52 protein-coding genes, 1 tRNA gene and 1 pseudogene (1 of these 54 only partly in view) are annotated in these 57,671 nt (G+C 35.0%); 28 read left to right on the top strand and 26 right to left on the bottom strand.

Translation table 11 applies throughout. The annotated features are described in order from the left end of the window. Positions 1–106 precede the first annotated feature (106 nt). Both msrA and msrB read right to left on the bottom strand, forming a co-directional pair. A complete protein-coding gene (msrA, locus tag DB895_RS01800; protein ID WP_116723620.1) occupies positions 107–733 on the bottom strand; it encodes a peptide-methionine (S)-S-oxide reductase MsrA in 627 nt (208 codons plus the stop codon). A gap of 85 nt (positions 734–818) precedes the next feature. Next, on the bottom strand, positions 819–1,379 hold the full coding sequence (msrB, locus tag DB895_RS01795) for a peptide-methionine (R)-S-oxide reductase MsrB (protein ID WP_116723619.1): 561 nt from the start codon (positions 1,377–1,379) through the stop codon (positions 819–821). 244 nt (positions 1,380–1,623) lie between these two features. Between msrB and idi the strand changes: the two genes are divergently transcribed. The 6 genes from idi to DB895_RS01765 all read left to right on the top strand — a co-directional run bounded on the left by idi (position 1,624) and on the right by DB895_RS01765 (position 4,591). After that, complete coding sequence (gene idi, locus DB895_RS01790) at positions 1,624–2,151, top strand: isopentenyl-diphosphate Delta-isomerase (RefSeq protein WP_116723618.1); 528 nt, start codon at positions 1,624–1,626, stop codon at positions 2,149–2,151. A 23-nt stretch (positions 2,152–2,174) separates the two neighbouring features. Beyond that, entirely contained in the window at positions 2,175–2,585 is a 411-nt protein-coding gene (locus tag DB895_RS01785; protein ID WP_116723617.1) for a 6-pyruvoyl trahydropterin synthase family protein, read from the top strand. Next, positions 2,585–3,040, top strand: coding sequence for a peroxiredoxin (locus DB895_RS01780; RefSeq protein WP_116723616.1), 456 nt, complete (start codon positions 2,585–2,587; stop codon positions 3,038–3,040). The genes DB895_RS01785 and DB895_RS01780 overlap by 1 nt, the downstream gene beginning before the upstream one ends. 106 nt (positions 3,041–3,146) lie before the next feature. Continuing rightward, positions 3,147–4,109, top strand: coding sequence for a type I phosphomannose isomerase catalytic subunit (locus DB895_RS01775; RefSeq protein ID WP_116723615.1), 963 nt, complete (start codon positions 3,147–3,149; stop codon positions 4,107–4,109). A gap of 65 nt (positions 4,110–4,174) precedes the next feature. Continuing rightward, positions 4,175–4,444, top strand: coding sequence for a hypothetical protein (locus tag DB895_RS01770; protein ID WP_116723614.1), 270 nt, complete (start codon positions 4,175–4,177; stop codon positions 4,442–4,444). Between the two features lie 73 nt (positions 4,445–4,517). After that, a tRNA-Thr gene (locus DB895_RS01765) sits at positions 4,518–4,591 on the top strand. 186 nt (positions 4,592–4,777) lie between these two features. Here DB895_RS01765 and DB895_RS01760 read toward each other — a convergent pair. Together DB895_RS01760 and rimO are read right to left on the bottom strand one after the other, a co-directional pair. Further along, positions 4,778–5,248, bottom strand: a complete 471-nt coding sequence (locus DB895_RS01760; protein ID WP_116723613.1) for a hypothetical protein — start codon at positions 5,246–5,248, stop codon at positions 4,778–4,780. Between the two features lie 43 nt (positions 5,249–5,291). Further along, a complete protein-coding gene (rimO, locus tag DB895_RS01755; protein WP_116723612.1) occupies positions 5,292–6,605 on the bottom strand; it encodes a 30S ribosomal protein S12 methylthiotransferase RimO in 1,314 nt (437 codons plus the stop codon). Between the two features lie 182 nt (positions 6,606–6,787). Here rimO and DB895_RS01750 point away from each other — a divergent pair, with 182 nt between their 5' ends. Then, positions 6,788–8,092: an NAD(P)/FAD-dependent oxidoreductase gene (locus DB895_RS01750; protein ID WP_116723611.1), complete on the top strand. Its 1,305-nt coding sequence runs from the start codon at positions 6,788–6,790 to the stop codon at positions 8,090–8,092. Positions 8,093–8,122: 30 nt separating this feature from the next. Here the strand turns inward: DB895_RS01750 and DB895_RS01745 are convergent, their stop codons facing one another. After that, a complete protein-coding gene (locus DB895_RS01745; RefSeq protein ID WP_116723610.1) occupies positions 8,123–9,214 on the bottom strand; it encodes a DUF3810 domain-containing protein in 1,092 nt (363 codons plus the stop codon). Positions 9,215–9,313: 99 nt separating this feature from the next. Between DB895_RS01745 and DB895_RS01740 the strand changes: the two genes are divergently transcribed. Further along, positions 9,314–10,777 carry an aminoacyl-histidine dipeptidase gene (locus DB895_RS01740; RefSeq protein ID WP_116723609.1) on the top strand — a complete coding sequence of 488 codons (1,464 nt, stop codon included), beginning with the start codon at positions 9,314–9,316 and terminating at the stop codon, positions 10,775–10,777. A 52-nt stretch (positions 10,778–10,829) separates the two neighbouring features. Here the strand turns inward: DB895_RS01740 and DB895_RS01735 are convergent, their stop codons facing one another. The 3 genes from DB895_RS01735 to DB895_RS01725 all read right to left on the bottom strand — a co-directional run bounded on the left by DB895_RS01735 (position 10,830) and on the right by DB895_RS01725 (position 14,310). After that, entirely contained in the window at positions 10,830–11,378 is a 549-nt protein-coding gene (locus DB895_RS01735; RefSeq protein ID WP_116723608.1) for a PepSY-associated TM helix domain-containing protein, read from the bottom strand. 1 nt (position 11,379) lies between these two features. Further along, the gene (locus DB895_RS01730) at positions 11,380–13,641 is read right to left on the bottom strand and encodes a TonB-dependent siderophore receptor (protein WP_116723607.1); all 2,262 of its coding nucleotides are present in this window, start codon (positions 13,639–13,641) and stop codon (positions 11,380–11,382) included. Between the two features lie 195 nt (positions 13,642–13,836). Continuing rightward, positions 13,837–14,310, bottom strand: a complete 474-nt coding sequence (locus tag DB895_RS01725; RefSeq protein ID WP_116723606.1) for a DUF6265 family protein — start codon at positions 14,308–14,310, stop codon at positions 13,837–13,839. Between the two features lie 316 nt (positions 14,311–14,626). Here DB895_RS01725 and prfA point away from each other — a divergent pair, with 316 nt between their 5' ends. After that, positions 14,627–15,703, top strand: coding sequence for a peptide chain release factor 1 (gene prfA / locus DB895_RS01720; RefSeq protein ID WP_116723605.1), 1,077 nt, complete (start codon positions 14,627–14,629; stop codon positions 15,701–15,703). Between the two features lie 129 nt (positions 15,704–15,832). Next, positions 15,833–16,699, top strand: coding sequence for an orotidine-5'-phosphate decarboxylase (pyrF, locus tag DB895_RS01715; protein ID WP_116723604.1), 867 nt, complete (start codon positions 15,833–15,835; stop codon positions 16,697–16,699). Positions 16,700–16,748: 49 nt separating this feature from the next. Here the strand turns inward: pyrF and DB895_RS01710 are convergent, their stop codons facing one another. The 3 genes from DB895_RS01710 to DB895_RS01700 all read right to left on the bottom strand — a co-directional run bounded on the left by DB895_RS01710 (position 16,749) and on the right by DB895_RS01700 (position 19,595). Next, positions 16,749–17,369: a YceI family protein gene (locus DB895_RS01710; protein ID WP_116723603.1), complete on the bottom strand. Its 621-nt coding sequence runs from the start codon at positions 17,367–17,369 to the stop codon at positions 16,749–16,751. Between the two features lie 195 nt (positions 17,370–17,564). Further along, complete coding sequence (locus DB895_RS01705) at positions 17,565–18,953, bottom strand: hypothetical protein (RefSeq protein WP_116723602.1); 1,389 nt, start codon at positions 18,951–18,953, stop codon at positions 17,565–17,567. Between the two features lie 66 nt (positions 18,954–19,019). Next, positions 19,020–19,595: a YceI family protein gene (locus DB895_RS01700; protein ID WP_166426916.1), complete on the bottom strand. Its 576-nt coding sequence runs from the start codon at positions 19,593–19,595 to the stop codon at positions 19,020–19,022. A gap of 484 nt (positions 19,596–20,079) precedes the next feature. Between DB895_RS01700 and DB895_RS01695 the strand changes: the two genes are divergently transcribed. Then, the gene (locus tag DB895_RS01695; protein WP_116723662.1) at positions 20,080–20,865 is read left to right on the top strand and encodes an alpha/beta fold hydrolase; all 786 of its coding nucleotides are present in this window, start codon (positions 20,080–20,082) and stop codon (positions 20,863–20,865) included. Between the two features lie 154 nt (positions 20,866–21,019). Here DB895_RS01695 and DB895_RS01690 read toward each other — a convergent pair whose 3' ends face one another. Genes DB895_RS01690 through purU form a run of 3 tightly spaced genes read right to left on the bottom strand, consistent with a single transcriptional unit; the run spans position 21,020 to position 23,373 of the window. After that, positions 21,020–21,727, bottom strand: a complete 708-nt coding sequence (locus DB895_RS01690; protein ID WP_116723600.1) for a DUF4197 domain-containing protein — start codon at positions 21,725–21,727, stop codon at positions 21,020–21,022. 2 nt (positions 21,728–21,729) lie between these two features. Continuing rightward, on the bottom strand, positions 21,730–22,479 hold the full coding sequence (locus DB895_RS01685; protein WP_116723599.1) for a DUF4197 domain-containing protein: 750 nt from the start codon (positions 22,477–22,479) through the stop codon (positions 21,730–21,732). Positions 22,480–22,518: 39 nt separating this feature from the next. After that, on the bottom strand, positions 22,519–23,373 hold the full coding sequence (gene purU, locus DB895_RS01680) for a formyltetrahydrofolate deformylase (RefSeq protein WP_116723661.1): 855 nt from the start codon (positions 23,371–23,373) through the stop codon (positions 22,519–22,521). 239 nt (positions 23,374–23,612) lie between these two features. Between purU and DB895_RS01675 the strand changes: the two genes are divergently transcribed. The 6 genes and pseudogenes from DB895_RS01675 to DB895_RS01655 all read left to right on the top strand — a co-directional run bounded on the left by DB895_RS01675 (position 23,613) and on the right by DB895_RS01655 (position 31,094). Further along, positions 23,613–27,065 (top strand): methylmalonyl-CoA mutase family protein, encoded by a 3,453-nt coding sequence (locus DB895_RS01675; protein ID WP_116723660.1) that lies wholly within the window; start codon positions 23,613–23,615, stop codon positions 27,063–27,065. A 318-nt stretch (positions 27,066–27,383) separates the two neighbouring features. After that, a complete protein-coding gene (locus DB895_RS01670) occupies positions 27,384–28,943 on the top strand; it encodes a rhomboid family intramembrane serine protease (RefSeq protein WP_116723598.1) in 1,560 nt (519 codons plus the stop codon). Positions 28,944–29,242: 299 nt separating this feature from the next. Continuing rightward, a pseudogene (locus tag DB895_RS14515) lies at positions 29,243–29,359 on the top strand (hypothetical protein); the annotation flags it as partial. Beyond that, entirely contained in the window at positions 29,307–29,510 is a 204-nt protein-coding gene (locus DB895_RS01665; RefSeq protein WP_116723597.1) for a hypothetical protein, read from the top strand. The pseudogene DB895_RS14515 and the gene DB895_RS01665, both read left to right, overlap by 53 nt. Before the next feature lie 107 nt (positions 29,511–29,617). Continuing rightward, complete coding sequence (locus tag DB895_RS01660) at positions 29,618–30,094, top strand: GyrI-like domain-containing protein (RefSeq protein ID WP_116723596.1); 477 nt, start codon at positions 29,618–29,620, stop codon at positions 30,092–30,094. Between the two features lie 4 nt (positions 30,095–30,098). Beyond that, positions 30,099–31,094 (top strand): T9SS C-terminal target domain-containing protein, encoded by a 996-nt coding sequence (locus DB895_RS01655; protein WP_116723595.1) that lies wholly within the window; start codon positions 30,099–30,101, stop codon positions 31,092–31,094. 64 nt (positions 31,095–31,158) lie between these two features. Here DB895_RS01655 and DB895_RS01650 read toward each other — a convergent pair whose 3' ends face one another. Both DB895_RS01650 and DB895_RS01645 read right to left on the bottom strand, forming a co-directional pair. After that, positions 31,159–31,605 (bottom strand): hypothetical protein, encoded by a 447-nt coding sequence (locus DB895_RS01650; RefSeq protein WP_116723594.1) that lies wholly within the window; start codon positions 31,603–31,605, stop codon positions 31,159–31,161. 391 nt (positions 31,606–31,996) lie between these two features. After that, the gene (locus tag DB895_RS01645; RefSeq protein WP_116723593.1) at positions 31,997–32,398 is read right to left on the bottom strand and encodes a secretion protein; all 402 of its coding nucleotides are present in this window, start codon (positions 32,396–32,398) and stop codon (positions 31,997–31,999) included. Between the two features lie 849 nt (positions 32,399–33,247). Between DB895_RS01645 and DB895_RS01640 the strand changes: the two genes are divergently transcribed. Continuing rightward, entirely contained in the window at positions 33,248–34,120 is an 873-nt protein-coding gene (locus tag DB895_RS01640) for an AraC family transcriptional regulator (protein WP_116723592.1), read from the top strand. A 66-nt stretch (positions 34,121–34,186) separates the two neighbouring features. Here the strand turns inward: DB895_RS01640 and DB895_RS01635 are convergent, their stop codons facing one another. Both DB895_RS01635 and DB895_RS01630 read right to left on the bottom strand, forming a co-directional pair. Continuing rightward, positions 34,187–34,498, bottom strand: a complete 312-nt coding sequence (locus DB895_RS01635) for a hypothetical protein (protein WP_116723591.1) — start codon at positions 34,496–34,498, stop codon at positions 34,187–34,189. A 304-nt stretch (positions 34,499–34,802) separates the two neighbouring features. Next, positions 34,803–36,428 carry a hypothetical protein gene (locus DB895_RS01630; protein WP_116723590.1) on the bottom strand — a complete coding sequence of 542 codons (1,626 nt, stop codon included), beginning with the start codon at positions 36,426–36,428 and terminating at the stop codon, positions 34,803–34,805. Positions 36,429–36,585: 157 nt separating this feature from the next. On the opposite strand from DB895_RS01630, the gene DB895_RS01625 reads away from it, so the two are divergent. The 3 genes from DB895_RS01625 to DB895_RS01615 all read left to right on the top strand — a co-directional run bounded on the left by DB895_RS01625 (position 36,586) and on the right by DB895_RS01615 (position 39,927). Continuing rightward, entirely contained in the window at positions 36,586–38,361 is a 1,776-nt protein-coding gene (locus DB895_RS01625; RefSeq protein WP_116723589.1) for a tetratricopeptide repeat-containing sensor histidine kinase, read from the top strand. A gap of 71 nt (positions 38,362–38,432) precedes the next feature. Continuing rightward, positions 38,433–39,059 carry a response regulator transcription factor gene (locus tag DB895_RS01620; protein WP_116723588.1) on the top strand — a complete coding sequence of 209 codons (627 nt, stop codon included), beginning with the start codon at positions 38,433–38,435 and terminating at the stop codon, positions 39,057–39,059. Between the two features lie 130 nt (positions 39,060–39,189). After that, positions 39,190–39,927 carry a hypothetical protein gene (locus DB895_RS01615; RefSeq protein WP_116723587.1) on the top strand — a complete coding sequence of 246 codons (738 nt, stop codon included), beginning with the start codon at positions 39,190–39,192 and terminating at the stop codon, positions 39,925–39,927. 79 nt (positions 39,928–40,006) lie between these two features. Here the strand turns inward: DB895_RS01615 and DB895_RS01610 are convergent, their stop codons facing one another. Beyond that, on the bottom strand, positions 40,007–40,558 hold the full coding sequence (locus DB895_RS01610) for a DUF1543 domain-containing protein (protein WP_243694610.1): 552 nt from the start codon (positions 40,556–40,558) through the stop codon (positions 40,007–40,009). A gap of 190 nt (positions 40,559–40,748) precedes the next feature. On the opposite strand from DB895_RS01610, the gene DB895_RS01605 reads away from it, so the two are divergent. Beyond that, a complete protein-coding gene (locus tag DB895_RS01605; protein WP_116723585.1) occupies positions 40,749–41,276 on the top strand; it encodes a hypothetical protein in 528 nt (175 codons plus the stop codon). An 81-nt stretch (positions 41,277–41,357) separates the two neighbouring features. On the opposite strand, the gene DB895_RS01600 is transcribed toward DB895_RS01605, so the two are convergent. Beyond that, entirely contained in the window at positions 41,358–42,305 is a 948-nt protein-coding gene (locus tag DB895_RS01600; protein ID WP_116723584.1) for a TerC family protein, read from the bottom strand. 156 nt (positions 42,306–42,461) lie between these two features. Further along, positions 42,462–43,478 (bottom strand): glutamine synthetase beta-grasp domain-containing protein, encoded by a 1,017-nt coding sequence (locus DB895_RS01595; protein ID WP_116723583.1) that lies wholly within the window; start codon positions 43,476–43,478, stop codon positions 42,462–42,464. A 197-nt stretch (positions 43,479–43,675) separates the two neighbouring features. On the opposite strand from DB895_RS01595, the gene DB895_RS01590 reads away from it, so the two are divergent. From DB895_RS01590 to DB895_RS01565, 6 genes are all read left to right on the top strand, one after another. Next, positions 43,676–45,865, top strand: coding sequence for a glutamine synthetase III family protein (locus DB895_RS01590; RefSeq protein WP_116723582.1), 2,190 nt, complete (start codon positions 43,676–43,678; stop codon positions 45,863–45,865). Between the two features lie 99 nt (positions 45,866–45,964). Then, positions 45,965–46,849, top strand: coding sequence for an OmpA family protein (locus tag DB895_RS01585; RefSeq protein ID WP_116723581.1), 885 nt, complete (start codon positions 45,965–45,967; stop codon positions 46,847–46,849). 33 nt (positions 46,850–46,882) lie between these two features. Next, complete coding sequence (locus tag DB895_RS01580; RefSeq protein ID WP_116723580.1) at positions 46,883–47,662, top strand: OmpA family protein; 780 nt, start codon at positions 46,883–46,885, stop codon at positions 47,660–47,662. Positions 47,663–47,763: 101 nt separating this feature from the next. Next, positions 47,764–48,942 carry an AIR synthase related protein gene (locus DB895_RS01575; RefSeq protein ID WP_116723579.1) on the top strand — a complete coding sequence of 393 codons (1,179 nt, stop codon included), beginning with the start codon at positions 47,764–47,766 and terminating at the stop codon, positions 48,940–48,942. A 283-nt stretch (positions 48,943–49,225) separates the two neighbouring features. Then, positions 49,226–51,871: a DUF7619 domain-containing protein gene (locus DB895_RS01570; protein ID WP_116723578.1), complete on the top strand. Its 2,646-nt coding sequence runs from the start codon at positions 49,226–49,228 to the stop codon at positions 51,869–51,871. Between the two features lie 239 nt (positions 51,872–52,110). Continuing rightward, positions 52,111–52,542: a hypothetical protein gene (locus DB895_RS01565; protein ID WP_116723577.1), complete on the top strand. Its 432-nt coding sequence runs from the start codon at positions 52,111–52,113 to the stop codon at positions 52,540–52,542. An 83-nt stretch (positions 52,543–52,625) separates the two neighbouring features. Here the strand turns inward: DB895_RS01565 and DB895_RS01560 are convergent, their stop codons facing one another. The 5 genes from DB895_RS01560 to DB895_RS01540 all read right to left on the bottom strand — a co-directional run. After that, positions 52,626–53,849, bottom strand: a complete 1,224-nt coding sequence (locus tag DB895_RS01560) for a peptidylprolyl isomerase (protein WP_116723576.1) — start codon at positions 53,847–53,849, stop codon at positions 52,626–52,628. Between the two features lie 113 nt (positions 53,850–53,962). Then, a complete protein-coding gene (locus DB895_RS01555) occupies positions 53,963–55,087 on the bottom strand; it encodes a peptidylprolyl isomerase (RefSeq protein WP_116723575.1) in 1,125 nt (374 codons plus the stop codon). Between the two features lie 14 nt (positions 55,088–55,101). Then, positions 55,102–55,692, bottom strand: a complete 591-nt coding sequence (gldI, locus tag DB895_RS01550) for a gliding motility-associated peptidyl-prolyl isomerase GldI (RefSeq protein WP_243694609.1) — start codon at positions 55,690–55,692, stop codon at positions 55,102–55,104. A gap of 14 nt (positions 55,693–55,706) precedes the next feature. After that, the gene (locus DB895_RS01545; protein WP_116723573.1) at positions 55,707–56,711 is read right to left on the bottom strand and encodes a DHH family phosphoesterase; all 1,005 of its coding nucleotides are present in this window, start codon (positions 56,709–56,711) and stop codon (positions 55,707–55,709) included. 68 nt (positions 56,712–56,779) lie between these two features. Then, positions 56,780–57,671, bottom strand: partial view of a voltage-gated chloride channel family protein gene (locus DB895_RS01540; protein WP_116723659.1) — the 3' portion only. It continues 365 nt past the right edge of the window; 892 of the gene's 1,257 nt are visible here — the last part of the coding sequence; the start codon falls outside the window, past its right edge; its stop codon occupies positions 56,780–56,782.

The following is a 57,671-nucleotide window of genomic DNA, read 5'->3' as shown; positions in this document are numbered from 1 at the left end:
TTCCTTTTAATTCTTAGTTTCCATTAAACGGGTGCCCATGACTGTTGGGATTTACCTTTCAAATGCCTTAAGAGAAATAGAATAGGAAGTGCCCAAGAACTGGAAACTATTGTTTGTTTTTCAATCGGGCTTTAAAAATCTTTTCAAACTTCTCCAGTTTAGGCTGAATCACCATTTGACAATACATTTTGTTTTTGTTGTTTTCATAATAATTCTGATGGTACTCTTCCGCTTTATAAAATTTTGTAAACGGTTCTAATGTCGTTACAATGGGACTATCATAAACTTTTTCTTTCTTTAAAGCACTAATTATGGTTTGTGCCTCCCGTTTTTGTTCTTCATTTTTGTAAAAAATCACGGAGCGGTATTGTGTTCCGGTATCTGCACCCTGACGGTTTAAAGTGGTTGGGTCATGAACGGTGAAGAATACTTTGAAGATTTCGTCTAAACTAACTACGGTTTTATCAAAAGTGATTTGAACTACTTCTGCATAACCCGTTCTCCCAGTGGAAACGTCTTCATATGTTGGATTGCTTGTTTTACCACCCGAAAATCCAGAAATGACAGTTGTTACTCCCTTTAAGTTTTCATAAATGGCTTCCACGCACCAGTAGCAGCCCCCGCCAAGGGTTATGGTTTCAAGATTTGATGTTTTTGTCATTTTGCCAGCGTTATTTTTTTGCCCAAACACAGATGTTACTGCAAGGAGGCAGATTAGAATTAATTTTTTCATACGAAGGTACTCTTTGTTTTTTAAACGAATTGGATATCGCCAATTTTCGCTATTGATAGCGATTTGGGATCCTAGTGATTGTATCTTATTTGGTGTCGGGTTCAAATTCCAGAGAGACTGCATTCATGCAATATCTTTTTCCGGTAGGAGCAGGGCCGTCGTCAAAAAGATGTCCTAAATGGCTGTTGCATCTGCCACAAAGGGCTTCAACTCTTTGCATTCCGTAGGAGTTGTCTTTTTTAAAAACAACACTCGTTTTGTTTTCTTGTTCAAAAAAACTGGGCCAGCCGCAGCTACTGGTAAACTTTTGATTCGATCGGAATAATTTATTGCCACAAACGGCACAGTAGTAGGTTCCTCTTGTTTCGGAATCCCAAAGTTTTCCGGTAAAGGCTCTTTCGGTTTCGGCTTTACGAGCAACCCGATACAAAGCTTCCGGTAATATTTTTTCCCATTCTTCGTCAGTAATAGTGAGTTTTTCGGTGCTAGTGCGAGAGTAATACGTGTTTTTGATTTTATCCGTTTTGTTTTCCATTGTATTCGGTTTTTTGGGTTCGATTTTTTTGTTTACGGTTTGTCCGCAGGCCTGAAATAGGAACATGTGAAGCATTATTACTACCTTAAAAAGCAATATTCTGTTTTTCATAAATTCTTGGTTTTACATTCGATACAAAATTACTAATTAAGTAACGCTGAAAATGTCATTTAGTTTACAATTGGGGTCTTCTTTATGTATAATTTAACACTTGCTTGTTGCTTCGAAAAATGTTTATAAATTTAAGAATAGTATCGGTTTAATTCGTAGTCAAACACAAGTTAAACTTTTCACAAATTCAAAATCCTGACGAACAGCGTTACTTTTTTTGTATTTTTGACAATCATAAAAAACCATGAAAGAAGAAGAAGTTATTTTAGTGAATGAATTTGATGAGCAAATCGGACTGATGCCAAAATTGGAAGCGCATAAAAAGGCTGTTTTACATCGGGCATTCTCTGTTTTTATTTTGAATAAAGATAATGAAATCATGTTGCAACAAAGAGCACACCAAAAATACCATTCTCCGCTATTATGGACGAATACATGCTGTAGCCACCAACGCAACGGCGAAACCAATATTAATGCAGGAAGCAGGCGATTGTTTGAAGAAATGGGATTTAAAACGGATTTAAAAGCGCTTTTTCATTTTATCTATAAAGCCCCCTTTGATAACGGATTGACAGAACATGAACTCGATCATGTCATGATTGGGTATTTTAATGAAAATCCAACGATTAACCGGGAAGAGGTTGAAGACTGGAAATGGATGAGAATAGAAGATGTAAAAGAAGATATACTGCTTCATCCAGAAATATATACGGTTTGGTTCAAGATTATCTTTGATAAATTTTATCATTATTTAGAAGATCACAAGATTTAAAATTATTAAATGCCTCCCTTTTAATGAAAGTAACCATATCTAGAAAAGCCCATTTCAACGCAGCACATCGATTGTATCGAAAGGACTGGTCTTTTGAAAAAAACGATTTGATTTTTGGGAAATGCAACAATCCTAATTTTCATGGACACAATTACGAACTGATTGTAAGTGTAACTGGTGCAATTGATTTGGAAACGGGATATGTTATGGATGTAAAATTCCTTACGGACATCATTAAAGAGGAAGTCGAAAACGAATTTGATCATAAAAACCTCAATTTGGACGTTCCAGAATTCGAAAATCTAAATCCAACAGCGGAAAATATTGTAGTTGTGATTTGGAATAAGATTCGAAAAAGAATCAAGCCAGAATTTGATTTGGAAGTTGTTCTTTATGAAACCCCCCGTAATTTTGTAACCTATAAAGGTGATTAATGACATTAAAAGTAGGAGATGCACTTCCAAATTTTAAGGCAAAAGATACCAATGGAACCGATTTTGACAGTCAAACTATTGTTGGAAAAAAACCAGTGGTTGTGTATTTTTATCCAAAAGACAATACGCCTGGTTGCACTGCTGAAGCCTGCAGCTTTCGCGATCAATACGAGGATTTTAAGGATTTGGGAGCCGAAATTATTGGTATAAGCAGTGACAGTGTCGTCTCGCATCAAAAATTTAGCAAGCAATACCAATTGCCCTTTCTGCTTTTATCCGATGAGAATAAAAAAATCAGAAAACTTTTTGGAGTCCCTAATGATTTACTGGGATTAATTCCTGGAAGAGCAACTTATGTAGCTGATAAAAACGGAAAAATTATTCTGATTTTTAATAGCATGTCGGGCAAAATTCACATTAAGAAAGCATTAGAAATTCTCCAGAAAAACATATAGTTTCCGATTTATTTATATATTAGCCTACTGTTAAATTAAATAGTCTATTCGTAGAACACACAAATTAGGAATAACTTTCTGCCATTACCAAATAAATAATAAGAAAATGAAATTATACCCTTTACAATTTAACCCCATTCTTAAAGAAAGGATTTGGGGAGGAACAAAATTAAAAACGGAACTTGGTAAACCGATTGCTTCTGAAATAACAGGAGAAAGTTGGGAATTATCTACCGTAGAAGGCGATGTGAGCATCATTGCGAATGGCGAATTAAAAGGAAAATCCCTTACTGAAATCATTAACGCGTTTCCGAATGAACTTTTAGGTACTGAAGTCTATAGCCGTTTTGGAAAACAATTCCCGTTGCTTTTTAAATATTTGGACGCCAGAGAAGATTTATCGATTCAGGTACATCCCAATGATGAATTGGCAAAAAAACGCCATAATTCTTTTGGAAAAACGGAAATGTGGTACATCATGCAAGCCGATGAAAATGCGCGTATCATTGTAGGTTTCAAAGAAAATTCGAATGCAAAGGAATATGTCGAAAATTTAAATAATAAAACATTACTCACAATCCTTGATTCCGTTCATGTACAATCGGGAGACGTTTTCTTTCTGGAAACGGGAACCGTACATGCCATTGGAGCAGGATTAGTGGTGGCGGAAATTCAGCAAACATCGGATATTACTTATAGATTGTATGATTTTGATCGGGTAGATGCTCAGGGAAAAACTAGGGAATTGCATGTCGATTTAGCATTAGATGCCATCAATTACAATAGAGTGGAGGCTAAAAGGAATTATGAAAAAACGGAAAACAAATCAAATGCAGTAGTGGACTGCCACTATTTCACTACCAATTTTATTCCGCTAAACGGAAGCCTTGAGGTTACTAAAAACGGAAATTCATTTACAGTTTATATGTGTACCGAAGGCGCTTTTACAATTGAAATTAACGGAATCGTGAATCACTACAAAAAAGGCGATACGGTTTTAATTCCGGCAAGCATTCCCGAATTGAATCTAAACGGAAAAGCTTCTGTCTTAGAAATTTATATTAAATAGTTTCAAATTCAAAGTTTATGTGTACTTTTGCACCCGAAATAAGAAATTTAAAAAAATAGAATACCATGGCAAACGTTAAAAATTTAAAGAAAGACATCAACTACGTTTTAGGAGATATTATAGAAGCGGTTTACTTATTTGAAATGTCCTCTACCGGACAACCAACCGAAGCCACTAATGCATTGATCGATGAAGCAATTGCTGCTTTTGATGTATTAATCACTAAAGTGAACGCTAAGAAAGTAGAAGATAAAAAAGCGCATTTCAAGCAAATCAACGTAGAATTAGAACAAGCTGCAAATCAATTGATTGCTAAAATCAACGGATTGCAATAAAAAAAAGCAATAAAAAAGTGTGATTTTATTTTGCAAATATAAAATACACTTCTATATTTGCACCCGTAATACCGCCAGTGTAGCTCAGTTGGCTAGAGCAGCTGATTTGTAATCAGCAGGTCGTGGGTTCGAGTCCCTCCACCGGCTCAGAGTAAAAAACCATCACATTTTGTGATGGTTTTTTTGTTTTTGAGTAGTAGTCAATCTTTTCAGAAAGTCCTTTTTTCTGATATTGAATTTATAAGAAGTTTTCCGGGTTACCCTAAATAATGTGTAAATTGGCTTTAAAATTTCCCTATAGTTTTTGGACTTAATCCGAAAGTGGCTACTGTCTCAATGGCCTCTTCTTTCAGAAATCATTTCCATTCTCTTTTTTCGTTCCTCTATGAGCTTGCTGTATTTTTCCTTTTGATTTTTATACAACAAGTACATGATTTTCAAATCGGTAGTTTCTGATAAAGCTTGGATTTCTTTTAGTTTGTCTTCCTGTGACCCTTCTTTTTTTATCAAGACCTCCTGTGTTTTAACGCTCTCGGTCATGATATTTGAAATGGCTATTACCTGAAGTTCGTCTAAGGTTAGTTCCGTTTTTAAGTTATCCATTATTTTACCAACAGTTAGTTCAATCGGAACTTCCTTTTTGGTTTCCTGACGGCTTCCCTGATTCATTCCGGAGTTCATTTGGCTCATTCTGTTGCTTCCTCCATAACGATTCCCATAACCATTATTGCCATATTGAGCGGAAGTAGTAGTAATGAACAATATTATAAAAGCACCGGACAATATCTTTTGAATTGTTTTCATGTTAATACGTTTAAAAAAAGGTATAAAACGATAGGTTTTAGAATTAAACAGGTTCGCCATACAAATCAAATTCAGTGGCTTCAATAATTTTTACCATTACAAATTCGCCCGTTTTGATATAATGTTTTGAAGCGTCAATTAAGACTTCATTATCCACATCTGGACTGTCAAATTCTGTTCTTCCTACAAAATGACCACCTTCTTTTCTGTCTATAATACATCTGAAAGTTTTGCCTAATTTCTCTTGGTTCAAATCCCAAGAAATCTGGGATTGCAATTCCATGATTTCATTTGCACGGTCTTGCTTTACAGTATCAGGTACGTCATCTTCCAATAAGTAGGCATGCGTATTTTCTTCATGAGAATAGGCAAAACAGCCCATTCGGTCAAACTTCATTTCCTGAACAAAGTCTTTCAAGATATTAAAATCCTCTTGGGTTTCTCCAGGATACCCCACGATTAATGTGGTGCGAATTGCCATTCCGGGAACAGCTTTCCGGAAATCTTTTAATAATTTGGTTGTTTTTTCTTGTGTGGTTCCCCGACGCATTGATTTCAAAATAGAATCTGAAATGTGTTGCAGGGGAATATCAATGTAATTGCAAATCTTTGGCTCCCGTTTCATGATTTCCAATACATCCATCGGAAATCCAGTAGGGAAGGCATAATGTAAACGAATCCATTCGATTCCCTCCACTTTTACTAAAGCTTCGAGCAATTCTCCAAGATTTCTTTTTTTGTATATATCTAACCCGTAATAGGTTAAATCTTGGGCAATCAAAATCAATTCTTTTACACCATTTTTAGCCAAGCCTTCGGCTTCTTTAACCAATTTTTCAATGGTTTGAGAAACGTGTTTCCCACGCATTAAAGGAATGGCACAAAAGCTACACGGTCTGTCGCAGCCTTCGGCAATTTTTAAATAAGCATAATTTTTTGGAGTAGTCGTTATTCGCTCTCCCAACAACTCGTGTTTATAATTGGCACCCAATGCTTTGAGTAAAGCAGGCAATTCGGTTGTGCCAAAAAACTGATCTACATTTGGAATTTCTTTTTCTAAATCAGGTCTGTAGCGTTCAGACAAGCATCCAGTTACGAAAACTTTATCGACTAAGCCGCGTTGTTTCTTATCGGCATATTCTAAAATCATGTTTACGGATTCTGCCTTGGCATTATCAATAAATCCGCAGGTATTAATCACAATGATGTTTCCTTCCTCTTCGGCAGGAGCTTCATGGGTCACATCTTTTCCGCTGGCACGCAATTGCCCCATCAGTACTTCACTGTCATACACGTTTTTAGAGCATCCTAAGGTGATTACATTGATTTTATTTTTCTTTAACGATTTGGTTCTCATAGATTTAAAAATTGGATTACAAAATTACGTTTTTTATCATTAGATGCACCATGGTTTAGCAATATTTAAAGGCATTAGGCATCATATTTTTTGTACGATATACGTAAATTATGCAATCGAATCATAAATTTTTTAAGCTAAAACTTTGTAACTTTGAATTTTGCAACTTAGAACCTAAATAGATGAACATCCCAAATGCTACAAATCCAAGAATAGTAATTATAGGCGGAGGTTTTGCAGGCATTGCATTAGCCAAAGAATTAAAAGATAAAAATGTTCAGGTTGTGCTTTTAGACAAACACAATTATCATACTTTTCAGCCCCTTCTATACCAAGTGGCAACTGGCGGACTGGAAGCGGGTTCTATAGCTTATCCCCTTCGGAAAATAATTCAGGAATACAAGGATTTCTATTTCCGGCTTACCTCAGTAGCGGAAATCGATACCAAAAAGCAAAAAATTATAACTGAAATAGGAGACTTGCATTACGATTATCTCGTAATCGCCACGGGTTCTAAAACCAACTATTTTGGCAACAAGGAAATAGAACGCAATTCGATGGCTATGAAAACCATTCCACAATCGCTCAATATTCGCAGTTTAATTTTAGAAAATTTTGAACAAGCCGTTCTTATCAAAGACAGTTCTGAAAAAAGCAGCCTCATCAACTTTGTACTTGTTGGTGGTGGGCCAACAGGGGTAGAGCTCGCAGGAGCATTGGCCGAAATGAAAAAAGCCATTCTTCAAAAGGATTATCCCGATTTAGACATCAAGAAAATGCAAATCAATCTCATTCAGAGTGGTGACAGAATTCTGAACACCATGAGTGAAGAATCTTCAAAGGAAGCAGAAGATTTTTTGAAAAATTTAGGGGTAAAAATTTGGAAAAATGTTCGTGTCACGAATTATGATGGTAGAACCATAACTACAAATTCCGATTTGACCTTTGATACGGCCACCGTAATTTGGACGGCTGGAGTTAAAGGCGCATTAGTTTCGGGGCTTGACGCAGCATCTTTGGTTGAAAACGTAAAACGCATTCGGGTAAATCAGTACAATCAGGTAAAAGGATACGACACAATTTTTGCTGTGGGCGATGTTGCTATGATGGAATTGGACAATTATCCGGAAGGACATCCCATGATGGCGCAACCCGCTTTACAACAAGGCAAACTATTAGGAGAAAATATTATAAAATTAATCCATAAACAAAATATGGTTCCTTTTGAATATCACGACAAAGGATCCATGGCTACCATAGGACGCAACAAGGCGGTAGTCGATTTGCCCCACTACCATTTCAGTGGTGTTTTTGCTTGGTTTGTATGGATGTTCGTACATTTGGTTTCGCTGATTGGTTTCAAAAATAAAGCGGTAGTTTTCTTAAATTGGATATACAATTACATTCGTTTTGATCGTGAGGGACGGTTAATTATTCGTCCGTATAAAAAGAAAAGTTTTGTTACGTTTACAAGCGATGAAGTGTAAATAATTGCAATTTGTATGTTTATTTTTAGCTTATAGTTCTCTTTCTCTATAATAATTCACCATCAAATCTACAAATTTACTGTAGCTATCCATGCCATCTTTTTGTTGATTCATTTTTAGAAAATTGTCATAAAAAATCCGGAAACCCGTTTCAATTGGTGTTTCGTATTGTTTCCAGAACTCTTCGCTTTCCTGATAGTTTTTTAGAATTCCGGGATGAATGGTTTGTAGCAATTGTTTCAGAGTTTTTGGGTTTCGAATTCCCCAATTAGCCAAACAATAGCGCAACGCCAAACTATATCCTGAGTATTTAAAATACAAATTTTCATTTTTAACGGATGCTAAAAAGCCGATAAAATTGCATTCGCTCTCGCTTGCATATCCTATTTGGTGCGCCATTTCGTGACAGGTTGTAGTGGGAAAATTGAACAAAGGTCCCAAATAATTTACTTGAGCTTCATTGGTAAATGGATTTAAATATCCTCCAAATCCCATATAAGATAGCGGCAAACTGATAATCGATTTTTTTACACTTAAATTCGAATATTTAAAATCAGAATATTCATCAGATAAATTTTTGTAACCATCCAAGTTCATTTTGAATGTTTGTTCTTGGGAGTACGGAAATACAATTTTTAAACTATCGTTTTTTGTGATTTGATGTTGAATGGTATTCGTTTTTGCTATTAATTTTTGAGTAAATAATAACAAATCAGCATCTGAATATTCGGTGTTGATTTTCATTTTTTCAAAAAGGGGTTGGCGGTAATAATTGAATGCCCAAAGTAAATGAAACAAAAAATAGAATACGGAAAAGAAACTTAGAATTTGTAAAATATTGTTTTTTAAATTGGATTTAGCTCCGCTCGGTTCAGCTGCTCCTCGGGTCCAAGATGTCCTTTTGTTCCAAAACCATCTTAAAACAAAGAAAATTAATAAGAAATAGATGCAATCTCCAATAGAAAAGAAAATCTTGCCAAACGCAAACCTCAAAAAACCGGAAATAATTGGGTACACCCCATTGCTGTAAAAATGCTCAATGTATTCCGGAAAAAACGAAACGATTTGCAGGAAAATAATTTGAACAAGAAGCAAAAAGGGGAGGATGTATTTTCGTTTCACGGGATTGTTTTTGAACCGTAAATATAATTACAAATCAATTAGTATCGAATAAGAATTTAAACTTTGTAACTTTGGAAGTTACAAACTAAAATTCATAAAATGAGCCAAGAAATAAGAAATCTCGAACCCAAAGCGCTTTGGAATAAATTTGCTGATTTGAATGCTGTACCCCGACCTTCCAAAAAAGAAGAGCGTGTGATTCAATTCATGAAAGATTTTGGGAATAGTCTCGGATTAGAGACTTTTGAAGATGAAATCAGAAATGTAATTATCCGGAAACCCGCAACTCCAGGAATGGAAAATCGCAAAGCGATTGTATTGCAAGGGCATTTGGATATGGTACACCAAAAAAATAGCGATACTGTTTTTGATTTTGACAAACAAGGCATTGAGATGTATGTTAACGGTGACTGGGTTCGAGCCAGAGGAACAACTCTTGGTGCCGACAATGGTCTTGGGGTAGCTATGATCATGGCCATTTTAGAAAGCAAGGAAATTAAACATCCGGCAATTGAAGCCCTTTTTACCATTGATGAAGAAACAGGAATGACTGGGGCGCTGAATCTGAAAGGGGGTGTACTTCAAGGTGAAATCCTTTTGAATATGGATACCGAGGAAGACGATGAAATTGATATTGGCTGTGCCGGTGGAATTGACGTCACGGCAACCCGTTCCTATCATGAAGAAGAAACTCCGGAAGATTCCGTAGGATATGTCATAACCGTAAAAGGCTTGACTGGCGGGCATTCTGGCATGGATATTCATAAAGGTTTGGGCAATGCCAACAAGATAATGAATCGTTTGTTGTTTGACGCATTTGAGAATTTTGGACTTCAGGTTACCGAAATCAACGGTGGAAGTTTGAGAAATGCGATTCCACGGGAAAGTGTGTCGAAAGTCATTGTGGCTGCTATGTATGACGAAGCTTATGTGTTTGACATGCAGGAAATCATCAGCGATATTAAAACCGAATTCAAAACCACTGAACCTAATTTGGTCATAGAAATCGTGAAAACCGATTTACCTGAAAAAGTAATGGATTTGGGAGTTCAAGAAGGAATTATCCGTTCGATTTATGCAGCCCATAACGGCGTTTACAGAATGAGTGCCGATATGGAAAATTTGGTAGAAACTTCCAATAACGTGGCAAGAGTAATTATTAAGGACGGCGAAATTTCCATAGGATGTTTAACGCGTTCGTCTGTGGAAACTTCCAAATTTGATTTAGCCAATGCTTTGCGTTCTGCTTTTGAATTGTGTGGTTGCGAAGTAACTTTATCGGGATCCTATCCAGGTTGGACGCCCAATGTAAATTCAGAAATTTTAGATTTATTGGTTAAAATCTACGAAAAACAAAACAATGAAAAACCAAAGGTAGTTGCTTGCCACGCCGGTTTGGAATGTGGTATTTTAGGAACTAATTATCCAAATATGGATATGATTTCTTTTGGACCAACCATTCACGGGGCGCACTCGCCAGACGAAAGAGCAAGTATAAAATCTTCTCAAAAGTTTTATAAATTTGTGGTGGAGATATTGGAGAACATTCCTATGAAGCGGTAGCTTTTAAATAACAAAAAACTCACTTTTTACAGTGAGTTTTTTGTTTAATTTCTTAACCAAATAAAATGAGGAATAGTAATGGAAATACAACTCCGGCAACGGTCAGTTTCCAACCTCTATTTTTCCAGCTAAATTTTCCTGCTTTTATCATTATGGTCCCAGTTAAAGCGATGATGATTAAACTGATTGCAAAAATATCAGAATAATAAATCCAGAAATTTGAGTTGTTTTTATGCAAACTCATGGATTGGCTTATGATTGGTGTTTTTATAAAGGACACGATTTCTCCTTTTCCGGTTTTCATGTCAATCTCCACATCGTGTTTTTCAAAAGAAATTTTAAAGGTTCCTTTTTTTACCATATGACGCCTCATCTTGTCATTAATGCCTAATTTCCCCCCCAAATCTTCAGCAAATTTTTCATTGATTTCGCTTTCTTCTGGTAATTGTACTTCAATGGTTTTTGTTTTGGTGGTATATTTATCGGGATGCCAAGATTCCCGGTGGTTCATCATAAGGCCTGAAAAGGCAAAGGAAACAATTAATCCGATATAGAAATAGCCTAAATCGCGGTGTAAATTTCTGAAGTTAATTTTTTTCATTTTAAAAATTATAATTTATTGTTAGCGCATAATTTCTTGGGGCAATTGGGTTCACACTATTGTCATCGTGAACATTGTAGCTCAAGGTGTCAAAGATATTACTTATTTTACCTCTGAAAGTAAGTTGATGGAATTTATAGCTGATGGTAGCATCAGATTGAAAATAGTCTGGTAAAGCCACTGGTTTTCTTGGGTCATAAATAGATCTAATTTGAGTTGAACGACCAGCCGCTCTTGCTCCAACATAAGAATTGATTAGCCCTAAATTTAATCCTTTTAGTTTTCCATCGTTGAAAATATAATTGAAATTCAAATTGGCGGTATTTTTTGGCATATACAAAATAGAGCTACCCACAATATAAGTGTTGCTTGATGTGTATTTTATTTCGGTAAAACTATACCCTGCCAATAGTGAAAGTCCTTTTACTGGATTGGCAACCAAATCAATTTCTACTCCTTTACTTTTTGTGGCGCCAGACATTTCTTTGATGTTTACATCTGCATTTCCATTAGCCAAACTTTGCTGTGCCAAATTATCATTTTCTATTTGGTACAAGGTTAGATTTGCAAATAGGCGTTCTTTAAACAATTCATTTTTTAGACCTGCTTCGTACTGTTTTATAGTTGATGGCTCCATGGCTTTTCCTGTGGCATAATCTATTCCTGTATTTGGAACAAATGAATTCGAATAACTGGCAAAAAGAGAATGATGCTCATTTGGTTGAAAAATCAAGCCAAATCTTGGAGAGAATGCGCTATCATATTGGTTTGTGACGGGGTCAGTTTTTTCTCCGGTTACTGTAGGAACTGGTGCTGCCGTTGTTATTGGTGCAGTGGTATATGTGATTTTATTGTTTTCGGTATCTTGGTAGCTGTATCGAACGCCAGCCAAAACTTTAAGATATTTATTGAAACTGATTAAATCTTGAACAAACCCACCGACTCTTTTTATGGAAGGAGTTATCAAAGTGTTTTTTGCCATCATAGGGATGTCAAATCTAGCGCTAGATAAATCAGTGGTAAAAATGTTTATCGTATCGTAGTTCATATTTTTATAAGCCAAAGTTACTGTTTTATTCTCGTCAGTATCTACACCAATAAGCACTTGATGGTTCAAGTCCCACGTTTTGAATTTTCCTTTTAGATTCAATTCTTGTAACCAATAATTATCTTTTGCTTCAGAGCGTTGGACGCTTCTTTTCCAGTTTCCATCTGCATCTACAGATAGAATTGGAGCTGAATTTGCAGGAGTACCCAAAACTGTATTTGGTCTTGCATTGGCAAATAAATCGGTTTTGTAATATCGAAATGAATTTACAAAAGATAAATCCCAATTATCAGACAGTTGATGCTTTAATGTTGTAGTTTGGGATGCTTGTTCTGCTTTATTGTATCCCCAGGAAATACCTGTAAATCGCTCTCTTGGCAAATCCACCAATTCATAATTGATGATTCCTGCGCCAAAATCAGGTGTTCTTTCATCTTTGATATAATCAGCTTCAACTAATAATGAGGTTTTTTCCGTGAAATTAATTAAAAAGGATGGATTTATATATTTTGTTTCTGAGCTCACTCCTTTTCTAAAACTATTGGCCTGTGTATTGGAACCATTCATACGGAAGGCTACTTTTTTACTATCACCCAATCCCCCATAAACATCAAATGTGGTTTTGTATAAATCAAAACTTCCTATTCCTATGGACACATCCGCACCAGAATTAAATTTTGGTTTTTTAGTAATTAAATTCAAAACGCCACCCGCTGTTACGTTCCCAAATAATATGGCAGCACTTCCTTTTAAGAATTCCACTTTTTCAATTCCGCTCATTTCAGTAGGCATCCCATTAAAATAACGAACACCGTTTTTGAAGGTATTTGAACTTCCTAAGGAATAGCCTCGAGAAGCAATTTCTTCCTGATACCCTCCGGTATTTCCCATAATATAAACACCATTTGTGTTTTTCAAAACATCGGTCAGAGAAACGATTTGCTGATTCTGTAATGTAGCTTGATTAATAACGGATACACTTTGTGGTAAATCCATTGGTTTTATGCCTGATTTGCCAACAAATACAGGGTTTTTTTGTTGTTTTGCATTAATGATAACTTCTTGAAGGACTTCTCCTTTTTTGTTTTTTACGGTATCCAAAACGGTATAGTAGGTTTCATTATTATTGGTTTTTTCGCTAATACTTGCCGTTTCTTGTGCAAAACCGGATAGACAAAATAATATGGAGACAATAAGTAGTAAAATATGTTTCATGTTGTTTATTTGGAATAATTAAAAATAACAATGCAAATATAAAACCCACATTTGAATTAACAAAACTTATTTAGACTAAATATGAATAATATTTATTAACTTTTTCTTAAGTATTATTTATCAGTGTTTTATATGCCAAAAAAATCCTGCTTTTATGGAGCAAGATTCTTGATTAAGTTGAAAAAACGGAATTTTTTATTTGCTTTTCTTCATTGAAAACTGTTCGGAACTGAGTTTCCCCTGTTGGATTCCTGAAATTACAGCAACCAGACTGTCTTTCGTAATCAGATTGTAAATGATTTTCTTAGGATAATCATGATTCGGATTTTCAAAAGTTATTTGTTTTTTAGTTTCGTTAGTTAATTTAAAAGCAACAGCTTTGTCATTGTTTTGCCCTTTTACTGTTGTAATGTAATTTAAACGTCCGCCTGTTTGTTTTAGTTGAATGGTTTCAAAATGCAAGGTGTCTTTGGATTTTATGAAATAGCATTGTCCATTATAAATGCTATCATTTGTTTTTTTCCAAATTTCAATCAGGGTGCCTTGTTCGGATTTGTTTTCCCAAGTTCCAATTAACCAATCGGCATGAATCATTTGCGTTGCTTTTTCTGATTTTTTGCAGGATGCGAACGATAAAATTAGGACTAGAATGCGAATTGCCTTTTTCATGGATAGGTATTTTTGGTTTTAATTGTCTAGATGGCTATCGTTACGTTTTGCCAAACCTCATGTTATCTTTGATTTAGAATCATGGTGATTTCATGAGATTTTGAAATCTATTTGAATATTAATAACGGATTGCAAAACTATGAAATTAATACCAACTAGACCAAATGGAAGCAGAAATCCTTGTTGTTATATTAATTGGTATTTATTCAACTTTATTTGAAACAGAATGCCGTAAAAAGCCTTAAAAAAAATCTGAAATCTGCAATCTGAAATCTGCAATCTTTTTTGTATTTTTGCACTCCAAATAAAGAATAAAATGTTAGACAGACTTCAAATAGTAAAACAACGCTTCGACGAGATCTCGGATTTGATTATTCAACCGGATGTAATTGCCGATCAAAAGCGATACGTCCTACTAAGTCAGGAATATAAAGGATTAAAAGCGCTTGCCGAAAAACGAGACGAATATGTTCTTTTGATGGCCAATATTGATGAAGCCAACGAAATAATTGCCGATGGGAGTGATGCAGATATGACCGAAATGGCCAAGATGCAACTCGAAGAAGCAAAAGAAAGATTGCCAGAACTAGAGGAAGAAATCAAGTTCATGTTGATACCAAAGGATGCCGAAGATGCCAAGAATGTCATGGTGGAGATTCGTGCTGGTACTGGCGGAGACGAAGCGAGTATTTTTGCAGGGGATTTGTTTCGTATGTATACCAAGTACTGTGAAAACAGAGGTTGGAGAACTTCAGTTGTGGATATGAATGAAGGAACTTCGGGCGGATTTAAAGAGGTGATTTTTGAGGTTACAGGTGAAGACGTTTACGGTACTTTAAAGTTTGAAGCTGGCGTTCATCGTGTGCAACGTGTACCGCAAACGGAAACTCAAGGTCGGGTTCACACCTCGGCAGCGACGGTTATGGTGCTTCCGGAAGCCGAAGAATTTGACGTACAAATCGATATGAATGATGTTCGTGTCGATTTTTTCTGTTCTTCTGGACCTGGCGGACAATCTGTAAATACGACAAAATCAGCGGTTCGATTGACGCACATTCCAACTGGTTTGGTGGCGCAATGTCAGGATCAAAAGTCGCAACATAAGAATAAAGATAAAGCCTTGACGGTTTTGCGTTCTCGTTTATACGAACAGGAATTGGCTAAAAAGCAAGAAGAAGATGCCACTAAACGTACTTCCCAAGTGAGTTCCGGTGACCGTTCTGCCAAAATTAGAACCTACAATTATGCTCAAGGTCGTGTAACGGATCATAGAGTTGGTTTGACCTTGTACGATTTAGGAAATATCATGAATGGCGACATCCAGAAAATTGTTGACGAATTGCAATTGGTTAACAATATGGAGAAACTGAAGGAAGCGAGTGAAGTTTTCTAAGCAGACTGAAAGAGAATAGACGAAGAGATACTAGATTAAAAAATGCCATACTGAAATGTTTGGCATTTTTTTTAACACCTTGTGAACTTTGCGAAAAACTTTGCGAACTTTGCGGTTAAACACACAACGATGACAACTACTGAACTAATAGACCAAATAAAAATCAAAAAATCGTTCCTTTGTGTAGGATTAGATGTTGATTTGAATAAAATTCCACCACATTTATTAGCATTGGAAGACCCGATTTTCGAGTTCAACAAGGCGATAATAGATGCGACTCACGATTTAGCGGTGGCATACAAACCCAACACGGCTTTCTTTGAAGCGTATGGAATAAAAGGTTGGATTTCTTTGCAAAAAACCATCAATTACATCAACGAGAAGCATCCCGAAATCTTTACGATTGCGGATGCCAAACGCGGTGATATCGGCAATACTTCGTCTATGTATGCCAAAGCTTTCTTTGAAGATTTAAATTTTGACAGCGTAACCGTTGCACCCTATATGGGAAAAGATTCGGTCGAACCATTTTTGGCTTTCGAAAATAAACATACCATTCTATTGGCTTTGACATCAAATGAAGGTGCGTTTGATTTTCAAACGTTGCATGTTAGCGGGACCCGAGGCGAAGCCGAACAGAGCGGAGCTAAAGAATTATACAAACAGGTTTTGGAAACATCAAAAATTTGGAAAAATTCTGAAAATCTGATGTATGTTGTTGGTGCAACCAAAGCCGAATATTTTGCAGATATTCGAAAAATTGTTCCGGATAGTTTTCTTCTGGTTCCCGGTGTTGGCGCACAAGGCGGAAGTCTTCAAGAAGTTTGTAAATACGGAATGAATGCCAATGTAGGATTGTTAATTAATTCTTCACGAGCCATTATTTATGCTTCGAAAGGAAGGGATTTCGCTGAAAAATCGAGGGAAGAAGCGTTGAAAATGCAACAAGAAATGGAAGAAATACTGTATAAAACACAAAAACAGATCGGAATATAATTTTAATTATGCTCCTTCTGTTTGAATGGATATTATTAAAATGCGAAGTCTAAAGTTTGGCAAGATCATCAGGGGATGATATTTTACAAATCATGTGAAAATCGATATCGATCCATTCGCTCACTTTTATCATGCCCATCATTCTGGATTGTGGTGTAAGTCCAAAATCACGAATGGTCATTTTTTTCTTTCCATCTACAACATATTGATTGCCATTGCCCTTTATGGAAATTGGAATGGAATAATATCGGGTGATGCCGGTGATGGTTATGCTTACCAGTGCATTTCCGTTATAGGATTGTCCTTTTTCAGAGATAGGTTGTATGTCTAAATAGTTTATTCTAACTTGTAAGGTGGGATAGGTATCTGCTTTTAATAGTTGTAAAAAATCATTTAAAGCCATTTTGTTGTAGGAAGAAAAATTCTTAACCGCAACAAAAAGTAAGTTCTGGCTTAAAAACAGTTTGTTTTGAGATTCTGTAGCTTCAATTGTTGATTTGCCTCTGGTGAGTTTGTCGCCATCCTGAAAGAGTTTGAATGACACTACGTTGGTTGATCCGCTAATGGTTAGGGAGCTGTTTTTAAGAAGTTCGACCGAAACCAAATTTTGCGCTAATGCAGAAGGGATAATTATGAAACTTAATACGAGTAAACCAATAAGCCTTTTCATATATGTAAATTATATTTCTCAGAGGTCATATCTGTCTGCCGACAGGGCAGGTATGGGTATCGCCGTTTACTTATCAGTGTTTGTTTGCAACAAACTCGTTGTAAGTGTGGCGATTTTATACTATAAAAATAGTGATTTTTTTTAATATATAAAAACCGGCGAGAGGGTATCTCACCGGTCTTTTTTAAAATAAAATTAGAATGTAATTACTGCCTCAAACATTAAACCTTTAAAACTACCACCGTATAAATCATTAGGAGTTGTACCTGTAAATTGGGCATAATCTTTATATTCTTGGTTTACATAAGCCAATTTAGATACGATGTTTTTTGTCATAAACCAACCTAAGCTAGTTTCAAGTCTGTTTACAGTTACTGCTTTAGTATCAGCATTTGCTAATTTCCCAGAAACAGTACCGTATCTTCCACCTACATAGAATTTTTCGTTAGATCCAAATCTATATACTACATCTCCAGTATATTGGTTCACTGTGCGTTTATCATCAACACCTGCTTTATCTCCACCTGAAGCAAATTCTAAAGTTCCGAAGAATTCAAGACCTTGGTATTTTACAAATGGGTTTATCATAATGTTAGTTGACCAATTTCCAAATCCAGGGTTAAATCTACCAGTGGTTGGGTTTGCAGCTAAATCCGTGGTCATATTGTTTGTTACTGGTGCGGCTCCGTTAGCATAAGCGGCATGAGACATTACATAATAGTAGTGGCTACCGGCTCTATCAGAGGAGTATAAATTTCCACTAGTGTTTGCACAGTGGTATAAAGATGCTGTAAGTCTTACTCTCAAATCTTTATCGATTTGTTTGTCATATCCTAATTTTGCTAATATGGTTGGGCTAACCGTTGTGTTTGGATTAGGAGCAGCTACAGTAACAGATTTCGCGATGTATTCTCCAACATTTTGGTTTAATTTTGAGTTTGTTATACCCAACATGCTTACCCATCCACTTCTGTTGTAATATACTTCAATTCCAGGTTCTGTAGTGAAAGAATCCATAATGTTGCTTTCAATAAAAGGATTTGCTAAAGCATTCCCATTGTCAGATCTTCTGAAGTGAGCATCACCATAGTTGTTTTCCATTTGCCCAATTTTGATAGTGGCGTATTTCATAACATCAGCCAAGAAATCTTTTCGGATAAAGTCTAGTTTGTCAATTTGCAAATACCCTCCCTTTACCCAAGTTTCATTGTGGTGTCTTGCGGCAAGGTACAAATCTAAATTTACACGAACTCCATCAAACAATTGTGCTCCTAGGGTCATGTTTGCTGTAGGTAAATTAAGGTTGTTAGACAAATTGTTTAATTTATAACCAACAATTGTTGCGGGTAAATCCTTTTGATCATTGAATGAATTTAAACCTTGAAACTGCAATGCGAAAGCGGCACCTAGATCGATACTAAGTCCCTTAAATGCGACACTGTCTTTTTTTACGTCAAATTGGTTAATTCCTCTTTGGTCCCGTGGGATTTGGTTTTGGATGTGACCAAAGGTTGTCTGTGCCTTCATATTGCCTGACAAGCAAAAGGCGGTAATGATTAATGATATTTTAATAAATGTTTTCATAATACGAATTTTTAAATGAATTAATTTTAGGTTATTTGTTATTTTTATTTAGGGTATTGATTATTATTATCCTTTAAATGTTACGTCAAATTTAACAGTAACGGCATCTCCAGTGGTCATACTACCAAAAAAGGCTGTAGGTGGTTTTATTTTGAAATCAGTCATTTTTACAGGGGCACTGCCTTTTAGTTGGTAATCTCCACTTTTTGTGATTTTTCCAATGGTTTTGAAACTGATTTTTTTAGTTTCTCCCGCCATGGTCAGATTTCCCGTCAATAGTATTTCAGCATCTTTATCCATCAATTTGGTTTGTGAGGCTTCTATTAGTTGGAACGTAATGGTAGGATTTTTTTTGGCATCAAAAGCATCATACGTTTTGCCGTCCATAATACTTTTTCCACTTTTTAAGGAAAGAACCGGAATTTTTATCACTAGCGTGTTAATCTGTTTCGAATTGGTTGTTCCCAATTCCCCATTAATTTTTCCTACTTTAATTTCCCAATCATGAACATTGGAGGTTCCCAAAATGCTCATTGTTGAAGACTGTGGAACAATATTTTGAGCTATAATGGTGTTTGGGGTGTAGGACATAATACTTACAAAAAGGATTGTTAAATATTTTGAAAAATTTAAATTAATCATCATCATTTAATTTAGTTAATTATTTAGTTTTTTAGATAATCAGTGTGTCAATTATCTTATACAAATGTACTTTGGATATTATATATATTTCCTGACAATTATCATATTCCAATTTTTTTCGATGTAAAACCGATTAATTTTATCTTATAACATTTAAATTAACAATTTAAATAATTTATTATTGTTTGTAAAAAGATTCAATTTTAATGATGAAAATATTTTAGTGTATTGATAATTAGTAGCTTGTTAAGCATTGTCTAGTTGTTAATCCCCTTATTAATTTTTTGTCTTTCAATGAAATCTTAAGATTAGATTAAAACTCATTTTTTTTATGTCTAAATCTTTAGAGTTTTGTAAGTGGATTCAAAATGGTTACGGTTATTTCAAATGATACATTTAATTGTCACACCTTATTATAGCTCTCTTGTTTTTTATCCTTTTTGTTTTCTTCAAAAAAAGGCTATATTTACAAAAAAACAGACCATTGCTTAACTACACTATTTACGAAAACTCAAACAGCAACCAGTGGGTAACTTTCGTTCATGGTGCTGGTGGAAGTTCCTCCATATGGTTCAAACAAATTCGGGATTTTAAAAAAAAGTACAATGTGTTGTTGTTGGATTTGCGTGGTCATGGAAATTCAAAGGCCACTTTAAAGACAGTATTTAAACAAAAATATACGTTTTCGGCATTAGCCAATGATATCCTGGAAGTATTGGATTATCTGAAAATAGAAAAATCTCATTTCGTAGGAATTTCATTAGGTACCATCCTCATTCGGCAATTGGCAGAAATGCATTCAACTAGAGTGCAAAGTATGGTACTCGGTGGCGCTATTTTAAAAATGAATTTTCGGTCTCAAATTTTGATGAAGTTGGGCAACATGTTTAAATATGTATTGCCTTATTTGGTGTTGTATAAGTTTTTTGCATTTGTTATTATGCCAAATAAAAACCATAAACAATCTAGAATCTTGTTTATTAATGAAGCTAAAAAATTATATCAAAAAGAATTTATAAGATGGTTTAAGCTCACTGCTGAAATTAATCCAATTCTGAAATGTTTCCGTCAAGTGGAATTGAATATTCCAACTCTTTATGTGATGGGAGAGGAAGATTATATGTTTTTGCCATCCGTGCGACAAGTAGTCGAAAGGCATGCTAAATCTTCAAAATTGTTTGTTATTGAAAGATGTGGGCATGTGGTAAATGTGGAGCAGCCAGATGTTTTTAATGAAAATGTCATTTCATTTCTCCAGACTATTCAATAAAAAAATGCCAATACTTGAAAGTACTGGCATTTTTTTAACTAACTCTAAACAAATAACCTTTTATTACCTTACAAATATCCTAATTAGTTAGGAGGTATACTGTTAAAGGGGTGTTATATATATGTTGGCGTTATGTTAAAGGTTTTCTGATAATTTATTTAATGTCTTGTAAGGCAAAAACCTTCCGTAAGATATCCGAAGTTCGGGCATCTAAATTGGTTCGAACCGCTTTTTCTTCAACAGCAACCATTGTAAAAACGCCTTTTGTCGCCTCTTTAGTTACATAATCTTTCAAATCAGGATTTACTTTATTGACCAGCGGAATCGAGTTGTATTTTCTGATGATATTTGCCCAAACTTTATCAGCACCAACTTTGCTTAATGAACTTTGAATTACAGGACTGAATTTTCCATAAAGCGCTGTTGTTGTCGAATTTTGTAAATACAACGTGGCAGCAGAATCATTTCCCATTAAAATGTTTTTAGCATCATAGAAGGTCATATTTTTTACAGCATCAACAAAAATGGGTGTCGCTTCTTTTACGGCGTTTTCTGCAGCCCTGTTCAAGACTTTCAATCCTTCATCTGCCAAACTGCTCATTCCAATATTTCGTAGGGTTTTATCTACTTTTTGTAATTCTTGAGGCAATAGGATTTTAACGGCTTCATTTTTATAAAAGCCATCCGTAGCTGTCAATTTTGAAACTTGTTTGCTAATTCCATTATTTAGAGCTTCTTTCAATCCTGCGGCAATATCAGGATTCTGCATATTGCCCAGTTGCGGGTATTGACTGGCTATTTGTTGTAATTCGGCACAACTGGAGAGTGATAGTAATGCAATTAAAGCGATAATTTTTTTCATCTTTATTTTTTAATGTCCTGCAAGGCAAAAACTTGTTGCAATAAACTTGACGTTCTTGAATTCAGGTTGGTTCTGATGTTTTTTTCTTCCACCGCAATCATTTTAAAAACGCCATCCATCGCTTTATTGGTTACATAATCCGTAATATCTGGATTTACTTTAGCTATGAAAGGTATTGCGTTGTATTTTTTGATTATGGAAGCCCAAACAACATCAGCACCCACAGCTCCAATCGATTCTTGCACCACAGGACTGAATTTTGCGTACAAATCCTTTGCCGTAGAACCCTGAAGATAGGTTGTTGCCGCATTTTCATTCCCAAGCAGAATGCTTTTCGCATCTGTAATGCTTATGTTTTTTATTGCATTGACAAAAATAGGAGTTGCTTCTTTTACCGCATCTTCTGCAGCGCGGTTTAGGGATTTTACTCCATCATCGGCCAAATTGCCCATTCCTAATTTTCTCAAAGTAGCATCCACTTTTTGCAATTCTTCCGGCATCAAAATTTTTACGGCCTCATTTTTGTAAAATCCATCCAATGCAGTCAGTTTTGAGACTTGCTCTGTGACCCCTTTATTTAAAGCCTCCTTCAATCCTGCGCTAATATCCAATGTGTTGGTAGCGGTAGTTACTTTTGTTATGGTTGTTTTTGTAACGGTAGGGGTTTTAACCTTCGGTTTTTTAGCTTTGCTTTTAACTTGGGCTATACCAATAATAGGAACTAAAAATAATAGTAGAAATAGTTTTTTCATGTGTGTTTTTTTTAAAGGTTTAACAAAGACTATACCGTTTTAAGAGAAAATCACCGTTTTGTTGCTGTATACCATCGTTTTTCTTTCCGCATGCAACTTGATGGCTCTTGACAAAACAATGCGCTCCAAGTCTTTTCCTTTCATAATGAAATCATCAATAGAATGGCTGTGCAAAACTCGAGTGGTATCTTGCTCAATAATTGGCCCCTCATCCAATCCCTCGGTTACATAATGGCTTGTGGCACCAATGATTTTTACCCCTCTTTTAAAAGCCGAATGGTACGGTTTTGCTCCCGGGAAAGCTGGTAAAAATGAATGATGGATATTGATGATTTTGTTTTTGTACAGCGCAATCAAATTGGGAGTGATTATCTGCATGTAACGCGCCAATACTATGAAATCAACCTGATATTTTAATAACAATTCAATGTGGTTTTTTTCTCCTTCTTCCTTGTTGTCCTTGGTAAAAGGGACATAGTGAAACGGAATGCCAAATCGCTTGGCTATTGGTTTTAAATCTTCGTGATTGCTTATGATTAAAGGGATTTCAAGAGGCAATTCGCCAGCGCTATAACGTCCTAAAATATCAAATAAACAGTGTTCGTATTTCGATACGAATAGTGCCATCTTTGATTTTTGTTCCTTATTATAGAGTTCCCACGACATCCTGAAATCATTGGCTATCGATTGCTGAAAATCAATTTTTATCGCTTCAACATTCCAGTTTTCATTCTTCAGTTCGCATTCTAAACGCATAAAAAATACATTTTGGTCCACATCAACATGTTGGTCAATATAAGTAATGTTTCCTTCTACTTTTAAAATGAAATTGGTCACTGCGGCAATAATTCCTTTTTGGTCTTCACAGTGTATGAGTATGGTAATGTTTCGCATGATGTTTTTTTTAGGAGCAATTTCCCGCTTTCCATTACAATCTTTTACTTTTAAAGAAAAAAGTAAAAGGATTTTCATTACAATCGGGGCTAGGCAGTCGTTTTTTATATTTTCCCCAAAATTAATCTTATTTTTTGTAAAAGAAAACTAGGGTTGTGAATTTTGTGTTTTATCTAACTTTAAACGATGATTTTTTTTTAATTTCCGTAAATTGCACCCACAAATTATCACATTCATCAATGGAACCAGTAAAGCCCTATATCCCTATTCATAAAGTCAGAATTGTAACCGCTGCATCCCTTTTTGACGGCCATGATGCAGCCATAAACATCATGCGCAGAATTATTCAATCTACCGGAGTCGAAGTGATTCATCTGGGACATGACCGGAGTGTGGAGGAAGTGGTAAATACCGCAATTCAAGAAGATGCTAATGCCATTGCAATGACTTCCTACCAAGGCGGGCATAATGAATATTTCAAATACATGCACGATTTGCTTAAGGAAAAAGGAGCAGGGCACATCAAGATTTTTGGCGGCGGGGGCGGCGTAATCCTTCCTTCCGAAATTGCCGAATTGCAAGCCTACGGAATTACTAGGATTTATTCTCCTGATGACGGCCGTGCCATGGGATTGCAGGGAATGATTAATGATTTGGTGCAAAAATCCGATTATGCTATTGGTGATAAACTCAATGGAGAACTCCATCATTTGGAAGATAAAAATCCGACAGCAATTGCACGATTAATTTCCTCTGCTGAAAACTTTCCTGAAGTTGCCAAGCCCGTTTTTGAACAGATTCGCCAAAAAAATAAAGATTGCAAAACGCCCGTTCTCGGAATTACAGGAACTGGAGGCTCCGGGAAATCATCTTTAGTGGATGAGTTGGTTCGCCGTTTTTTAATCGATTTTCCAACCAAAACTATCGGATTAATCTCAGTCGATCCATCAAAACGTAAAACGGGTGGTGCCTTGCTTGGCGACAGAATTCGCATGAATGCCATCAATAATCCTAGAGTTTATATGCGTTCTTTGGCAACACGCCAATCCAATTTGGCTTTATCCAAATATGTTGCCGATGCTATTCAGGTATTGAAGGCGGCAAAATACGACATCATCATCCTCGAAACTTCCGGAATCGGGCAATCCGATACCGAAATCATGGATCATTCCGATGTTTCACTTTACGTGATGACGCCTGAATTTGGTGCAGCAACCCAATTGGAAAAAATCGACATGTTGGATTTTGCCGATTTAGTCGCGCTTAACAAATTTGATAAACGAGGAGCACTCGATGCCATTCGCGATGTCAAAAAACAGTACCAACGCAACAATAATCTTTGGGATGTAAATCTGGAGGATATGCCTGTTTTTGGAACCATTGCATCGCAATTCAATGATCCCGGAATGAATACGCTCTACAAAGCGATTATGGATAAAATCGTCGAGAAAACAGATTCCGATTTAAAATCGACGTTCCAAATCACTCGCGAAATGAGCGAAAAAATATTCGTCATTCCGCCACACAGAACCCGTTATCTATCCGAAATCGCAGAAAATAACAGAAAATACGACACTACGGCACTTTCACAAGTGGAAGTAGCCCAAAAATTATACGGGATTTTTAAAACCATCGAATCGGTAGCCAAGAAAATTCCCGAATTGAACAAGGCAGGAATTAATGATAATTCCGTTTTACCAAGTGCTTTAGAATCTGAAAAACCGGGTGCAGCCGAGGATAAAATCTTTTTAAACCTCTTGCTGAACCAGTTTGATAAAGTAAAAATGAACCTCGATCCCTACAATTGGGAAATCATTTTAACTTGGGCGGAAAAAGTGAATAAATATAAAAATCCGTTTTACACCTTTAAAGTCCGCGATAAAGAAATCAAAATTGCAACCCATACCGAGAGTTTGTCGCATTCCCAAATCCCAAAAATAGCGTTGCCCAAATATCAGGCTTGGGGCGATATTTTGCGTTGGAACTTGCAGGAAAATGTCCCGGGTAAATTTCCTTTTACCTCGGGTTTGTATCCGTTTAAAAGGGAAGGGGAAGACCCATCACGCATGTTTGCGGGTGAAGGCGGGCCGGAGCGAACCAACAAACGTTTTCATTATGTGAGTGCGGGATTGCCGGCAAAACGACTTTCCACTGCTTTTGACAGCGTGACTTTATACGGAAACGATCCCCATGTCCGTCCCGATATTTATGGGAAAATTGGAAATGCGGGAGTTTCCATTTGCTGTTTGGACGATGCCAAAAAACTGTATTCGGGTTTCGATTTGGTTCATGCCATGACCTCGGTGAGTATGACGATAAATGGGCCTGCTCCCATGTTGTTGGGCTTTTTCATGAATGCGGCCATCGATCAGCAATGCGAACATTACATCAAAGAAAACAATCTGGAAGAGGAAGTTGCCGAAAAAATCAACGAAATCTACAAGAAAAAAGGAACGGAACGGCCGCATTATCAAGGCGATTTACCCGACGGAAACAATGGCTTGGGATTATTCCTTTTGGGAGTGACCGGTGACCAAGTTTTACCATTAAATATTTATAACGAAATCAAAGTAAGGACATTATCCCAAGTTCGAGGTACCGTTCAAGCCGATATCTTAAAAGAAGACCAGGCACAAAATACCTGTATTTTCTCCACCGAATTTGCTTTGCGATTGATGGGCGACGTGCAGGAATATTTTATCAAAGAAAACGTGAGGAACTTTTATTCGGTTTCCATTTCGGGCTACCATATCGCCGAAGCAGGGGCAAACCCTATTACGCAATTGGCATTCACGCTTTCCAATGGGTTTACGTATGTGGAATATTATTTGAGCCGAGGCATGAATATCAACGATTTTGGGCCTAATTTATCGTTCTTTTTCTCTAACGGAATTGATCCGGAATATGCCGTGATTGGTCGTGTGGCGCGCAAGATTTGGGCGAAAGCCATGAAAAACAAATACGGAGCCAACGAAAGGGCGCAAATGTTGAAATACCATATTCAAACTTCCGGACGTTCCTTACACGCACAGGAAATTGACTTTAACGATATTCGTACTACTTTGCAAGCCTTATATGCCATTTACGACAACTGCAATTCCTTGCATACCAATGCATACGATGAAGCGATTACCACGCCAACGGAAGAAAGTGTACGCCGTGCGATGGCAATTCAATTAATCATTAATAAAGAATTAGGGTTGGCGAAAAACGAAAACCCAATACAGGGTTCGTTTATCATCGAAGAATTGACGGATTTGGTGGAAGCCGCGGTTTTAGAGGAATTTGATAGAATCACCGAACGTGGTGGCGTGCTTGGCGCGATGGAAACCATGTACCAACGCTCTAAAATTCAGGAGGAAAGTTTGTATTATGAAACCTTGAAACATACGGGTGAATTCCCGATTATTGGCGTGAATACGTTCTTGAGCTCTAAAGGTTCTCCAACGGTAATTCCTGCCGAAGTGATTCGTGCCACCGAAGAAGAAAAACAATACCAAATTGATATGTTGTACCATTTGCACCAATCCAATCAGGATATTGTAAACGAACAATTGAATAACTTGCAGGAAGCCGCCATCAAAAACCAAAATTTATTCGAGCACTTGATGGATGCGACTAAGGTTTGCTCTTTGGGGCAAATTACCAGTGCGTTGTTTGAAGTGGGAGGGCAGTATAGACGGAATATGTAAGCAGAGAACCACTTTTTACAAAGCAAAAAGTGTGTGAATCGCTTATCCCGCTTTTTAGCGGGATTGCAGAGAAAACAAGTGAATTGCTTATCCCGCTTTTTAGTGGGGCAAGAAGTCTAACCGCAGGAGCGAGATTTTTTTTGACAGAGAACTCCTTTTTTTGCAAACGGTTGTAAATCTATTTTATGGTTTGTGTAAAGAGGTAAATTTTTATAGGACAAGATAGAGGGAGATTGTCGTGCTTGACAGTATTACACCCCTAATAACGTGACTTATTACAAGTTTAAAGTGAAATTTTAATTTAGTATTAATACCTCAATGTTACAAGACTTTTCCAACAAAGTACGATTTATTTATCTTCCTTTTTTAGCAACAATTATTGGGTTTATTGTAACCTATTCCTTTTTGAATTGGCTATTGGTCATCAAACTAGAGTGGTTAGAAGTAAATGAACAGATTATTGAGTTTTTTGCGCCTTTAGTTTTAGCTTTTGGAGTGGTCTATCTGCTATTGAGACCCAGGATAAAGTTATTGCAATTTAAGAAAGATAATGGTGCTACATTTTTATATATGATTGTTGGATTTGCAATAGCTATTCCCACTATTATAGTTCAGAAATATCTTGCTACTGCCACCGGAACGCTGACGGAATTAGAGCATATTTATGAACTGGAAAGCCATCCCAGAACTAAATACTACAATCTGAAACGGTTTTATTTTTATAGCTCTGAATCGAGTTTTACCCGCAAGGTAAATGTCAGTGGGAAACATCATAGGGATTTAAATTTTGCTCTATACTGTGTGCAACCTATCCTAAAGACTGCCAAAGATACCGTAAAAGAAGGTTGCCACTACTGGTTATGTAAGAAGTATCATTACCAAGTACGTAATAGCCTAAGTCATGATGTGAAGGAAAGAGCCTTTGATGACTTTATACAAAAAAGCGAAAGTGATTTCAGGTCAACCTACTTTGGCGATTTCAGTTATTTGGAACACATTGGGATTACAAATGATGCCAAAATGTATAAGAAAGCATTGCAATATAACGTGTTAGTAAGTGACGGAAGTGATGTTTTGCTGGAAACGTGTTATGGCAAATTTGAGAATAGAAATGAAGGCACCTTGGGTTGGATTTTTAAGTCTTTAGCTATTGGAGTGTTGGTTTTTCTTTTATTATTACTTTGCTATAAATTTAAGTCGGAAAACACCTCAAGTCTTTTGAAAATCAATAAAAAGAGAAAAGGTTGGAGAGAAACTTTTGAGCTATTAATACCCAGAAAAGATTATTTCATGACTCCGATACTCATAGATTTGAATCTTTTAGTCTATCTCATCATGGTAATGTGTGGATTAGGTTTTTTTTCCTTTGAGGGTGAAGATTTGTACCGATGGGGTGCAGTACACCGATCGTCGGTACTACATGGTGAATGGTGGCGATTATTGACTTGTATCTTTTTGCATGGCAACTTAATGCATATCTTAAATAATCTTTTGAGTTTGTATTTTGTGAGTTTCTTTTTAGAGCCTATATTAGGGAGATGGTGTTATCTGTTTGTATATATTATTTGTGGTTTATGTGCTTCCCTGACGAGTATTTATTGGCATAAAAACGGAATAAGTGTTGGTGCTTCAGGTGCTGTTTTTGGGTTGTTCGGTTTTATGCTTGCCTTAATTGTAATGAAGGTATTTGAACCTGCTCTAAATAGAACGTTTTTCATTATTACATCAGTTTTTGTTGGCTATAACCTGCTCATGGGGTTGGCTGGAGGTGTCGATAATGCTGCACATATAGGGGGGGTATTGGGAGGTTTTGTTATCGGTTTAATATTTTCAGAAAGAATACAGGAAGAGATTGAAGAAAGAAATAAGAATAAATAGATTTTGTTTCCTCCACTAGTCCGAGCATTAGCAAATAAAATCAATTCAAATATCAAAACCTTTCAGAAATGGAAGGTTTTTTTGTTGAAAAGAATATTTTATGTTTTTAAACGATGCTGTATTAATTGTTATTTTAGCAAAAATAGGAAATAAACTAAACTGCTTTATGCTTTTTAGGTCTGTTTATAGTTGATATTGTCCCAATTGTGGGGAATTACCGTTTAAATGATTTTAAAAATAAATGGGGAGTTAAATACTCGAATAATAAGCATATCAAAGATGAAATTCGTCAATAATTACAATTTTTAAGGGATAAAGGATTAATAGAATTTAACGGTAGAGGAAATTATAAAAAATTGATTTATGAAAAAATTTATATTTATTTCACCTGTGGGAGAGGCGGATGTCCCAAATGAATTATATGAAGTAAATGATATGAGAGTAATTGGAATTGTAGAAAATGTAGAAAATGAGGACGAGGCATTAAAAAAACTTTTAATTGAAAACCAGTGGATATTTGAGGCAGAGTTTAATGCTGCAGAATTTATTGTTTATGAAATAAAATAATCCAGTTAGGGATTTAATTTTGGTAGTAAAAACAATATTGTTAATCAATAAAGTCCCGTAGGGACGATATAAAAAGGCAAACGACTACACACAAATCCACATTCCATATGCTCCCAACCCTAAAAACCTTCCCAACCACCAAACTCATAGGCAAAAACCTAACTTTTACCTACGCTAAGTATCGTGCTTTTGAATTGTGGAATGGTTTTATGCCGAGGAGAAAGGAAATTCAAAACACCATCGGAACGGAATTATACAACGTACAAATCAACCCAATCGGGTTTGATTTTGGACCAAATGAACCTTTTGTAAAATGGGCTGCTGTTGCCGTTTCAACTTTCGATTTCGTTCCGGAAGGCATGGAAACGTTAGAAATTCCGGAAGGATTGTACGCCGTTTTTAATTACAAAGGCACTGCGGCAGATGCACCACCTTTTTTTAGGTACATTTATACAGAATGGTTGCCCAATTCCGAGTACGAATTAGACAACCGCCCGCATTTTGAAATATTGGGTGAAAAGTACAAAAACAACGACCCGACTTCAGAAGAAGAAATTTGGATTCCGGTAAGGAAAAAGCCATAAGCCAATGAATAAAAGCGTAATTTATTTATTATTTCTTTTGGGTTGTTTTTCATTGCAATCTCAGGCGCAGGTTTTGGGCTGTACGGATGCTTTGGCTATGAACTACAATCCTTTGGCAACCTTTAACGATGGGAGTTGCGTGTATGAAAGTAAATCCATACGACCTGAATTTTCCGTTGTTTTGGATAACCAATTGCATGAAACTTCGGGTTTGGTAAAATGGAATCATTTTTTGTGGACTCATAATGACGACACCGATACCAATTTATATGCAATAGACACGATTTCAGGAGCAATCCTGAAAACCTTCCATCTCAATAAAGTGCTCAATAAAGATTGGGAAGAGATTGCGCAGGATAGTGCTTATCTGTATGTGGGGGATTTTGGTAACAATTACAAAGGCAATCGGAAGGATTTACACGTGTTGCGAATCGAAAAAAATTCCCTGCTTTTGAACCAGCCCAAGATAGATACGATTGCTTTCAATTATTCCAATCAAATGGAGGTGGAACCCAAAAATTCCAATAGTACCGATTTTGACTGCGAAGCGTTCGTGGTAACCAAGGACAGCATTTATCTGTTTACAAAACAATGGGAATCAAAAATGACCAGCGTATATTCCCTGCCCAAAACACCGGGAAATTATGTGGCAAATTACAAAACCACATTCGATGTTAAGGGTTTGATTACTGGAGCAACCTTTGTTGAAGATAAAAAATTAGTGGTTTTATGCGGTTATAATATGAAGTTGCATCCTTTTGTTTGGCTTTTGTATGATTTTAAAACCAACGATTTCTTTTCGGGCAACAAAAGAAAAATCAAGTTAAGGCTGCCTTTTCATCAAATAGAAGGCATTGCCACGAGCGATGGTTTGCACTATTATTTAAGTAATGAAAATTTTTCCAGAAAACCTATTGTTTCAAGCCCGCAAAAGTTGCATTTGTTCCATTTAGGAAATTTTTTGAAACCCTATCTTGCTGGACAAAAGGCACAGAAGTGATGCTAAAAAAAACAGCTCGAAATGGAGCTGTTTTACTATTGATGTTATCCACTAATAATTTAATTTACCTTGAAGCTAAATCTGTTGTAACTTTAGTTTTTGGAGGTTGACGCTTGCTGGAATAATTAGCAGGATATTTTAGTTTATGCTCATTTAATAGTAAATATGGCTCATCACCGGTATATCCTTTTAGCATCACATAAGTTCCATTGTTGATGGAATATCCTCTATAATTTGGTGCAATACTTTCTGATGTAACCCAAGCTCCATCTTCTTGGTAAATATACAAACCTGCTTTTGTGTCAAAATAAGCTTGAAGATTAGGGAAGTAATAATATCTAACTTCCGTATAGTTTGATGGATCCGTTTTTTTGATTTCATTCGGAGAAAATGAAATGGCTACTTTGTTCTTTCCTTTTGAAGAAAGTGGAAAATTATTATTCGCATGTGTTTGCGTAGTACTTATTACTACTAAAGCTACTGCTAAACTTAATTTTAAAATCTTTAACATATCGATGTCCTTTTATTTGACGGTGCAAAAGTACCATGTCAATATTGAAATGGATACGCCTTGTTTTTCCAATTTACGTGTTATTTTGTCATTGCGAAAACGCAATAGTTTCTTTAAAGATAATCAAGAATAGATATAAGGTAATATTACATATATCACTAAGGTGTTAAAAAAACGGAAACATCTATTATACTATTTTTTATGCTCATTCAAATCATAAGTATTTCTGTTTTTTTTTGCAGCATCAAATCAACAGCTGAAAAGGGTTGCTATATTCTTTTGGAAATATTCAAAAAAAAACAGCCCAAAGTTGAGCTGTTTTAAATAACAATCCGTTTTTTAAGAGATTTGACCCTGTTGGTTTTTATCTCAAAAGGAAATGCTGCTTTGTTTACAAGGTTGCTAGCGTACCGTTTTTACCATTTAACTCTTCTTTGTAAACCTCTGTGATTGCTTTTTTTGCTAAAGAAGCTAATTTATCAGTTACGATAATTTCGTATCTCACTTTTTTCACATTGTTTTCTACCTCTAAGAAATAAGTTCCTGACGGTAGTTCATCTAAGCTGTATGTTCTTAAGATGCCATTTTTTCCCGAAGCATTTTCAGAATAGATCAAATTATTATCTTTGTCATATACAGCCAAATTTATTTTTTTGATTCCGTTCAAAGAAAACCTAATTTCTTTTTCGCTTCCTTTTTTTACATAAAGTAAAAAATCACCTTCCCCTGCATAGGTTTGCATAGTAGTCATAACTACTACCAATACTAAACTTAATTTTAAAATCTTTTTCATAATTGTAGTCTTTAAATTAATAGTTATAATTTTATAGGACAAAACTAAAGCAATAGGATTAGCTTATTGAGGTCTATATTTTCTGATTTAGGTATTTTTTTATCCATTAAGACAATATTAACTTTGTTTAATGTTAATTAAGGATACATTTAAGGTAATTTCGAAATAAACGTAAAAAATAAAGCCTAAAAACACATTGATATTTCTATAAAAAGGATACAATAGTTGAAATTTTTTTCTTCATATTTATTAAATATCTATATTCAAGCATAAGGTTTATTTCTGTTCTATATAAGTGGTATACGAGAAACCACTCTAAGCGCATTTATGAAGTAGTATCAATAGAAATTTGTATTTGTTATTGAAATGAAAGAATGAAGATGGTCAAATTATCCAGAAAATAACGTTGAAGCAGGAATTTGATTAAAATAATTTTAGAGTTAAGATATAAAAAAAGGGTTTGACTTTTAATTAAAAGTCAAACCCGTTATTTTTAAATTCTCACACTTTTCTGAATAGTGTCTGAAAAAGCGCTGTCTAAATTTGGTTGTACAGATATAATTAGTACTTTGTTTCCCTTGGACAGTTTTTTGCTTGTTCTTGTAATGTCATTACAATAGATTTACCAAATTTTCTCATTGTAGCTTTTAATCTATTCACATTTTTCATAATTGTTGTTTTAAATTAGTAGTTATAATTTATGTCGCAAATTTAGGGTACGATTATCGGTTGGTGGAGGTCTGTGTTAACCAATATATATGTTATTTTATCTACACGAAAACGATATAGGTTAAATAATGGCAAATTTGAATATAATAGTCTTATTTTTACATCACTTAATCACTTGATATGAAGATACTAGCACCATCCCTGGAAATTATAACACCATCTTACGGAAGTTCCTTTTTCTTTTCTAAATATGTAGAAAATGCCAATATCAAATCCCATGTGTGGCATTACCATCCTGAAATAGAGTTGGTTTATGTTAATGGGGGATCTGGAAAACGACAAATAGGTAGTCATATCTCCTATTATACTGACGGTGACCTTATTCTTATAGGAAGTAATTTGCCGCATTGTGGGTTTACGAATGATCAAACAGGAAATAAAAATGAAACGGTAATTCAAATGAAACCTAATTTTTTAGGGCATGAATTCTTTGAAATGCCAGAGATGAAAAATATTCAGAATCTTTTTAGTCAGGCTAAAGGCGGAATCACCTTTACGGGTGAAACTAAAAAAATGATTGGAGGCTTGATTGATGCCATGGAAGAACAGTTGCCTTTTGAAAGGTTATTGACCATGTTAGATATCCTTAATGCGCTGGAACAGTCTAATGAATATACCATTTTAAATGCCGATGGATTCTCGATGGAATTGCAGGTTCAGGATAATGATCGAATTAATAGTATTTTTAATTATGTGAAAGACCATTTTCAAGAGCCCATTGCTTTAGAGGAAGTTTCAAGTCTAGTAAGCATGACATCCCCATCTTTTTGTAGGTATTTTAAAAAAATCACCAATAAAACTTTTACGACGTTTGTAAACGAATACCGTTTGGTTCACGCTTCTAAGCTTTTAGCGGAAAAACCTCTAAGTATTTCAGAAGTTTGTTACGAAAGTGGTTTTAATAATTTTAGCCATTTCAACAAATCATTTAAGGCTTATACCGGAAAAAGTGCTTCACAATACCGACAAGAATTGAAAACAATCATTAAGTAGCGTTTGAAAATTAGAATTCAAACCAAAAGTTTTTTCGATTCTATTTGGAACGTTTTTTTGGGATTATTATTCTTTTGGTTTGCTGAAAAATGTAGCTAAATTAGTAAAGGGATCCTGTTGTGATACTAATTCTTCGTCTTTATAAAATTCTATTTTATTCATAAATGAAGGGGCAAAATCCGGGTTAGTATCAATCGATGATTTTTTTTGGATTCTACTTACGGTTTTATTTTCCACATTAAAAAATGAAATGCATTCTTCAGATGTAATTCCTTGTAAATAGGGTTCTAAATCGGTTTTGCATTCTTGTAATTTTTGCATTATACCATCAATTATCGTTTGAGGAATTTCGATATTGATTTGGTTTTGAGTACTCATCTAATTGTTTTGTTTAAATTAACCCTGCAAAATTCCAACTATAAATCGATACAAGCATGGTTGTTTGATTTATTTTAACATTAAAATGATGTTACCAAATACGAATGTAAAGCATATAAAAAAACAAAATAACTTTAATTTAAGGTAGTCTTACTGTATATACTTCATTTAGCACATTGCAATATCAAGTAAAAATAAACTACTTAATTAATGTTTATTGCCAAACTCAAAGCACTCCTAAAATTAAAAAACCGACTGAAAAATTAATTTTCAATCGGTATTTTTTCACTTGCTTGAGTACTTTTTATTGAAGTATTATTTTTCCAATCCAGAGTTTTTCCCAATCCTCATCAAGCCCTATATAGGTGATGCTATTTTCTTTTGGGTCAAGTAATCTAGGGAAATCTCTTTTTAGGAAATATTTCCCATCACCAAGTGCTTTTACTGCTCCAAGAGTAGAATTTGACAATTCAATTTTAACGATTCGAGGGAAATAGAGCGGGTAAAAAGTAGTATAACCAGTATAAGCGTCCAGAAATGATTCATAACCTTTGAAACCTTTTATTTCCAAAAGTTCCCAATACAAGCTACGACCATCGGGGGAAGGGTAAAATTGTTGCTTCATATTAAATATTTCACTTTTCTTATCATTATTCATTTTACCAATACCATATTGTGCTTTTAAATTTCCGTTTTTGTCAAAATGAAAACAAAGAATGTCTTCATAAGAATCCATTGGATTTCCCATACCCATATTTACGGAACTGGTTAATTGCCCCGCTACCAGATAATCTTCAGAAGCAGTGACAAAAAAATTCTCTATGAAGAAATTTTTGCCTTTATATACGCTGGCTCCTTTGTCTCCAGGGGCTGTTTTGAATTTCGATTTGAATTCAGGTACAGCCGTGGTTGAAGCAAATGTCAGTTGGTTACCACTGAATTTTAGCAAATGAAAATTATCCATATCTTCATCTAGTGATTTTTTCCATTTCAAATATAATTTACTGTTTCCATCTGCACCAGCACCAGGATTATAGATTGAAGCATATTCATTAAATACTTCTTGGAAAGGATCTTTCGATTTGGTTGATGAGCCGAAGAAATATACATTTCCGTCTTTTTCATAAGCAGATGTTAGTAAAAGTGCTGATGCGGGGCTTTTAAATTCAATTTTATTTTTGATATTACCTTCAATATCAAATTGATAATAGACATAATTGGAAACGTTTAAAGCTCCTTTGTTTGGAGCAAACACCATGACAATATTTTCACTTGGCATTTGCTGACAAAACACAAGGGAGTAGGAGCCATTTAGATCAAGCATTTTTTCTTTTAATTCCAGTTTGTCGTTAATCATAAGAACAAGAAATTGGTCGGCCTGTTTTTTATCTTTCGATTCCATTTTAGCAAGTGCAAAAAGGTCATTTTTTGTGTCGTCAAAAGAGGAATAGGAAGCATAACCGTAATATACTTTTCCATTATCATTCCTTGGTTTTAAGGTTTCATCCGAAATTATTTTCTTAGTCATGTAAACCTGCTTTTCGTGATTCCATGTTTTTAAACGAACTATCTTGTTCAACTTAAGTTTCATGCTCAGTACGTCAAAAGAACTGGTGCCGCCAACATAGGCGCTAAAAGAGGTACGTTCAATATCTTCTTTCTGTTCTTTTCTTTCTTGAGTATCAGCAGCAGCATTAAATTTTAGATTTTTGTCAAAACTGTATTTTTCAAATGTCACGGCATCACTTTTTTTGTCCACCTTCATTTTAAAGGTAATGTCACTGTTTCCCGAATCATCCTTAGAAACATCGTACATATATCCTTTTTGGGCTTTTTTAGAAAGCGGTTCGACTGTTTCTTTAATTTCTTGGGCATTTGTGGTGCCGATAATGAAGAATAAGAATGAGATTCCAAGGTAGATAGTTTTCATTTTGTTTGATTTAAAATTGATAATCAAAGTTGAACTATTTTTAAAATAATAAAATACTACTTATGTAGTATTTTATAGATGATAAATTAATATATTTATTTTAGTCAAGATCTGAAAAAATGTTAATAATCAATATATATTATCGTATTTTTAGAGAATGATAAAAAAATACGTACTTATTTTAATTTTATTATACGGTTTATTTTGTTTTTCACAAACGGGTTTCGAGGCTGAAAATCTTATGAAGGCTGGTGTTGTGACGTATTCAAAGGGAAACTATCAGGAAGCGGTTGCGCTATTTCAGAAATGTGCTGTCCTTTCAAAAAAATCAGGGGATGACAAATTATTAGGCAAAGCCTATAATAATTTAGGCAATGTGTTTTCTAGAATTGGAAAATCAGAACAATCCCTTAAGAATTATTTTCTATCGTTGTCCATTTCAAAGCAATGTAGCGATAAACTAAATATTGCAAAAACATACAAAAACATTGGAGCTTTATATGAAGAACAAAGAGATTTTGGGAATGCAATGCAGTATTATGTTCGTTCTTTTGAACTTGCAAAGCAAATGAAAGATTTATTGCTTATGGCCGATTGTCAGAACAATATGGGAATAGTTTATGAACAGCAACTTAATTATCCCATGGCATTAACAATGTATAAAAATGCGTTTAAAATATACAAATCAAAAAACGATAAAGGAAAAATATCGATGGTTCTTAATAATTTAGCGATTGTATATAAATTTCTTAAGAATTATCCGCAGTCAATTAAGAATTATGAAGCGGCACTAGTGTTGTCTAAAAATTTAGACGACAAGTTCATGATTGCAGCCAATCAAAATAATCTAGGAAATGTTTATGCTTTAACTGGCAACTATTTAAAGTCACTTGAATTGTGCCAATTAGCGTATAAAAATGCAAAATTAATAAATGCACAAGAAATTATTATCGAGTCAAATTCGGGAATATCCACCGCTTATGAAAAACTAAATCAGTTTGCCAAGGCTATTGAATATAGGAAGCTCTATGAGCAAGAAAAAGACGCTTTTATAAACACGAATCGATCGGGTCAGCTTGCTGAGATACAAATCAAATATGAAACCAAATTGAAAGAGGAGGAAATAAAACTACTGTATCAGGAAAGAAAAATAAAAGATTTGAAAATTTCAGAACAAAATTTACAAATTTCAAGAAAGAATAATCAGATTACCGCATTTTTACTTTTGTTACTGGGTTTGACTATCATTGCTTATTTTTGGAAAAAAAATCAAAACTTAAAAAATCAGCTTATAAAAGAAAAAATAATTTGGGAAACAGAAGAGTATGAAAGACTACGGATAGCAAAAGATATTCATGATGATTTAGGGGCTGGTTTGTCTAAAATAAATTTTTTAAGTGAAATTATCTACCAAAAAACGGAATGCTTTCCGGACATTAGGTGCAATAGCGAAGCAGTCAAAGAAACGGCCCAAAAAATGATCGAAAATATGCGTGATTTGATATGGGCTTTGAACCCGGATAATACAACTTTAGGGAATTCTCTCGCGCGCATACGAGAATATTCTACGGATTATTTAGAAGATTTTTCTATTGATATAAAATATACGATTCCAGATAATATACCGCAAACAGCAATCCGCAAGGAAAGCCACCGAGAATTATTTATGGTAATAAAAGAAGCATTAAACAATATTTCCAAGCATTCGAAAGCTACCCAAGTGTTTTTTGATGTTAGTCTAACAGAGGAGTACTTATGTATCACCATCAGGGATAATGGTGTTGGTCATGAGGGAAATGGAAAAGGAAATGGATTGCGGAATATGCAGAGTCGCATCGTTAAAATAGGTGGTATGTTTAATATTACTAGTAAAAAAGATGAAGGTACAGAGGTTCGTATTTTGGTTTCTCTTCAAAAAATATTAGAAATATAGCAGGAGTTCCATTTTTTACAAAAAACCACTTAGGTTGTATTTCTAATTTTTTATAAATTAATTTTGGAATGATGAGAATAAATGTAGGAATTGTTGAAGATGAAAGGCAAATTAGGGAAGGATTTGTTGCATTTATAAATGGGAGCGAGGGGTTTAGTTGTCTGCATGCTTTTGAAACAGCAGAAGAAGCCATTCATGCGATTCCGTCTTTAGATCTAGACGTAGTATTAATGGATATTCATCTTCCAGGCAAGAGCGGAATTGAATGTGTTGCTGAATTAATGTCTAAAGCGAATGGTGTCCGATTTATCATGTGCACTTCATTTGAAGATACCGATTTCGTTTTTAAGGCCCTCAAGGCTGGTGCGACAGGCTATTTGACAAAAACTACCTCTATGTCAAAAATGTTAGATGCCATTGTAGAAGTATACCAAGGCGGGTCTCCCATGAGTAGCCATATTGCCCGTAAAGTTGTAACTTCATTTCATACTCAAAATAAGGAGAATTGTGAATTACGAAAACTTTCTGAACGCGAAAAAGAAATTCTAAATTTGTTATCGCAAGGATTACGATACAAAGAAATTGCTGATAAATTATTTTTAAGTACGGAGACAGTGAGAACCCATATTCGAAATATTTACGAAAAACTACAAGTAAATTCAAGAACAGAAGCTTTAAATAAGACATTCACTAAATAATATAAAGTTTTTCCGCTTTTTATAAAATTACTACTTTTTGGTTATTGTCAGTAAAATCTTGACTATTATATTTACCTGATAAAAATAGCCCTAAGAAGCACAAAAATTACTAACCAATAAATAACGTTTTATGAAAATTTTTAACAAAACAATCGCTTTACTTGTTTTTTTTACTGGATTCCTTTTTTTTACTTCTTCTTGTTCAAAGGATGAAAAAACACCTGATCCAGTTTACACTTGTTTGACCTGCAAAACTACTCCAGAAGCCCTGGCCGTTAATGACGTAAGCGTAAAGGGGATTTATAAAGGAATCGTAGTGGGGTCTACCGGTACAATTGCCATTAATATACAAAACGGTAGCAATACGATTACCGCCACAATGGTTTTGGATGGAGTTAGTGTAGCATTAACATCAAATGTAAGTATCGTTGACGGTCAATCATATGTTGCTCCTTTTACAGGAACTTTTAATGGAAGTCCAATAACCATGACTTTCTCAGTAGGGTTGGGAGGTTCTACTCCTGTAATTGTATCCTCAAGTATTCCAGGACATCCAAATGCGGTTTTCAATTTATATAAAGAGACTTCAACATCTTTGATTGAAGCCTTTGAGGGGACCTATTCTAAAACGGGAGAATCAGGAACTTTTAATATCTTACTTTCTAAGGGAATAGGGAAATGGGGTGGAATTGTGAAAAAGGGTACTGATTCTGTTACGGGAGAAATAAAAGGGACTTATTCCACAAGCAATCAAATTATCGATGAAAACGGAACAGTCGTTGGTGTCGTTGCTGGAGATGTACTGCATGGATCTTTTCTTGATGGAAATAACAATACAGTTACAACAAATGGACATCGTACATTATAATTGTTTATCAATATCTTAAAAGCTAAAAAAGCTGTCCAGATTTTTTTGGACAGCTTTTTACTTTTTGACAAAGGGTCATTTACAGTTTTTCCAATTTCAAATATCCAATATGCAATAGGTCTTCTTCAAGAATAATATCGCTTTTTGAAATTTTCAACTCATATTTTTCTTTTAGATTTAAAGACAAAATATCTTTTACGCTATAGATTTCATCAACATCAACGCCATATTTGTCATCAATATGAGAAGTGGCCCCTTTAAACCCAAAATGTTTGTAAAATGAAGTGGTCTTGGCCTTTTTTGAAGCTTCCGCTAAAGTGTCTCCAACTGCGAGTATTTTATAATGGTACTCTTCAAATTCATTTTCTTTGTACCCACCAAGGTTTATGAAAAATAGTTGCGTACTATTTGCGGGAGCAGTATTTCTGGGGACAATTTCAATTTTATGATTGGTAACGGCAGTAACTTCCCGCCAAGAATCAACATGGATTTTACCTTTGGCTTCCGGCCAAGAAGCTTTCATTTCTGGGATTAATTCTGCTAAAGAATTCCCAATACCAAAAAAAATATCGTGTTGTTCCGTAAAGCGACCTTTGGGTCTACAACCCAATAATATCATATATAGTTTCATTGTCTTTGTTATTTTAATGTCATTTTACACTACTCTTCTTATAGTATAATAGGTAATGCTATTAAATTTTTTCAGCTCCTTTCTCGTATACAAACATAATAAATATTAATTTCATTAAAATTCAGTTAAATTGATATTTTGGTTTGATTTTTGGGATACTTTTATAAATCATTAAATAAAATTAGTAGTTATGAAAAAGATAGTTGCATTGTTAGCGGTTGTTGTATTGACAGTATTCTCAAGTTGCGAAGGGCCTCAAGGGATGCCCGGTGCAAACGGACAAAATGGTTATAGTGCGGAAAGCGAAGTTTTTGAACTCAAAAATATAAATTTCGGATATGATGCAAATAAAGGATATAACATTTACCAGACTTTAAATCCTCAAATTTATGCGTCAGACAACATCTTAATTTATAGACTTTCAGGGACGATTGACGCATCAACACCAATTTGGCAATTAATTCCCAGAACCTTATTCCTGTCTCAAGGAGAATTGGATTATGACTATGATTTTAGCAAGGAAGACTTTACCATTTACGCTGGGGGTACTTATGATTTATCCCAAACTCCTACTTACATACAAAGTCAAACCTTCAGGATTGTGATTGTACCGGGTTATTTTTCTGGAAAAAGCACAAGAAAAGTAGATTTAAACGATTATGATGCAGTAATAAAAGCATACAACATTAATGATACACAAGTAAAAGTACTGAACTAAAAAATACATTATTTCGATAATCAAAGGGGGCTAATTTATTTTCGGCTCCTTTTTTATTTAGAATTTATTAGGCATTATTTTTTAATCTTTTTCTTTTCCATCCATTTTTAATGAAACTATAATCCCAACGATTAGTGATAAGGCAATAAACGTTAACGAAACCCATTCCGGTATTTCGATAAAATCCCGCAGTACCATTTTTAATCCAACGAAACTCAGGATTGAGATTAAACTGAATTCCAAATAACTGAATTTTTCCAACATATTCGCTAAAAAGAAATACATGGAACGCAAGCCTAAAATGGCGAAAATATTAGAGCTGAATACTAAAAACGGGTCGGATGTAATCGCTAATATTGCCGGAACACTATCAACGGCAAATACCACATCCATCACTTCGATTACAACTAACGCTACAAATAGAGTGGTGGCAAATGTTTTGGAATCTATTTTTATAAAAAAATGTTCTTTATCGGTTTGATGTGAGATTGGGATTATTTTGCCTAATGTCCTATATACAATAGATTTTTTTGGATTGAATTCTTCTCCATCATTGATAAATAGCATTTTTAAAGCCGTAAAAATCAAAAAAGCCCCAAAAAGGTAGTTAGTCCAACTGAATTTGTTTATCAAAAGAACACCAAAGTAAATCATCAATCCCCTAAAAATGATAGCCCCTAAAATCCCCCAAAATAAAACACGATGCTGGTATTTTTTTGGTATTTTGAACGATGAAAATATGATAGCAATCACAAAAATATTGTCAACGCTTAAAGACAATTCAATCAAATAGCCCGTGATGTATTTAATCATGGCTGTAGTCGGTTTTAATCCATCAGGATTTGTAACATAACTAGTGCTGTACAACCAATAAATAACACCTGAAAACGCAAAGGACATAGAAACCCAAATGGCAGTCCATTTGCTGGCCTCTTTTGTGCTAATAACATGTGGTGTCTTGTTGAATACGCCCAAATCCAAGGCAAGAAATATAAAAACACCTAATAAAAAGCAAATCCAGACCATCATATCGTTGTTATTTTTGTAGGTTGCAAAGATACTTTTTGATCTTTGAACTTCGGACTATATTCGTATAAAGTTATGTTTTTAATAATTATAATGCATAAAAAAAGTGCCTCCATTTGAGAAGGCACTTTTTAATGAGTCGGAATTATAATGCTATTTTTAGATTAAAGCAGTTTTAACAGTTTTAACAATTCTTGCAGCAATTTTGTAAGGATCACCGTTTGAAGCAGGTCTTCTGTCCTCTAACCATCCTTTCCATCCTTTTTGAACAGTCATTAAAGGAATACGGATTGAACATCCTCTATCAGAAACTCCGTATGAGAAATCATGAATAGAAGCCGTTTCATGCTTGCCGGTTAAACGTTGCTCGTTATAAGCACCATAAACAGCAATATGTTCTTCTACAACTGGTCGGAAAGCTTCACATATTTTTTCGTATGTTGCTTGATCTCCACATGTTCTTAAAACTTCATTAGAGAAGTTAGCGTGCATACCTGAACCATTCCAATCGGTATCTCCTAATGGTTTTGGGTGGTATTCAATATAATAACCATATTTTTCAGTCAAACGATCTAATAAATATCGGGCAATCCATATTTCATCACCTGCTTTTTTAGCACCTTGGGCAAATAATTGAAATTCCCATTGGCCACAAGCAACTTCTTGATTGATACCTTCAAAGTTAATTCCGGCAGCGATACATAAATCGGCATGCTCTTCTACTAGTTGTCTTCCGTGAGTGTTTTTACCACCTACTGAACAGTAGTACATCCCTTGTGGAGCTGGGTAGCCTCCTATTGGAAATCCTAGAGGTAATAATGTTTTTGTATCCATAATGAAATACTCTTGTTCGAAACCGAACCAGAAATCCCCATCGTCATCAATAGTAGCTCTACCGTTAGAAGAGTGTGGAGTACCATCTGCATACATAACTTCGGTCATCACCAAGTATCCGTTGATGCGGGTTGGATCTGGATAAATAGCAACAGGGATTAATAAACAATCAGATGAGCCTCCTTCAGCTTGCTTCGTAGATGAACCATCAAAAGACCAGTTTCCGATTTCTTCTAAAGTTCCTTTGAAGTTTTCGTGCTCTTCAACTTTAGTTTTACTTCTAAGATTTTGAGTTGGTTCGTATCCATCTAACCAAATGTACTCTAATTTTATTTTAGCCATGATAATATTAATTAATTTGTTGTTATATTTTATGCAAATATAAAATAAAAGCACATATGCGTAAATGATTAGGGTTAAATATGTGTTTATTGTCCTCACTTTTATGAATACCCTATTTTTGTGGGGGTTAAATTTTGAATCTGTTATATTTTTTATGTTAAAAATAATAATTACCTTTGGTAAAAAACTACTACATTATGTCAACATTACGATTTCAAGCTTTAAAAGAAGCTTCAACTAGAAAATTAGTTCAATTTGAGGAGGCCGACAAAAAATCAATTCTTTTTGGTTCAAATGTATTTAATGACAAAGCAATGAGACAATATTTGACTCCGGATGCTTTTAAAGGTGTGCAAGGTGCTGTTCAACATGGAACTAAAATAGACAGAAAATTAGCGGATTACATTGCGATGGGTATGAAAGAGTGGGCTTTGGCTAAAGGCGTTACACATTATACGCACTGGTTTCAACCACTTACTGGAGCAACTGCCGAAAAACACGATGCGTTTTTTGAAACCTCTTACGACGGTAGCGATCCAGTAGAAAAATTTGGAGGCGGGCAATTGGTGCAACAAGAACCAGATGCTTCCAGTTTTCCGAATGGAGGAATCAGAAACACATTTGAAGCAAGAGGTTATACCGCTTGGGATCCTACATCTCCGGCATTTATATATGGAACGACATTATGTATTCCGACCGTATTTATCTCCTACACAGGAGAAGCATTAGACAATAAAATTCCTTTATTGAGAGCTTTGTCTGCAATGGATGAAGCTGCAACCGAAGTATGTAAATATTTTGACAAAAGCGTAAAAAAGGTTACTGCAACTTTAGGGTGGGAACAAGAATATTTCTTAATCGATAAATCATTGGCTAATTCTCGTCCCGATTTAATGATGACCGGAAGAACATTGTTAGGACATACTTCTGCAAAAGGACAACAATTAGATGACCATTATTTTGGCTCTATTCCAACCCGTGCATTAACATACATGAGGGATTTGGAACAAGAATGTATGTTGTTGGGAATTCCGGTAAAAACACGTCACAATGAAGTGGCACCAAATCAATTTGAATTAGCCCCTATTTTTGAAGAAACAAATTTAGCGGTAGATCACAACTGCTTGTTGATGGATGTAATGCAAAAAGTGGCGGAACGTCATGATTTGAAAGTCTTGTTGCACGAAAAACCTTTTAAAGGGGTAAACGGTTCAGGGAAACATAATAATTGGTCTTTAGCAACTGATACAGGGGTTAATTTATTGAGCCCAAGTAAAACACCAATGAGCAATTTGCAGTTTTTAACTTTTTTTATCAATACCATCAAAGCGGTTAATGATTATGAAGCCCTGTTAAGAGGAGCAATTGCAACGGCTAGTAATGACCATAGGTTAGGGGCCAATGAAGCACCACCAGCAATTATCTCAGTATTTATAGGTGAACAATTGACAAAAGTTTTGGCTGAATTGGAAGGTGTAACTCACGGGAAATTGTCCCCAGAAGAAAAAACAGATTTAAAATTAAATGTTGTGGGTAAAATTCCCGACGTTCTTTTAGATAATACTGATAGAAATAGAACTTCGCCATTTGCATTTACGGGTAATAAATTTGAGTTTAGAGCCGTAGGTTCTTCAGCAAACTGTTCCAATGCAATGACAACCTTAAATACTATTGTAGCGAAACAATTAAAAGATTTTAAAATTGAAGTAGATGCTTTGATTGACTCTAAAGGGTTGAAAAAAGATGAAGCTATTTTTAATGTTTTAAGAGAATATATCAAATTATCTAAAAAAATCCTTTTTGAAGGCGACGGGTATAGCGAAGCATGGGAAATCGAAGCAGGGAAAAGAGGTCTAAGCAATTTTAAAACAACTCCCGAAGCATTGAAAGCGAGAGCTTCTAAACAAGCTTTGGATTTGTTTTCTGAAATGGGTATCATGAACCATATTGAAGTGGAAGCCCGTTACGAAATCGAATTGGAAGAATATACTAAGAAAATACAAATTGAAGGTAGAGTTTTAGGGGATCTTTCTCAAAATCATGTCATTCCAACCGCTATTCGTTACCAAAACACCTTGATTGAAAATGTAAAAGGGTTGAAAGAAATTTTTGGGTCCGAATTTGAAAAAATCGGAAAAGAGCAAATTATCCTTATTAGAGAAATTTCCGGACATATTGAAGGTATCAATTCTAAAGTAGAAGCAATGACTAACGAAAGAAAGAAAGCAAACAATTTGACCGATGCCCATAAAATGGCAGAAGCGTATTGTAATAATGTAAAACCTTATTTTGAAATCATCAGAAACCACTGTGATAAATTAGAGTTGTTGGTGGATGACGAAACTTGGACTTTGACTAAATATAGAGAGTTATTGTTTACAAAATAATCTTTCATGTGATTAAATTTAAACCTGATTTGTTGCAAAACAGATCAGGTTTTTTTTGTAATATATTTTCCGTAACTTTCGATATTCAATAAACACAAAATGAAATCTATTTTCGGTCTGCTATTTTGCATCATTTCCACCACTATTGTCTTTGCACAGGAACAGTTTTCGGTTTATTTTGATAGCAATAAACATGAGTTGAATTCAAAGGAGAAAGACAATCTAAATCAATGGGTTTCTTCTAATTCCTTGGTTAAAATAGTTGGCATTGATGGGTTTTGCGATGAAGACGGAACAAACGGCTTTAATGATTCATTGGCTAAAAGCAGGATTGACTTTGTTTATGATTATATTAAAAATAAAGTAAAAATCAGAGAAGATTTTAAAACAAGAAGTTTCGGTAAATTGCATACTTTGTCAAAAATTAAAGCTGAAAACCGAAAAGTAACCTTATTTTATATTGAATCCAAAGATTTGAATCGGGAAAATGAAATTTTAGGCATCAAAGAAGAGCCGTTAATATTGCCCAAAGTAAGGATAAAATATCCTGAAAAATTAGTCTTTGATAACCCCAACGGAACCCAGTCTGCATACCAGCTTGATGTGGCTTTTATGCAAAAAGTGGATGAAGCGCAAGTGGGAGAAAAATTAAAACTCGAAAACCTGATTTTTCAAATTAATACCTATATTGTGGCTTCTGCTTCAAAAGGAAAAATGTATGAATTACTGCTGGTTTTGAAAAACAATCCCAATCTAAAAATTGAAATCCAAGGCCATTTGTGTTGTATGCCAAACGACCGACTCGATTTGTCAACGCAAAGGGCGAAAGCCATTAATAATTTTTTAGTTGCAAATGGCATCAATGAAAATAGGCTGACCTTTAAAGGGTTTGGAAGTACTCATCCCATTTTTCCATTGCCTGAAAAAGATGAGGCACAGCGTTCCGCAAACAGAAGAGTAGAAATTATGATTGTTGCCAATTAACAAATGCCAACTTTTTGAATCAATGTAATAAGAATGAAATATTTGCTGTTTTTTTTGTTTTTTTATTCCGCTTCCCTTTTCGCCCAAGAGCAATTGGAAGTTTTTTTTGATTTTAATAAATCGGAAATTAATGCGGTTGCAAAGCAAAAGTTAGAGTCTTGGATTTCCGAGAATAAAGATATTGAGGTTTCTAAAATTTATGGCTTTTGCGACTGGAAAGGCACTAATCCTTATAATGACACCCTGTCTTTAAAAAGGGTGGGCGTGGTGTATGATTTTTTGATAAATAATAAAATTAACGTACTGGAGAATTATGAAGTACGGGGATTTGGGGAGGATTTTAAACAGTCCAAGGTGCAGTCTGAAAATAGAAAGGTCATCGTTTTTTTTCAAAAAAAGAAAATAATTAATTTGGTACCCGAGGAGGGAAAAACTTTAGACGAAAGAGTGAAAACTGCAAAAGTGGGCGATGTTATCATTCTTAAAAACATTTATTTTAAAAATCGTTCTCCAAGGATTGTTCCCGAATCTAAAGCAACATTATATGAATTATTGTGTGCTATGGAAGATAACCCAAATCTTAAAATCCAAATTCAAGGGCATATTTGTTGTCAATTGGTTGGCGATTTTGAGGATATTTCCACGTTAAGGGCTAGAGCTGTTTACATTTTTTTGCTTCAAAATAAAATAAATCGGAAAAGACTTTCCTATAAAGGATTTGGGATTACAAAACCGATTCATCCCATCCCAGAAAAAACAGAGCAGGAAGCAAATGAAAACCGTCGTGTTGAAATTTTGATTTTAGAAAACTAATATCAAATATCTGCAATCTACAATCTGCAATTTGTAATCTTTCTCTATCTTTGCTCACAACAATCTACCTGTCGGCAGACAGGCACAACTAACTACAACAAATGAGTTCAGATACTTCAAAACGATATGCCCTTCGTGGTGTTTCGGCTTCTAAAGAAGATGTTCATAACGCAATAAAAAACATCGATAAAGGTTTATTTCCCCACGCTTTTTGTAAAATTGTCCCCGATTATTTGACCCAAGACGAGGGCTATTGTCTCATTATGCATGCCGATGGGGCGGGAACAAAATCGTCCTTAGCCTATATGTATTGGAAAGAAACAGGCGACATTTCTGTTTGGAAAGGTATTGCCCAAGACGCGTTAATCATGAATATCGACGATTTGTTGTGCGTTGGCGCCACAGATAACATTATGTTATCCTCCACCATTGGGAGAAATAAAAACCTGATTCCCGCCGAAGTGATTTCTGCCATTATTAACGGAACCGAAGAACTCATTGCCGAACTGAAAACCTTTGGAGTGACTATTCATTCCACAGGAGGGGAAACCGCCGATGTAGGAGACATTGTTCGTACCATCATCGTTGATTCTACCGTCACGGCCAGAATGAAACGTAGTGAAGTCATTGACAATGCTAATATTCATGCGGGTGACGTGATTGTAGGGTTGGCTTCTTTTGGTCAGGCCAAATATGAAAATGCCTATAACGGAGGTATGGGGAGCAACGGACTAACGTCGGCAAGACATGACGTTTTTGACAATTATCTCGCCCAAAAGTATCCTGAGAGTTTCGATGCGCAAGTCCCGAGCGAATTGGTGTATTCTGGCAAAGTAAAACTGACTGATGAGGTGGAAAATTCCCCAATAGACGCTGGTAAATTAGTGCTTTCACCTACGAGAACTTATGCACCTATTATTAAAACTATTTTATCCAATTTTACTTCAAAAGAAATACATGGCATGGTGCATTGCAGTGGCGGTGCGCAAACTAAAATTTTGCATTTTGTAGAAAACCTCCATATAATTAAAGACAATTTATTCCCGGTTCCACCTTTGTTTCAATTGATTCAAGAGCAATCCCAAACAGACTGGAAAGAAATGTACCAAGTTTTTAACTGCGGTCATCGGATGGAATTGTATGTCCCTGTAAGTGTTGCAAATGATATTATCGACATTTCAAAATCCTTTGGCGTTGATGCACAAATTGTAGGTCGAGTAGAGTCTTCTCCTTCAAAAAGATTGACTATAAGCAGCGAATACGGTATTTTTGAATATTGATTCATGCTGATAGGTATATTTATATCATGGGATACTTACAGAAAATAGGAATCATTTGGAAATAATTAATTTTCTTGTCAAAAATTTTTTTTTAAATTAGTTTTATTTTTAATATATTCCAAAAATGTTTCAAGTAATTGAGGCATTTTTTTTTCTTTTAAAAAAAGAACAAATCACTTATGTGTCATTTTACATCATTTACTAAAAAACAGTAATCACTTATATATCTAAAAGTTGTATAGTTAATTTTTTATTTTAAGTTTGTAACCTAAAATATAAAATTATGTTAAGAAAAATTATTCTTGTTGCAATTATTATAACTACTTTTTCCGGATTCTCTCAAACGATTACTTTTTCAGATCCTAATTTAAAGGCGGCACTTTTAGGAGCTAATGTAAACAACACAACCGCTAAAAATTTATCTTCCAATTTCTTTACTATTGATGCGAATCATAATGGAGAGATAGAAGTAAATGAGGCAATAGCCGTTAGCTATTTATATCTTCAAGATTTATCCCTAACTTCTACTATAGGCATGGAATATTTTACTAATCTTACGAATTTGAATGTTAATTACAATCAATTGAATGCCCTAGATATTTCTTCATTAACAAAATTAATAGAATTGAATTGTACTCATAATCAATTAACAAAGTTGGAATTGAAAACAGCGGTATTGTTGAAAAAATTAAATTGTGAATACAACTTAATTGATACAATTACTTTTGATTATAATTCTTTACTAACAGATATTTCAGTAGACAATAATAAAATAGTATCACTTTCTTTATCAGGCTTGAACAGTTTAATAAATCTTGATTGCAGTAGCAATCAAATCAGCAATTGTTATATAGGAGGAATCATTCCTAATCTTCAAGTCTTTAATTGTTCGTCTAACCAATTAACCAGTTTAAATTTAACCCAATTATCAAAATTAATCACACTTTTATGTAATGACAACAAAATCAATACATTGGATGTAAGCATGTTGTATGATTTGACTGTTTTAAATTGTGAGAAGAATGTATTAAAACAATTGTATTTTACTGGTTTAGGAACTTTACAAGAACTCAACTGTGGAAACAATCAGTTAAACGCCTTAATCGTTTCGGGATTAATAAATGTTAAAAAATTAGACTGCAACAACAATCAATTAACAACGCTTGATTGTTCAAAATTAGCAAAATTGGAACATTTGTATGTGTATAATAATTTACTAACAGATTTAAATGTTCAAAATCTATCTAATTTACAATATATAAATTGTAATGTAAATAATTTAGCCTCAATAACTTTAACAGGACTAAAAAGTTTGCAAACATTTTATTGTTCTAGTAATAAATTAACACAATTAGATTTTAGTAGTTTTTTAAATTTACAAAATATTGTTTGCGACTTCAATAAACTAACGGTATTAAATTTGAAAAATGGAATATTAAAATCAACTTTAGACTTTAGTTCAAACCCAACTTTAAAATACATATGTGTGGATAATTTTGAATGGGATGTTGTTCAAACTGCTCTAAATCAATTGCAGTATTCAAATTGTGAAGTGAATTCATATTGTACATTAGTTCCAGGTGGCGTCTATTATACAATCACAGGAGCGACGAAATATGACTCTAATAAAAACGGATGCGATGCCAGTGATGGAATTGTTGCCAATCAAAAATTTACTTTATCCGATGGGGCCAATATAGTTGATTATGTAGCCAATAAAACAGGGAGTTTTAGTTTTCCTGTTGCAGCAGGAACATATACCTTGTCACCTGAATTCGAAAATACTACTTCTTTTAACGCTACACCAGCCACTACTTCGGTTGTTTTTCCTAATACAAGCAGTACTTTCAATCAAGATCAATGCGTTTCTACGGCGAGTAATTTTTCTGATTTGGAAATTGTTATGTTTCCCACAAATGCAGCAATTCCGGGAGGTTTAGCATCTTATAAAATTATTTTAAAAAACAAAGGAAATTATACCCAATCGGGAACTGTGAAATTATTGTATAACACGAAAGCAGTCGCGAGTATTTATTCTACAAACCCGACTAGTACAACAAAATTTTTAGGAGAAATCGATTGGAATTTTTCTAATTTAGCCCCATTTGCCTACAATAGATATACAGTCACATTTAAATTAAATACATCCTCAGCATCAAGTCCAGTAAAAGTAGATGATGTTGTGTCACACCAAGCAAGTTTTACAACAACTCCAACAGATCAGAATGTTAAAGATAATGTATTTACAATAAACCATACCGTTGAAAACACTGCAACTACAAACAAGTTGATTTGTTTGGAAGGTACTTCAATTGGCGGGACAAGTATAGGAGATTACATTCATTATGTAATTCACTATAAAAATACAGGAACATCAAGCGTTAAAAATTTAGTGATAAAAACCGTTCTGGACACGAATTCTTTTGATCCAAGTACTTTAGAATGGACTGAAGCATCAGAAAGTGGGGTTACTAAAATTTCAAAAGGGAATACAGTTGAATTTATTTATGAAAATATAAATTTCCCGGTTGCGGCTGAGGGATATTTAGCTTATAAAATTAAAACTTTACAAACTCTTAAATCAGGAGATAAAATATCTAATTCTGCTGAAATTTATATGGATTTAAATAAACGGATTCAAACTAATATTACAAGCACAACCATTCAAACGCTTGGTATTTCAACTTTTGACTCTTCAGAATTATTTTATGTTTATCCTAATCCTACAAAAGATATTTTGCATTTAAAAGTAAATGAGAAGGATGCTATTAAAAATTATATTATTTATTCCGTAGTTGGGCAAGAATTAATAAAAAGCGAGGTTGTTAATGAAAATGCGATTAATGTTTCTTCATTGCTATCAGGAAATTATATTATTAGAATGACCACCAATAATGGAACTCTAACTAAAATGTTTCTGAAAGAGTAAAGAAGCTTCTTTTTCATGACGCTGTTTAATAAAAAGAAGAAATAAAGCATTGATTTATAGACTAGGTTGTGGATTTGCAAATAATAAGTTAAATTACATTTTATAATTATTAAATTCTTTAATGGTTTTGTAATTTATGTTATTATTTCTTGCCAAGTATTCTTTTAATTGAATTTCTATCTCAAACTTTCAGGAATTAAATCCCAAAAATAAATACCTTTGAAAAAAAATCAATAGACATGAAAATCAATTTAAAATCCGGAATAGACCAACTCCTGTTCGGAATGAAACAAAGTGACGTTACTGCTATTTATGGTAAACCGGACAGGAATTATAAGGACGAGGACGACAACGTGATTTTTGCCTATAATGTCCTAAAGATGCGTTTGACATTCTATAAGGACGAAGCGTTAAAATTGGGATATGTTGTGGCTTCCAGCCCGGACTTAGACCTACTCGGGATTCACATAATTGGTAAAAATATCCGCGAGGCCAAAAAGGAATTGGACGAAAAAGGATTAGCAAAATTTACCCAGGAGGAATTCGATACGTTCGAAAACTATTTTAACGAAGACCATTGGCTTATCCTTCAAACGGAATTTGAGGAGGTCGTGAAGGTAGAACTTGGAGCTATCATTAATAGTAAAGACGAATTTGACTGGAAGTTTTAGAGTGCAGATTTATGATTTGACTGGAAATAAAAAAGGCGTAAAAGAAAAATCTTTCACGCCTTTTTTATGTTACGTCCACTGTTTTATTTCTTCTCTGGCAATGTTTCAATCAATTCTACTTCAAAAATGATATTGGCATTGGGTGGAATTACATTTCCGGCTCCGTGTTCTCCATATCCCAAGTTAGATGGGATGAAGAGAATGGCTTTGTCACCAAAAGACATTCCGCTGAGACCTTCGAGGAACCCAGGAATCAAACCGTCTTTTTTACCAGATGGGAAAGGGAAGGGTTGGTATCCGTTTTGGGCAGCTCTGTTGGCATCATATTTTCCGTATGTTTTTGCTACTTCCTCGATGCTGCTATCAAAAAGGCTTCCGTCTTCTAAATAGCCAGCATAATGAATGTAAACGGTTGATCCTTCAACCGGTTTTTTGCCAGAACCAGTCTGAATGATCTTAGTTTCCAGACCAGTTGCCGATTTTGTTGCTGTTGCTTTTGCTGCGGCTAGGTATTTTACTTTGTCCGCTTTTACGGATGCATATTTTTCGTCATACACTTTTTTAGCTTCAGCTTCTACGACAGCTTGTTTGGCTCTGTTTTCAGCATCAATAGCGGCTTGTTTTTTCTGGTCTTCGGCTTTGTTGCCAAAGTAATCGGTGAATACTTTTACGGCATCAAACTTTTTGGCTTCGGCTCCTTTTCTGATAATCGTTACTTTCTTGATGACATCATCTTGGGCAATTGCATTTACTACATCCATTCCCGAAGTAACATACCCAAAAATAGTATGTTTTCCATTTAACCAAGGCGTGTCTTTGTGGGTGATGAAAAATTGACTGCTGTTTGTTGCTGGACCAGAATTGGCCATAGCTAGGATTCCACCTTTGTCAAATTTCATTTCAGGAATAAATTCATCCTTGAAACTATAGCCGCAGCCTCCAGATCCATTTCCTGCAGGGTCTCCACCTTGAATCATAAAGTCTTTAATTACTCTGTGAAACTTTAATCCGTCATAAAAAGGTTTTCCTTTTAGTTTTTCGTCGGTCACAAAAGTGTTTTTTCCTTCTGCTAATGCTATAAAGTTGGCAACAGTAACGGGTGTTTTTTTGTATTCCAGTTGTACTGTGATTTTTCCTTTGCTGGTTTCGAATTCCGCAAAGATACCTTCGGTCGAAGCTGCAGTAGTATTTGCTTTTTTAACTTGAATACCTTTAGTTGGTTTTTTAGCAGCAACTGGTTTTTTAGTATTTTGGGCATACCCACTTATCATTCCTAAAAATAATAAAACGATAACTTTTAATTTCATTTTTCGTTGTTTAAAATTCCTTACTTATTTCGCAATTGCAGGGATTTTCAGGTTTTTTCCCTCGTGTTATTTTTTATTAATTCCCCATTTTTGAGATTCTTATTTTCTTTATATTATTGTTGGGGCATGGCCTCTAAAAGCTCGACTTCAAAAATAATATTGGCATTTGGAGGAATCACTCCGCCAGCACCTTGAGCCCCGTAACCCAAATTAGATGGGATGAATAAAACGGCTTTATCTCCAAAACTCATTTTGTCTAATCCTTCTATGAATCCGGGAATCATTCCGTCCTTTTTTCCCGCCTGAAACGGAATTGGAATATATTGTCTGGCATCGGCTCTTTGTTGGTCAAATTTTCCGAAGGCAGTCGCTACCTCGGCTACACTGCTATCAAACAAGTCTCCGTTTTCCAAAAAACCGGAATAATGAATGAAAACTGGAGTTCCGTTTGCCGGTTTTTTACCTTTTTTTGTTGAAATGATTTTATATTTTAATCCTGTTGCCGATTGGGTTGCCATTTTTTTGATGCCTTCAAAATAGGCTACTTTTTTCGCCTTAACGGCCTTGTACTTTGCTTCGTAAAGGATTTTATTTTCAGCATCAATTTGGGCTTGCTTCTTTAAATTTTCGGATTCATGTGTGAAGAAATCCGTGAAAATTTTAACGGCATCAAATTTCTTGGCTCCTTCTCCTTTTTGGAGAATGGTAATTTTTTGGATAATATCTTCTTGTTCAATTTTATTGACAATGTCCATTCCGTTTTCAACCACTTGCCCAAAAATGGTATGCTTACCGTCAAGCCAAGGTGTAGCTATATGTGTGATAAAAAATTGGCTGCTGTTGGTTCCCGGACCGGAATTGGCCATTGCTAAAATTCCGCCTTTATCGAATCTTAAATCGGTAATTTCATCTCTAAATTTATAACCCGTATCTCCTGTGCCATCACCTAGGGGATCTCCACCTTGAATCATGAAATCTTTAATGACACGGTGGAATTTTAATCCGTCAAAGAAAGGTTTTCCTTTAAATTGCTCGCTAACAAAAGTGTTTTTGCCCTCGGCCAAACTCACGAAATTAGCGACCGTTATTGGTGCTTTTTGGTAATCAAGTTGTACCACAATGTTGCCTTTGCTGGTTTCAATATCTGCATATAACCCATCAGGCAGTTTGTCGTGTTCCTCCTTGCAAGAACAAAATGTAGCTGCTGCAATTAGGAGTAGAAGAATCTGTTTTTTCATTTTTAAATTAATTATTATTCAGTTGTTATTTTGGTCTGTTTCACCAGTTCGCTGTTTTGACTCGTCTCTGGCGCAAAATCATTTAGCGTTACAGTGCAAATTAAGGGTTGGTTGTGCCCAATTCTCCGGTCATCTCCATGGTATCCATATCCAACGTGAGATGGAAATAGAAATGTTACGGTTTCATTTTTACGCATCAATTTTATTCCATGTCTTAAACCCATGATGATTTTCTGTTCTTTATCCACATGATAAGTTTGTGGTCTTAGCTCCAATTCAGAATAAATCACATTGCCATCTAGGTCTTTTATTTCATAGTTAAAATGGGCGATATCCCCTTTTTTTGGACGAATGCTATCTTGTGTGTTTTTAATTTCATAGCGATACCAATATCCTTTGTCAGAAGCGATATATTGAATTGCAGGATTACTTTTTATGATAGAATCAATTTTAGCTTCTTCTCCTGAAATTAGTTTTTTATTTCGGATCACAGATTCTTTAAGGAAGGTTCCCGAAGATTGTGAAATGGGTCTGCGCGCCTGCTGTTGTTGTGAACAACACGAAAGTAATACGCCACAGAATACCATAATAACTACTTGTTTCATGTATTTCATGTTGATTATATTTTTATCTGGGTAATCAGTTTTTCAAATTTGGCAATGGTATCTTTTAGAGATAGATTCGATTTTCCTCCCGCAGCATTGATATGTCCACCACCACTGAAATGTTCACGGGCAAATTGATTGACATCAAAATCGCCTTGAGAACGGAACGAAATTTTTATGATTTTTTCATCTTTATGTTCAATAAAAATTGCGGCAAAGTGAATGCCTTTTATGGTCAATCCGTAATTTACGATTCCTTCAGTATCTCCTTTTACATAATGAAATGTGTCCAGCTCTTCTTGCGAAAGCGAAATGTAAGTGGTTTTGTACTCTGGAAACACCTTCATGTTTTGCAACGCTTTTCCCAATAATTGCAATCGGTCGTATGAATTGTTGTCGAAAAGCAAAGTTGGTATAGTGGTGTTTTCAGCACCCAAATCTATTAAATCGGCAATAATTCGATGGGTTGTTCCGGTGGTTTTTGGAAATCGGAAGGATCCGGAATCGGTTAAAATTCCAGTGTAAATACACGTGGCAATAGTTTGGTCTAATTGGTCTTTTTTACCCAAAAGGGAAATAAAATTATAAATCATCTCACAGGTAGAACCAAAGTTGGTGTCCGAATACGTAAACTGTGCAAAATCATCCGGACTTTGATGATGGTCAATCATGACAAAAGTGGTTTGCAGTTTGTTTAAAACGTGCTCCATTTCGCCCGTGCGATGCAAAGCATTAAAATCTAAAGTAAAAATCAGTTCTGATTCTTGCAGCATTTTAGTGGTATTTTCTTTGTCTTTTTCAAAAATCAATACCTTATCTGAACCTGGTAACCACGCTAAAAAATCAGGAAACTCATTAGGGGCAATGACGACCGGTTTGTGATTTAATTTCAATAAAAAATGGTATAATGCCAATGTAGAACCCATAGCATCCCCATCGGGGCTTCGGTGTGGTATTATCGCTATTTTTTTTGGCGTTGAAAGTAATAACCCTAATGCTTCAATGTCTTCCTTTTTCATAGGTTGCGAATTTACATTTTTTTAGCCTAATCTTGAAAACATTTAAGAATAATCTAAGATTTCCAATTCTATAAATCTTCTAAATTTGAACCACGCCATTTTTGGTATAAGACATGTTTAGGACCTTTTACAATTTGCGAGCCGTAAATACCCATAGAACCTGAAAAAAAGTAGGATAGTACACAAGCAATCGCAATGTAAATGCCACTTTCTAATCCAAATAATTCCATTCCCATAACTGTACAGGCAATAGGAGTATGGGTAGCTCCAGAGAAAACGGCTACGAATCCCATTCCTGCCAAAAGGGCTATGGGTAAAGGAATAAAAACGGACAATGCGCTTCCTAAAGTGGCTCCTATGAAAAAAAGAGGTGTCACTTCTCCGCCTTTAAAACCCGCTCCAAGCGTAAATCCAGTAAATAGAATTTTGAGAATAAAATCGTAATTAGCATTTGCGTTTTGGAAGGCATCCACAATTGTGGGAACTCCCAATCCAATATATTTTGTGGTTCCGATGACGTAAATGCTCATTGCTAAGATTGCTCCACCAACAAACGGTCGGAGTGGAGGGTAAGCTATAAATTTTGAAAAGAGGCGGTGCCAAAAGTGGGTAGATTTGGAAAATAACATGGCTGCCAATCCGAATAAAATTCCAACAATGCTTATCCAAAACAGATTCAAGGGAGAGATATCAGGAACTGTGGGGATGAAATAATGGGTATGTTGTACGTGCAAAAATTCAACTACATAATAAGCGATATATGCCACTAAAAAAGAAGTCAGGATGCTTTTTAAATTAATTTTACTGAAGTACAAAACCTCCAAAGCAAACAAAGCACCAGCTAATGGAGTTCCGAAAACCGAAGCAAACCCTGCACTAATTCCCAGTATTAAGATGGTTTTTCGTTCGGAATTATCCAGTTTAAAAATAGTTGTAAACTGATCGGCAATGGAACTGCTC

Origin of the sequence: Flavobacterium psychrotolerans (assembly GCF_003097635.1) — a bacterium.
Classification (GTDB): domain Bacteria; phylum Bacteroidota; class Bacteroidia; order Flavobacteriales; family Flavobacteriaceae; genus Flavobacterium; species Flavobacterium psychrotolerans.
This window is presented reverse-complemented; position numbering and strand designations above follow the sequence as displayed.

Coding starts and splice junctions, on each gene's coding strand:
- DB895_RS01620 (WP_116723588.1), top strand. CDS start 38,433: ATGAGAATAAATGTAGGAATTGTTGAAGATGAAAGGCAAATTAGGGAA.
- DB895_RS01655 (WP_116723595.1), top strand. CDS start 30,099: ATGAATAAAAGCGTAATTTATTTATTATTTCTTTTGGGTTGTTTTTCA.
- DB895_RS01675 (WP_116723660.1), top strand. CDS start 23,613: ATGGAACCAGTAAAGCCCTATATCCCTATTCATAAAGTCAGAATTGTA.
- purU (WP_116723661.1), bottom strand. CDS start 23,373: ATGCGAAACATTACCATACTCATACACTGTGAAGACCAAAAAGGAATT.
- DB895_RS01625 (WP_116723589.1), top strand. CDS start 36,586: ATGATAAAAAAATACGTACTTATTTTAATTTTATTATACGGTTTATTT.
- DB895_RS01600 (WP_116723584.1), bottom strand. CDS start 42,305: ATGATGGTCTGGATTTGCTTTTTATTAGGTGTTTTTATATTTCTTGCC.
- DB895_RS01580 (WP_116723580.1), top strand. CDS start 46,883: ATGAAATATTTGCTGTTTTTTTTGTTTTTTTATTCCGCTTCCCTTTTC.
- DB895_RS01555 (WP_116723575.1), bottom strand. CDS start 55,087: ATGAAAAAACAGATTCTTCTACTCCTAATTGCAGCAGCTACATTTTGT.
- DB895_RS01560 (WP_116723576.1), bottom strand. CDS start 53,849: ATGAAATTAAAAGTTATCGTTTTATTATTTTTAGGAATGATAAGTGGG.
- DB895_RS01735 (WP_116723608.1), bottom strand. CDS start 11,378: ATGAAAAAAATTAACTTCAGAAATTTACACCGCGATTTAGGCTATTTC.
- DB895_RS01585 (WP_116723581.1), top strand. CDS start 45,965: ATGAAATCTATTTTCGGTCTGCTATTTTGCATCATTTCCACCACTATT.
- DB895_RS01590 (WP_116723582.1), top strand. CDS start 43,676: ATGTCAACATTACGATTTCAAGCTTTAAAAGAAGCTTCAACTAGAAAA.
- msrA (WP_116723620.1), bottom strand. CDS start 733: ATGAAAAAATTAATTCTAATCTGCCTCCTTGCAGTAACATCTGTGTTT.
- DB895_RS01565 (WP_116723577.1), top strand. CDS start 52,111: ATGAAAATCAATTTAAAATCCGGAATAGACCAACTCCTGTTCGGAATG.
- DB895_RS01750 (WP_116723611.1), top strand. CDS start 6,788: ATGAACATCCCAAATGCTACAAATCCAAGAATAGTAATTATAGGCGGA.
- DB895_RS01650 (WP_116723594.1), bottom strand. CDS start 31,605: ATGTTAAAGATTTTAAAATTAAGTTTAGCAGTAGCTTTAGTAGTAATA.
- DB895_RS01690 (WP_116723600.1), bottom strand. CDS start 21,727: ATGAAAAAAATTATCGCTTTAATTGCATTACTATCACTCTCCAGTTGT.
- DB895_RS01660 (WP_116723596.1), top strand. CDS start 29,618: ATGCTCCCAACCCTAAAAACCTTCCCAACCACCAAACTCATAGGCAAA.
- gldI (WP_243694609.1), bottom strand. CDS start 55,692: ATGAAACAAGTAGTTATTATGGTATTCTGTGGCGTATTACTTTCGTGT.
- DB895_RS01710 (WP_116723603.1), bottom strand. CDS start 17,369: ATGAAAAGGCTTATTGGTTTACTCGTATTAAGTTTCATAATTATCCCT.
- DB895_RS01575 (WP_116723579.1), top strand. CDS start 47,764: ATGAGTTCAGATACTTCAAAACGATATGCCCTTCGTGGTGTTTCGGCT.
- DB895_RS01635 (WP_116723591.1), bottom strand. CDS start 34,498: ATGAGTACTCAAAACCAAATCAATATCGAAATTCCTCAAACGATAATT.
- idi (WP_116723618.1), top strand. CDS start 1,624: ATGAAAGAAGAAGAAGTTATTTTAGTGAATGAATTTGATGAGCAAATC.
- DB895_RS01670 (WP_116723598.1), top strand. CDS start 27,384: ATGTTACAAGACTTTTCCAACAAAGTACGATTTATTTATCTTCCTTTT.
- DB895_RS01640 (WP_116723592.1), top strand. CDS start 33,248: ATGAAGATACTAGCACCATCCCTGGAAATTATAACACCATCTTACGGA.
- DB895_RS01725 (WP_116723606.1), bottom strand. CDS start 14,310: ATGAAAAAGGCAATTCGCATTCTAGTCCTAATTTTATCGTTCGCATCC.
- DB895_RS01645 (WP_116723593.1), bottom strand. CDS start 32,398: ATGAAAAAGATTTTAAAATTAAGTTTAGTATTGGTAGTAGTTATGACT.
- DB895_RS01595 (WP_116723583.1), bottom strand. CDS start 43,478: ATGGCTAAAATAAAATTAGAGTACATTTGGTTAGATGGATACGAACCA.
- prfA (WP_116723605.1), top strand. CDS start 14,627: ATGTTAGACAGACTTCAAATAGTAAAACAACGCTTCGACGAGATCTCG.
- DB895_RS01685 (WP_116723599.1), bottom strand. CDS start 22,479: ATGAAAAAACTATTTCTACTATTATTTTTAGTTCCTATTATTGGTATA.
- rimO (WP_116723612.1), bottom strand. CDS start 6,605: ATGAGAACCAAATCGTTAAAGAAAAATAAAATCAATGTAATCACCTTA.
- DB895_RS01730 (WP_116723607.1), bottom strand. CDS start 13,641: ATGAAACATATTTTACTACTTATTGTCTCCATATTATTTTGTCTATCC.
- DB895_RS01770 (WP_116723614.1), top strand. CDS start 4,175: ATGGCAAACGTTAAAAATTTAAAGAAAGACATCAACTACGTTTTAGGA.
- DB895_RS01785 (WP_116723617.1), top strand. CDS start 2,175: ATGAAAGTAACCATATCTAGAAAAGCCCATTTCAACGCAGCACATCGA.
- DB895_RS01775 (WP_116723615.1), top strand. CDS start 3,147: ATGAAATTATACCCTTTACAATTTAACCCCATTCTTAAAGAAAGGATT.
- DB895_RS01780 (WP_116723616.1), top strand. CDS start 2,585: ATGACATTAAAAGTAGGAGATGCACTTCCAAATTTTAAGGCAAAAGAT.
- DB895_RS01760 (WP_116723613.1), bottom strand. CDS start 5,248: ATGAAAACAATTCAAAAGATATTGTCCGGTGCTTTTATAATATTGTTC.
- DB895_RS01615 (WP_116723587.1), top strand. CDS start 39,190: ATGAAAATTTTTAACAAAACAATCGCTTTACTTGTTTTTTTTACTGGA.
- DB895_RS01605 (WP_116723585.1), top strand. CDS start 40,749: ATGAAAAAGATAGTTGCATTGTTAGCGGTTGTTGTATTGACAGTATTC.
- pyrF (WP_116723604.1), top strand. CDS start 15,833: ATGACAACTACTGAACTAATAGACCAAATAAAAATCAAAAAATCGTTC.
- DB895_RS01570 (WP_116723578.1), top strand. CDS start 49,226: ATGTTAAGAAAAATTATTCTTGTTGCAATTATTATAACTACTTTTTCC.
- DB895_RS01665 (WP_116723597.1), top strand. CDS start 29,307: ATGAAAAAATTTATATTTATTTCACCTGTGGGAGAGGCGGATGTCCCA.
- DB895_RS01700 (WP_166426916.1), bottom strand. CDS start 19,595: ATGATTAATTTAAATTTTTCAAAATATTTAACAATCCTTTTTGTAAGT.
- DB895_RS01630 (WP_116723590.1), bottom strand. CDS start 36,428: ATGAAAACTATCTACCTTGGAATCTCATTCTTATTCTTCATTATCGGC.
- DB895_RS01610 (WP_243694610.1), bottom strand. CDS start 40,558: ATGAAACTATATATGATATTATTGGGTTGTAGACCCAAAGGTCGCTTT.
- DB895_RS01545 (WP_116723573.1), bottom strand. CDS start 56,711: ATGAAAAAGGAAGACATTGAAGCATTAGGGTTATTACTTTCAACGCCA.
- DB895_RS01740 (WP_116723609.1), top strand. CDS start 9,314: ATGAGCCAAGAAATAAGAAATCTCGAACCCAAAGCGCTTTGGAATAAA.
- msrB (WP_116723619.1), bottom strand. CDS start 1,379: ATGAAAAACAGAATATTGCTTTTTAAGGTAGTAATAATGCTTCACATG.
- DB895_RS01705 (WP_116723602.1), bottom strand. CDS start 18,953: ATGAAAACATTTATTAAAATATCATTAATCATTACCGCCTTTTGCTTG.